The 57671-nt window shown below is 52.8% G+C and carries 50 protein-coding genes and 1 rRNA gene; 32 read left to right on the top strand and 19 right to left on the bottom strand.

The genetic code is table 11. From position 1 onward, the window contains the following. Window positions 1-72: 72 nt before the first annotated feature. Entirely contained in the window at window positions 73-1131 is a 1059-nt protein-coding gene (locus J2X61_RS16265) for a LacI family DNA-binding transcriptional regulator (protein WP_274472474.1), read from the top strand. A gap of 46 nt (window positions 1132-1177) precedes the next feature. Here J2X61_RS16265 and J2X61_RS16260 read toward each other — a convergent pair whose 3' ends face one another. After that, on the bottom strand, window positions 1178-2152 hold the full coding sequence (locus J2X61_RS16260; RefSeq protein ID WP_310189157.1) for a cation diffusion facilitator family transporter: 975 nt from the start codon (window positions 2150-2152) through the stop codon (window positions 1178-1180). 500 nt (window positions 2153-2652) lie between these two features. On the opposite strand from J2X61_RS16260, the gene J2X61_RS16255 reads away from it, so the two are divergent. After that, window positions 2653-3705: a glycoside hydrolase family 88/105 protein gene (locus J2X61_RS16255; RefSeq protein ID WP_310189154.1), complete on the top strand. Its 1053-nt coding sequence runs from the start codon at window positions 2653-2655 to the stop codon at window positions 3703-3705. Beyond that, entirely contained in the window at window positions 3698-5395 is a 1698-nt protein-coding gene (locus J2X61_RS16250; protein WP_310189152.1) for a hypothetical protein, read from the top strand. The genes J2X61_RS16255 and J2X61_RS16250 overlap by 8 nt, the downstream gene beginning before the upstream one ends. Window positions 5396-5449: 54 nt before the next feature. Here the strand turns inward: J2X61_RS16250 and J2X61_RS16245 are convergent, their stop codons facing one another. Then, the gene (locus tag J2X61_RS16245) at window positions 5450-6391 is read right to left on the bottom strand and encodes an AraC family transcriptional regulator (RefSeq protein ID WP_274472478.1); all 942 of its coding nucleotides are present in this window, start codon (window positions 6389-6391) and stop codon (window positions 5450-5452) included. A 55-nt stretch (window positions 6392-6446) separates the two neighbouring features. On the opposite strand from J2X61_RS16245, the gene J2X61_RS16240 reads away from it, so the two are divergent. Next, complete coding sequence (locus tag J2X61_RS16240; RefSeq protein WP_310189146.1) at window positions 6447-6824, top strand: cadherin-like beta sandwich domain-containing protein; 378 nt, start codon at window positions 6447-6449, stop codon at window positions 6822-6824. Here the strand turns inward: J2X61_RS16240 and J2X61_RS16235 are convergent. Further along, complete coding sequence (locus tag J2X61_RS16235; protein WP_274472480.1) at window positions 6821-7063, bottom strand: zinc ribbon domain-containing protein; 243 nt, start codon at window positions 7061-7063, stop codon at window positions 6821-6823. The genes J2X61_RS16240 and J2X61_RS16235 overlap by 4 nt on opposite strands. Before the next feature lie 360 nt (window positions 7064-7423). On the opposite strand from J2X61_RS16235, the gene J2X61_RS16230 reads away from it, so the two are divergent. After that, window positions 7424-7654: a hypothetical protein gene (locus J2X61_RS16230; protein WP_310189145.1), complete on the top strand. Its 231-nt coding sequence runs from the start codon at window positions 7424-7426 to the stop codon at window positions 7652-7654. A gap of 74 nt (window positions 7655-7728) precedes the next feature. On the opposite strand, the gene J2X61_RS16225 is transcribed toward J2X61_RS16230, so the two are convergent. Beyond that, on the bottom strand, window positions 7729-8778 hold the full coding sequence (locus tag J2X61_RS16225; RefSeq protein ID WP_310189143.1) for a LacI family DNA-binding transcriptional regulator: 1050 nt from the start codon (window positions 8776-8778) through the stop codon (window positions 7729-7731). 131 nt (window positions 8779-8909) lie between these two features. On the opposite strand from J2X61_RS16225, the gene J2X61_RS16220 reads away from it, so the two are divergent. From J2X61_RS16220 to J2X61_RS16185, 8 genes are all read left to right on the top strand, one after another. Next, on the top strand, window positions 8910-10325 hold the full coding sequence (locus J2X61_RS16220; protein WP_310189140.1) for an FAD-dependent oxidoreductase: 1416 nt from the start codon (window positions 8910-8912) through the stop codon (window positions 10323-10325). A gap of 105 nt (window positions 10326-10430) precedes the next feature. After that, window positions 10431-12047 carry a response regulator transcription factor gene (locus tag J2X61_RS16215; protein ID WP_274472483.1) on the top strand — a complete coding sequence of 539 codons (1617 nt, stop codon included), beginning with the start codon at window positions 10431-10433 and terminating at the stop codon, window positions 12045-12047. A gap of 51 nt (window positions 12048-12098) precedes the next feature. Further along, window positions 12099-13886: a sensor histidine kinase gene (locus J2X61_RS16210; RefSeq protein ID WP_310189137.1), complete on the top strand. Its 1788-nt coding sequence runs from the start codon at window positions 12099-12101 to the stop codon at window positions 13884-13886. Window positions 13887-14039: 153 nt separating this feature from the next. Continuing rightward, complete coding sequence (locus J2X61_RS16205) at window positions 14040-15005, top strand: ABC transporter permease (RefSeq protein WP_274472485.1); 966 nt, start codon at window positions 14040-14042, stop codon at window positions 15003-15005. Window positions 15006-15016: 11 nt separating this feature from the next. Further along, window positions 15017-15892, top strand: coding sequence for a carbohydrate ABC transporter permease (locus J2X61_RS16200; RefSeq protein WP_310189134.1), 876 nt, complete (start codon window positions 15017-15019; stop codon window positions 15890-15892). Window positions 15893-15972: 80 nt separating this feature from the next. Beyond that, on the top strand, window positions 15973-17523 hold the full coding sequence (locus J2X61_RS16195) for an extracellular solute-binding protein (RefSeq protein WP_274472487.1): 1551 nt from the start codon (window positions 15973-15975) through the stop codon (window positions 17521-17523). 83 nt (window positions 17524-17606) lie between these two features. Continuing rightward, complete coding sequence (locus J2X61_RS16190; protein WP_274472488.1) at window positions 17607-18602, top strand: glycoside hydrolase family 130 protein; 996 nt, start codon at window positions 17607-17609, stop codon at window positions 18600-18602. A gap of 43 nt (window positions 18603-18645) precedes the next feature. Then, window positions 18646-19269, top strand: a complete 624-nt coding sequence (locus J2X61_RS16185; protein WP_310189132.1) for an SGNH/GDSL hydrolase family protein — start codon at window positions 18646-18648, stop codon at window positions 19267-19269. Between the two features lie 818 nt (window positions 19270-20087). Here the strand turns inward: J2X61_RS16185 and corA are convergent. Continuing rightward, the gene (gene corA / locus J2X61_RS16180) at window positions 20088-21038 is read right to left on the bottom strand and encodes a magnesium/cobalt transporter CorA (RefSeq protein WP_274472491.1); all 951 of its coding nucleotides are present in this window, start codon (window positions 21036-21038) and stop codon (window positions 20088-20090) included. Window positions 21039-21241: 203 nt separating this feature from the next. On the opposite strand from corA, the gene J2X61_RS16175 reads away from it, so the two are divergent. After that, the gene (locus J2X61_RS16175) at window positions 21242-22525 is read left to right on the top strand and encodes a methyl-accepting chemotaxis protein (RefSeq protein WP_310189129.1); all 1284 of its coding nucleotides are present in this window, start codon (window positions 21242-21244) and stop codon (window positions 22523-22525) included. 21 nt (window positions 22526-22546) lie between these two features. On the opposite strand, the gene J2X61_RS16170 is transcribed toward J2X61_RS16175, so the two are convergent. Next, entirely contained in the window at window positions 22547-23824 is a 1278-nt protein-coding gene (locus J2X61_RS16170; RefSeq protein ID WP_396135460.1) for an erythromycin esterase family protein, read from the bottom strand. 314 nt (window positions 23825-24138) lie between these two features. Here J2X61_RS16170 and J2X61_RS16165 point away from each other — a divergent pair, with 314 nt between their 5' ends. Then, on the top strand, window positions 24139-24714 hold the full coding sequence (locus tag J2X61_RS16165; protein WP_310189124.1) for a P-loop nucleotide/nucleoside kinase family protein: 576 nt from the start codon (window positions 24139-24141) through the stop codon (window positions 24712-24714). 30 nt (window positions 24715-24744) lie between these two features. Continuing rightward, window positions 24745-25521: an APH(3') family aminoglycoside O-phosphotransferase gene (locus J2X61_RS16160; RefSeq protein WP_310189122.1), complete on the top strand. Its 777-nt coding sequence runs from the start codon at window positions 24745-24747 to the stop codon at window positions 25519-25521. Here J2X61_RS16160 and J2X61_RS16155 read toward each other — a convergent pair. Both J2X61_RS16155 and J2X61_RS16150 read right to left on the bottom strand, forming a co-directional pair. Beyond that, window positions 25518-25733, bottom strand: a complete 216-nt coding sequence (locus J2X61_RS16155) for a hypothetical protein (protein ID WP_274472496.1) — start codon at window positions 25731-25733, stop codon at window positions 25518-25520. The two genes, J2X61_RS16160 and J2X61_RS16155, sit on opposite strands and share 4 nt — an antisense overlap. A 1018-nt stretch (window positions 25734-26751) precedes the next feature. Then, window positions 26752-28458, bottom strand: a complete 1707-nt coding sequence (locus J2X61_RS16150; protein WP_274472497.1) for a glycoside hydrolase family 2 protein — start codon at window positions 28456-28458, stop codon at window positions 26752-26754. A gap of 77 nt (window positions 28459-28535) precedes the next feature. On the opposite strand from J2X61_RS16150, the gene J2X61_RS16145 reads away from it, so the two are divergent. The 4 genes from J2X61_RS16145 to J2X61_RS16130 all read left to right on the top strand — a co-directional run bounded on the left by J2X61_RS16145 (window position 28536) and on the right by J2X61_RS16130 (window position 33505). Next, window positions 28536-29393: a helix-turn-helix transcriptional regulator gene (locus tag J2X61_RS16145; RefSeq protein ID WP_274472498.1), complete on the top strand. Its 858-nt coding sequence runs from the start codon at window positions 28536-28538 to the stop codon at window positions 29391-29393. 21 nt (window positions 29394-29414) lie between these two features. Beyond that, window positions 29415-29909, top strand: coding sequence for a CYTH domain-containing protein (locus J2X61_RS16140; protein ID WP_274472499.1), 495 nt, complete (start codon window positions 29415-29417; stop codon window positions 29907-29909). Between the two features lie 101 nt (window positions 29910-30010). Beyond that, the gene (locus tag J2X61_RS16135; RefSeq protein ID WP_310189119.1) at window positions 30011-32890 is read left to right on the top strand and encodes a hybrid sensor histidine kinase/response regulator; all 2880 of its coding nucleotides are present in this window, start codon (window positions 30011-30013) and stop codon (window positions 32888-32890) included. Between the two features lie 108 nt (window positions 32891-32998). Further along, window positions 32999-33505 (top strand): GNAT family N-acetyltransferase, encoded by a 507-nt coding sequence (locus tag J2X61_RS16130; RefSeq protein WP_274472501.1) that lies wholly within the window; start codon window positions 32999-33001, stop codon window positions 33503-33505. Here J2X61_RS16130 and J2X61_RS16125 read toward each other — a convergent pair. Continuing rightward, entirely contained in the window at window positions 33494-34564 is a 1071-nt protein-coding gene (locus tag J2X61_RS16125; RefSeq protein WP_310189116.1) for a ParB/RepB/Spo0J family partition protein, read from the bottom strand. The genes J2X61_RS16130 and J2X61_RS16125 overlap by 12 nt on opposite strands. A 69-nt stretch (window positions 34565-34633) precedes the next feature. After that, entirely contained in the window at window positions 34634-35518 is an 885-nt protein-coding gene (locus tag J2X61_RS16120) for an AraC family transcriptional regulator (protein ID WP_310189114.1), read from the bottom strand. Between the two features lie 190 nt (window positions 35519-35708). On the opposite strand from J2X61_RS16120, the gene J2X61_RS16115 reads away from it, so the two are divergent. Next, the gene (locus J2X61_RS16115) at window positions 35709-38000 is read left to right on the top strand and encodes a bifunctional diguanylate cyclase/phosphodiesterase (RefSeq protein WP_274472504.1); all 2292 of its coding nucleotides are present in this window, start codon (window positions 35709-35711) and stop codon (window positions 37998-38000) included. A 42-nt stretch (window positions 38001-38042) separates the two neighbouring features. Here the strand turns inward: J2X61_RS16115 and J2X61_RS16110 are convergent, their stop codons facing one another. Next, entirely contained in the window at window positions 38043-38849 is an 807-nt protein-coding gene (locus J2X61_RS16110) for a histidinol-phosphatase (protein WP_274472505.1), read from the bottom strand. A 27-nt stretch (window positions 38850-38876) separates the two neighbouring features. Beyond that, window positions 38877-39779, bottom strand: a complete 903-nt coding sequence (locus J2X61_RS16105; protein WP_274472506.1) for a LysR family transcriptional regulator — start codon at window positions 39777-39779, stop codon at window positions 38877-38879. A gap of 250 nt (window positions 39780-40029) precedes the next feature. On the opposite strand from J2X61_RS16105, the gene J2X61_RS16100 reads away from it, so the two are divergent. Beyond that, window positions 40030-41556 (top strand): MDR family MFS transporter, encoded by a 1527-nt coding sequence (locus J2X61_RS16100; RefSeq protein WP_274472507.1) that lies wholly within the window; start codon window positions 40030-40032, stop codon window positions 41554-41556. Window positions 41557-41568: 12 nt separating this feature from the next. Continuing rightward, window positions 41569-42138 (top strand): PadR family transcriptional regulator, encoded by a 570-nt coding sequence (locus tag J2X61_RS16095; protein WP_274472508.1) that lies wholly within the window; start codon window positions 41569-41571, stop codon window positions 42136-42138. Between the two features lie 58 nt (window positions 42139-42196). Here the strand turns inward: J2X61_RS16095 and J2X61_RS16090 are convergent, their stop codons facing one another. Both J2X61_RS16090 and J2X61_RS16085 read right to left on the bottom strand, forming a co-directional pair. After that, on the bottom strand, window positions 42197-42991 hold the full coding sequence (locus tag J2X61_RS16090; RefSeq protein WP_310189111.1) for a TIGR01457 family HAD-type hydrolase: 795 nt from the start codon (window positions 42989-42991) through the stop codon (window positions 42197-42199). Continuing rightward, window positions 42991-44682 (bottom strand): PAS domain-containing sensor histidine kinase, encoded by a 1692-nt coding sequence (locus J2X61_RS16085; RefSeq protein ID WP_274472510.1) that lies wholly within the window; start codon window positions 44680-44682, stop codon window positions 42991-42993. The genes J2X61_RS16090 and J2X61_RS16085 overlap by 1 nt, the downstream gene beginning before the upstream one ends. Window positions 44683-44967: 285 nt before the next feature. Here J2X61_RS16085 and J2X61_RS16080 point away from each other — a divergent pair, with 285 nt between their 5' ends. Both J2X61_RS16080 and J2X61_RS16075 read left to right on the top strand, forming a co-directional pair. After that, window positions 44968-45426: a chemotaxis protein CheX gene (locus J2X61_RS16080; RefSeq protein ID WP_310189109.1), complete on the top strand. Its 459-nt coding sequence runs from the start codon at window positions 44968-44970 to the stop codon at window positions 45424-45426. 89 nt (window positions 45427-45515) lie between these two features. Continuing rightward, window positions 45516-46292, top strand: a complete 777-nt coding sequence (locus tag J2X61_RS16075; RefSeq protein WP_274472512.1) for an SDR family NAD(P)-dependent oxidoreductase — start codon at window positions 45516-45518, stop codon at window positions 46290-46292. 48 nt (window positions 46293-46340) lie between these two features. Here J2X61_RS16075 and J2X61_RS16070 read toward each other — a convergent pair whose 3' ends face one another. Beyond that, window positions 46341-46598 carry a DUF2573 family protein gene (locus J2X61_RS16070; protein WP_274472513.1) on the bottom strand — a complete coding sequence of 86 codons (258 nt, stop codon included), beginning with the start codon at window positions 46596-46598 and terminating at the stop codon, window positions 46341-46343. Window positions 46599-46681: 83 nt separating this feature from the next. On the opposite strand from J2X61_RS16070, the gene J2X61_RS16065 reads away from it, so the two are divergent. The 4 genes from J2X61_RS16065 to J2X61_RS16050 all read left to right on the top strand — a co-directional run bounded on the left by J2X61_RS16065 (window position 46682) and on the right by J2X61_RS16050 (window position 50341). Further along, the gene (locus J2X61_RS16065; RefSeq protein ID WP_310189105.1) at window positions 46682-47488 is read left to right on the top strand and encodes an alpha/beta hydrolase family protein; all 807 of its coding nucleotides are present in this window, start codon (window positions 46682-46684) and stop codon (window positions 47486-47488) included. Window positions 47489-47629: 141 nt separating this feature from the next. Then, window positions 47630-48187, top strand: coding sequence for an RNA polymerase sigma factor (locus J2X61_RS16060; protein ID WP_274472515.1), 558 nt, complete (start codon window positions 47630-47632; stop codon window positions 48185-48187). Between the two features lie 120 nt (window positions 48188-48307). Further along, on the top strand, window positions 48308-49741 hold the full coding sequence (locus J2X61_RS16055) for a DEAD/DEAH box helicase (RefSeq protein ID WP_310189102.1): 1434 nt from the start codon (window positions 48308-48310) through the stop codon (window positions 49739-49741). 54 nt (window positions 49742-49795) lie between these two features. Next, window positions 49796-50341 (top strand): hypothetical protein, encoded by a 546-nt coding sequence (locus tag J2X61_RS16050; protein ID WP_274472517.1) that lies wholly within the window; start codon window positions 49796-49798, stop codon window positions 50339-50341. Between the two features lie 329 nt (window positions 50342-50670). Here the strand turns inward: J2X61_RS16050 and J2X61_RS16045 are convergent, their stop codons facing one another. From J2X61_RS16045 to J2X61_RS16030, 4 genes are all read right to left on the bottom strand, one after another. Beyond that, window positions 50671-51876, bottom strand: coding sequence for an MFS transporter (locus J2X61_RS16045; protein ID WP_274472518.1), 1206 nt, complete (start codon window positions 51874-51876; stop codon window positions 50671-50673). Next, window positions 51876-52697, bottom strand: coding sequence for an HAD family hydrolase (locus tag J2X61_RS16040; RefSeq protein ID WP_274472519.1), 822 nt, complete (start codon window positions 52695-52697; stop codon window positions 51876-51878). Before J2X61_RS16040 ends, J2X61_RS16045 begins: the two co-directional genes overlap by 1 nt. Then, complete coding sequence (locus J2X61_RS16035) at window positions 52690-53466, bottom strand: DeoR/GlpR family DNA-binding transcription regulator (RefSeq protein ID WP_274472520.1); 777 nt, start codon at window positions 53464-53466, stop codon at window positions 52690-52692. Before J2X61_RS16035 ends, J2X61_RS16040 begins: the two co-directional genes overlap by 8 nt. A 155-nt stretch (window positions 53467-53621) precedes the next feature. Beyond that, window positions 53622-55280, bottom strand: a complete 1659-nt coding sequence (locus J2X61_RS16030) for an FAD-dependent oxidoreductase (RefSeq protein WP_310189097.1) — start codon at window positions 55278-55280, stop codon at window positions 53622-53624. 217 nt (window positions 55281-55497) lie between these two features. Here J2X61_RS16030 and J2X61_RS16025 point away from each other — a divergent pair, with 217 nt between their 5' ends. From J2X61_RS16025 to J2X61_RS16015, 3 genes are all read left to right on the top strand, one after another. Further along, window positions 55498-56712, top strand: coding sequence for an S-layer homology domain-containing protein (locus tag J2X61_RS16025; protein WP_274472522.1), 1215 nt, complete (start codon window positions 55498-55500; stop codon window positions 56710-56712). 173 nt (window positions 56713-56885) lie between these two features. Continuing rightward, entirely contained in the window at window positions 56886-57182 is a 297-nt protein-coding gene (locus tag J2X61_RS16020) for a hypothetical protein (RefSeq protein WP_310189092.1), read from the top strand. Window positions 57183-57588: 406 nt separating this feature from the next. After that, window positions 57589-57671, top strand: a 16S ribosomal RNA gene (locus J2X61_RS16015); the annotation flags it as partial.

Here is a 57671-nt window from a genome sequence, read left to right as displayed (position 1 = left end):
GAACCTTCATTGACGAGCGCTTGACTTCTCCGATAAAATGAGTGAAAGCGTCAGAAGGATGAGGGAAGTCTAGTGAACAAAAATAAACAGCCCACGATCATCGATGTGGCTTCGGAGGCCGGCGTCTCGATTGCCACGGTTTCGAATGTAATTAACCGCCGGAAAGTGCCGATGGCACCCGAGACGATCCGCAAAGTAGAAGAAGCGGTAGCTCGTCTGGGTTACCGGCGCAATGTGATGGCAACCAATTTGAGCCGCCGCAGATCCTATGAGCTGGGGTTGATCATTCCGCATTTCGGCGGCTATTATGGCCGGTTTGCGGAGCAGCTGGAGCAGAAGGTGCATCAGTACGGCTATCACTTATCGGTCTTCTCAGCCGCGGGCATGGACCCGGAGATCGAGCAGCGGCATCTGGAGCACTTGCTGCAGCGAAGAGTCGACGGCTTGGTCAGCCATGGTTTGGCGATGAGCATGCATTCGACGCAGCAGTTGGTCGGCGAGGGCACGCCGCTCGTCATCTTCAACGGCTGGGGGTGGCCGAGCGATATCGTCAAGCTGGCGGTCAATTTGGATTTTGCGAAAGCTTCCTCCGAAGCGGTGCGGCACTTCCTCGATAAAGGCTGCCGCTCTGTCATTTATGCCGGCAGACGCATGGGGATGGGCGCTAACGAGCAGCGTATCCAGGGATTCCTGGGCGGCCTCGGCGAGCGGGAGGATGAGGTGGTGCATGCCCTTTTGGATGCAGGTGAGCTTGGCGTTGCCGGTATTCTGGATGAAGCGCTGCGCTTGAGCGGTGATAGACGGCCTATCGGTATTTATACGTTTAATGATGCGATGGCGTTAGAAATATTGGCGGTGTGCCACGAACGGGGAATCCGCGTGCCGGAGGACGTACAGCTGATCGGCATGGACAATGAGCTGTATTCCAAGGCCAGCTTCCCGTCTATAACGAGCTTCGAGATGCCGGTTGATTTGCAAACGAGCTTGGTCGCAGCCTTTCTTATGCGAGATATTGGGGAAGAGTTGGACGAGACGAACTCACAGCTGCTGGATGCTTACTTGCCCCATGTTGCTGGACATGAGCTTCTTATAGATTTGGAAATGATCGTGCGGAAGTCGACCGGACAATGATATAGAAAGACCATGGACCGCTCGGCGGAGGGATCCATGGTCTTTTTTAGAGGCTGGGCAGCGTGCCGGAGCTTGCTGACCGGTGATGCTGCAGAAACTTTTTGCCGTATTCCCCGTGGGGGTTAATTTCGGCGTGTTCGATTTGAATCGTTGCGTGCTCGATGCCATATTTGCTTTTGAGCGTCTCGTTGATGGCGAGGATGACGCAGAAGGGCTGAATGTTCGGCGAGATGAACACGTGAGCGGTTAAGGAGTAGTGGTCCGTTGATACGGCCCACAGATGCATTTCGTGCACATCTTCTACGCCCTCGACTTGGGCGATTTGCTGGCGAATGTCATCGAGGTTGAAGCGTTCGGGCACCGATTCCATGAGAATCAGGTAGGATTCGCGAATGATTTTACTGCCGCCTGTAAAAATGATGCCGCCGATGACCATCGAGATCAGTGGGTCGAACCAGAGCAACCCGGAGTAATAAATAATGATGGAAGACACGATGACGCCGACCGAGCTGAGCAAATCGCCGAAGAAATGCCAGAGTGCGCTTTTGACATTGAGATTATCTTCTTCTTTGACGCTGTTGTGAAGCACGAGTGTGAGCACGAGATTCACAATAAGACCGATCGAGGCGATGCCTAGCATGAGTCCGAGTTGGATCGGCTGAGGATGAATGATGCGCTGAATGCCCTCGATGAAAATGCCGATTGCGATGACGCAGAGCGCCAAGCCGTTCAGGAATGAGGCGATAATCTCGAAACGCAGGAATCCGAACGTGAACCGCGCATTCGGCTCGCGGGTTGCCAGGTGCAGGGCGATCATGCTTAAGCCTAATGCGATGACGTCCGAGATCATATGGGCGGAATCCGATAGCAATGCCAGTGAGTTCGACAGCACCCCGCCGACGATTTCGACGATGGTGAAGAAGGTGGTCAGCAGAAGGGTCACCCATAATGTTTTTCTTGTTTTGGTTTGTTGTTTGACATGATGAAGATGATGATAGTCGTATTGGAAATCGGTGCTCATAAGGCGCCTCCTTGTCTTGATCTTAATTATAATAATTCTAATTTAGTTATTACTATTATATGCTAGCGGTAGGGGCTGGTGCAACCCCTGTTGCATTATTTTTCTGTGAAGACTACAAAAGTGGATGTCGATAAAGCGTTTTCTATTTTGTAACATAAATGAAATATTCCTGTTATGGTTCCATAATGTTTGGGAGGTAATATAATAACCAAGACCCCCTTTTTAATATAAACTTTTTGAACCCGGCCCCGTTGGCTGGGTTCCTTTTTTTTGTCTGTAAGAAAAGAGTGCGGCGCGAGAAACTGTGAGCAATGTAACTGCGTCCGGATCTGCTGAGGAAGGAATTGTGAAAACGGACGGATGACCATTCAGATTGCGGTATCCTCACTGCCGCTGGACGATTCCCCATGTTTTGAAGACGGTTCCCCAAGCTTATGTATTGTCGAAATGCTACTTTAATAGAAGAGCGACTGATACTACATGAAAGGCTGTGGGCTGGAATGCTGCAATCCTATGCAGACAAAGTATGGCAAGAGATGATCAAAGACCACACCGGCGAGTGGGGCATGGATATTCATCAGTGGGATTGGGTGCCTGGCGTCGGCGTTATCGCCATATTGGACTACTATCAGTCAACAGGCGATGCGAAGGCATTGGCTTATTTGCAGGAGTGGGTCAAACGAAATGAAGAGAAGGCCAAGGGGACCAAGGTGATCAACTCGATCGCGCCTTACGCGATATTCCCGGCTCTGCACAGAATCACGGGAGATGCGTGGTACAAGGATGAAGCGGTGCGCATCGCGGAATGGCTGATTCATGAAACGCCGCGTACCCGAGAGGGCGCCTTCGAGCATACGGTGACGGAAAACGTGGAGTTCTCCGAGCAAGTATGGGCGGACACGATCTATATGGCCGTGTTGTTCCTGGCCCGCACGGCCAAGCTGGCCGGCAATAAGACGTATGCGGAAGAAGCGCTGGACCAAGTGCTGATTCATCTGCGCCTCTTGCAGGACCCGCAGACGCAGGTGCTGTTCCATGGGTGGAACTGCGCTAGCGGGAATCATATGTCCGGCGCACGCTGGACACGGGCGAATGCTTGGGTGGCGGCCGGTGTGCCGATGATTGTGGAGGAGATAGCAGAGCTTGCAGCGATTCCGGAAGAGCTTAAGGAACGATACGGCCGCCTCATTGCAGGGCTGCTTGCCTATCAGCAAAGCGACGGGTTGTGGAGTACGGTGATGGATCAGCCGCATTTCTATCGCGAGGTTTCGGGGAGCGCGGGCATCGCATTCGGACTGTTAAAAGGCGCCGAGGCCGGGCTTATTACCCAATCCGATGAAACTGCGGCAGCCGTGCAGCGCGCTGTAGGCGCTATACTGCCTCAGATTACGGAGGATGGCGTTGTTCTGAGCGTATCCGGCGGAACGCCGGTGATGCCGACGGTGCAGGCTTATCAAGACAATATTCCAACATATCCGACACTTTACGGCCAAGGACTTGTGCTGATGCTGCTGGCCAAAGTCATGCAGAAGGAGCGGGTGAACCATGCCTAACGCAGAACTGCTTGCGGCCATTCAAGTGGCCGAGGAGAAGTATGACTCGCAGGTAAAGCTCGTTCGAACGCCGCTCACGGCTACCTACCATACGGCGCTGAAGCCGGATAAGCATCCATTCGTTTATGCGCTGTTTCCGTCTACCTGCTATGCCTATGATTTATTGCAGTATGGCGGAGAGGCAAATGTCGATAGGGCAATCGATATACTTGAAGTCGTGACGGCGCAGCAGGATCGGGATTCGGCGCGGGCCTCCTACGGCATTTGGCCGTATTTCTATGAAGAATCGCTGGATGAGATGGATCGTCCCGATTGGAATATGGCGGATTTTCACGGGAAGCGTCTGGTGCTGATTCTAAAAAATTACCAAGAGCTCCTTCCGCAGCGGCTTATTGATCGAATTCGTGAAGCCGTGTATCACGCTTGCCATGCGATCATGCTTCGGAATGTCGGGCCGCACTATACGAATATTGCGATTATGGGGGCTATGGTCACGCTGGTCGGCGGCGAAGTGCTGGGCGATGAGGAAATCCGGAGCTATGGCGAGCAGCGGCTAAAAAGGTTTCACACGTTCACAACGGGCATCGGCACATTTACGGAATATAACAGCCCCTGCTACACGCCGATTGCGATTGAAGAGCTGCACAGCATTTATCAAGAGTCCAAGACCGCAGAGGCTGTCTCGCTTGCCGAGCAATTGCTGGACATCGCATGGCACATGATCGCCCAACATTATCACCCGGCTACGGGGCAGTGGGGCGGACCTTATAGCAGAACGTATAGCACTTTGCTCACGGAACGGGAAACCCGTTTTATACGTAACGGACTTAGCCGAGAGGGCGAGCACATTCGTTGTCCTGAGAAGTACCATGCTTTGTTTCAGGCCAATGAGGAACGTTATTATATAGTGCCTACTTTGATGGCTGCGGAAACAGGCTATCAGAATTATGCCACAACGTATCAAAATGAAAGGTTAACCCTCGGCAGCTACAGCAAAGGGATCATGTGGAACCAGCGCCGGAATCTGTTAGGCTTCGTGGATGCCGGAGGCAAGAAAGTGTTCGTACAGCTGCAGTTTCTGAAGGACGGCCGAGATTTCTGCTCCGCCATCTACACGGGGGTTCAGTCCCGCCAGCATGTGCTGTTCAGCTTTAATTTGGCTACGGATAACGGTGCCTGGCACCAGGAGCTGGATATCATCAACGGCAGGTTCAAAGCGAAGGATTTGCGTATACGGGTGCTGCTTGGCGGCGATGTGGCGCAGTTAGCTCTGCCCGCCGTGCTCGAAGATGGCCGCTGTGAAGCACAGATCGGTGATGTGAAGCTTCATGTGGAAGCTGTGCTGGGCGGCACCGATTACGGAGAGCTCACCTTAGCAGCGGAGCGCACGGAGAAGGAGCTGCACTTGGATTATGTGATCGCGACGGGCGGGGAGGAGCGGGATTATGATTTCCACACGCTGCAGCAGGCGTTATGGATTTTTGCTTTGTCGCTCGGAAGCGATGAGCCGCTCGATGTGGAGCTGACCCGGGACGGCCAACAGGTGACGGCATCGGCCCGGACCGAGGAAGGCACGATGGCGATTCAAGTATCGCAATTGCCAGGCAAGACGAGCGACTTCTACCTCGGGAACAGCGTACACTTTGCTTCCGGGTTGCAAGGGGCGAATCGTGCAGCGGCAGTTGAGTAAAAGGCAGGGCAGAACAACCCTTTTTGCATGTGTCCGCATGTGAAGAGGGTTGTTTTAGTTGGACAGCCCTCTCCGCCGGTAAGCCTCAATCCGGTACTGCTTGGGGGTGATGCCGGTTGCTTTTTTGAAGAGATGAAAGAAATGCGAGATATCGCCAAAGCCTGTGGCCGATGCGATGTCCGTCACCGTACGGTCCGTTTCCATCAACAGCCGTTTGGCTTGGTTGAGACGATACTCCGTCAGGAACTGGCCGATCGTCGTTCCGGTCGTTTCCTTGAATGCCGTGAAGAGCTGCGAACGAGAGACGGGGAAGCGCAGCACGAGATCCTCGATCAGGATGCTCTCTTGATAATGTGCAATGAGATAGGCGAGCACGTCGCCGATCAGCTGCGGATCATCGCGCTTCGTATCCTGCGTGGCGGCTTCCGCCTGCAGACGGAACAGCTCTAGGAAAAATTCGCTGATGATTTTGAGCACTTCCAGCTCGTAAAGCGGGGTGCGCTCTTGCAAGTGAAGCTCCAGCTGCGCAAAAATGCCCTGCATCGTGACAAGCTGCTGCGGCGTCAGGAAGTAATGGCTTGCATCGGGATGCCCCGCAGCCAGCATGCGCGCAATGGACAGATCGGACGCTTGGCACATGCCGTGCAGCTTCTCCAGGTACGATTCGTCCAGCGACAGCACGTAACGGTGGAATTCGGGGCTGTGCCCATGATAAGGGCGATGCAGCACATTCGGATGAATGACGGTCAAACTACCTGCATGAAGCGGGAGTAACCGGTCGCCGACGACATAGGAGCCGGAGCCCTGCAGGACGAAATAAATTTCGTAGCCGTTATGAGCATGCAGCTGAGGCTGAATGAGCGGTGTAATCCGGTATTCGCAGTGCACAGGATATTCTTTTAAGAAATGATTCGTATAATCGTCAATAGCGTAGTAAACCGCAGACGTATCGGCAGTTTCCGCAGTATCCGCAGTATCCGGCTTGGCGCGCAGCACGCATGTCTCCTCCTTAGGCTGATGTACAGCCTTTGTCCTGAATTAACTATAAGGGATGGGAGGAGCGCTTCACAAGCGGTGCTGCGGGCAGGCAAGCGACCCTATCCAGCTGCAAGTCGGAGATAATACAGTTGCGGTTATCGTGACTGCAGTTAACGGAACTACGAAGACGTATACAATCCATGTGAACCGGGCCGCTCAAGCGGTTGAAGATGATCATCATGAGGATGGCGGCGGCGGATCGTCCGGCTCCGAGCCAAGCCAACCGAAAGATGGCGTTCTCACACTGCCGGCAGGTCAAGCGGGTGAAGTTAGCTTGGGAGATGCCGTTCAGATTTTCATTCCAGCGAATGCAACCGAACAGGAAATCAAGCTAACGATCCAACAGCTGCAAGACACGCAAAACCTGCTCCAAAACGGCGGGATCTTTTAACCGAACAGGATGTCCAGGATCGTCCCTAGCTGCCCGCGCGATTTGCCTTCGAGAATGCGGGGGTTGTACACTTCGACAAAACCGCAATTGTCACAGGAAACGAATAAGAAATGATTGTGCTGGATATCGAACATTTTGCTGAGACCGGTGCCTGTCATGGCGACTTCTTTGATCCGGCAGCCCGTTCCGGTGCATTTGGCGCATTTGAACTTTTCCTGGATGGCATCCTCAATACGCATTTGACATCCCTCCCATTAAATGTAAATGTTTCGTCATTTTTAATAGGTTATGTCGGGACTCTAGAATCTAATCCTTGATCCTCACATTGCGCTGGTGACCGTTAGCCGGCTGCGGGCCTGCATAAATAAGGCACAACTGTTGGGTCGCGTGGGGGGCCAGCCGGCGGGTGGAACGTTCGCCGGCTTCTAACGGACACCGCGGCCGCTATTGGAATGCAGCCCGGCGTGTTTCTGCGCTAACGGACACAGGAGCGCCTATATGCCGATTTCACGGTGAAATCGGCCCGAAAACACGCGAATAACGGCACTGGTGTCCGTTAGATCCTCAGAACGGCGAAAATTCGCCGAATAGGCGCATCTGTGTTCGTTAGCCGGCTGAGGGCCTGCACGAACAAAGGCACAACTGGTTGGGTCGCGCGGGTAGTTCAGCCGGGCGGATGGAAGGTTCGCCGGCTTCTAACGGACACCGCGGCCGTTATTGGTATGCAGCCCGGCGTGTTCCTGCTCCAACGGACACAGGAGCGCCTATTTGCCGATTTCACCGTGAAATCGGCTCGGAAACACGCGAATAACGGCACTGGTGTCCGTTAGTTCCCCAAAACGGCGAAAATTCGCCGAATAAGCGCATCTGTGTCCGTTAGCCGGCTGCGGGCCGCCAATTGCGGCTAAAGGCTCGGCGCATTCGGGGGCGCCGTCGTGCCGCCAATCCACAGCTCGCCCTGGATGCGAATGTGCTCGCACGGCAGCGTCGGATTGGCGATGCGCCAGAGCATCCGGTCGGCGGCGCGGTAGCCCGTCTCGCGAACGGCGAGCAGCGGCCGGGTGAACGCCGGCAGGGATGCCGGCTGGTCGTTGAGCATGCCGATGAGCGAGATGTCCTCCGGCACCCGCAGGCCGAGCTCGGCGCACAGCCGGTACACGGCCGGGACTTCGCCGTCGACGCCGCAGATAATGGCCGTGGGCGTATAAGCCAGCAGCTTGGCGCGCAGATCGTCCAGCCAGTGCGGATTCGCCGTGCGCTCATCGATCGAGTGCCTGGCGGGATCGATGGCTGCATCGAATTCGTTCATCGCATGCTGGAACGCCTGCCAGCGGAGAATAAACCCCCGTTGGTGATACGTATCCCCCACGTACATGATATGGACATGGCCGATCGATCGCAGGTAGGCGACCGCCTGGTACGTGGCTTCGTAGATGTCCCAGATGACGCTGTCGACCTTCGTGCCGAGCGGCGGGTAGCTCAGCAAAATTTTGGGAACCGGCAGCTTCAGAAGCTCGTCCTCCCAGGACTTGGGCGTAAGGCTCGGTGCGATGAAGATGCCATCCGTGTAAGCAAGGCCGTGCTCTTCCAGCCAGCCGGACATCGCCCCCTCCCGAATGGAAGTAGGCAGCAGGCACGTCTCGATATGGTGGCCGAAGGAAGCGAAGCGGTCGCGCAGCCCGAGGGTCAAGCGCTCGTTATAGCTGACGGAGGCTTCCGTTTGAACGAGCAGAAAGCGCATTTTCTCTATGGGATAAGGGGCGATGTGTTCGGCCCGTAAGCTGCGTATTTGATCCTTGGTAAAATAACCGCGGAGCTCCATCGTCTCCAAAATCAGCTGTCGTGTCGTTTCCGACATGCCGGGCTTGCCCTTGAGCGCTTTGGAAACGGTTTGTACGGTTAGGCCCAGCTCTTTGGCGATCGTTTTTTGCGTGACGTCTTTGCGTATAGGCATGCTGGCTCACCTCTATTTGATTATATTCCGTATCGTACCATGAACGGTTTATAGATTAAACTAAAGTTAAACTAGTTTCATGCGAGCGCCGGACTATAATGAAGGTATTCGATCATATGGAGGTTGTGCAAATGGTTAACCAAGCAGGCCAAGCAGGTAAGCAAACGATCACAATTACATCCGAGCTTCCGATTTCATATACCCCAGACGTCGTCGTTGTCGGCGGGGGCGCATCCGGCGTTGCCGCAGCGATGGCGGCAGCCCGCAACGGGGCGGACACACTGCTCATCGAGCAGCGGGGATATTTGGGCGGCATGGGGACAGCCGCATTGGTGCCGGCATTTTGCCCATACTCGGACGGTGAGAAGCCGATCATTCGCGGAATCGGCCTCGATCTGCTGAATGAGATGAAACGGGAAGCCGGGGAGGCATTCCATCGGCGCTTCCAAGAGCAGCTGGACTGGGTGCCCATCGATGTAGAGACGCTCAAGCGGGTTTACGATCAGCAGGTGCTGGACAGCGGGGCCAAAATTTTGTTCCACACGGTTGCCGATCAAGTGCTGCTTGACGGGGATCGCATCAGCGGACTTGTCATCAGTAACAAATCCGGGCGCTCGGTCGTGCAAGCGAAGCTGTATATCGACGCCTCGGGAGATGCGGACTTGGCGGCGCTGGCCGGCGTACCGTTCCAAACGGGCGGGGACAACGGCGAGCTGCAGCCAGGGACGATGTGCTATCTCGTGACGGGTGCCGACAAGGCGCGCTTCGATCAATTTTGCCAAGATACCGGGCAGTCCAAACAGCTGGACAAAACGATTGTGGAAGCACAGCAGAACGGGGACCTGCCCGAAGGGCGCAAACGGGTATCCGGGATCGCGTGGATAACCGATTCGATCGCCGGGTTCAACTTCGGTCACATATTCGGCATTGACGGCACGAAAGCGGAGGATCTGACATATGCCGCTATCGAGGGGCGCAAGCTGATCGACACCCAGATCCGGTTCCTGCGCAAGTATGTGCCGGGTTTCGAGAACATTCACCTCGTGCACTCCGGGGACCAGATCGGTATCAGAGAAACGCGCCGCATTGCCGGAGATTACACGCTGGTCGTGGACGATTTCATCTCCATGCGAACGTTCGAGGACGATATCGCGCGCAATGCTTATTTCATCGACATTCATCTGGCGAATGCGAGCAGCACGATGGTCATCAAGCATTTGCCCAAAGGCAAATCGCACGGCGTTCCATACCGCTGCATGCTGCCGCAGGGCAAGTCCAATCTCATCGTCGCCGGACGCTCGGTCTCATCGGACCGTCCGGTCCAAGGCTCGCTGCGCGTTATGCCGAACTGCTTCGCCATGGGCCAGGCGGCCGGTACGGCTGCGGCGATGGCAAGCGTCACAGGCGGAGGCTTCCGCGAAGTGAACATTCCCGAGCTGCAGCGCAAGCTGGTTGAGCAGGGAGCATGGCTTGGCGAGCATCCGGGGAAAGCGGAGGCTGTCGCCATCGCTTCCGGTCAAATCCAATACGACGAGGAAAGCAAATAATCGACTCAAGAAGATCGTCCTGGCCTGCTGCTTGCGGGGAGACGGTCTTCTTTTTTCACAATCGGGTGTTATACTAGACGTATAAGCATAAGGGGGCTTCGCAGCATGTTTCGACTCGTAATTGTAGACGATGAACCGACTGTCCGTCATGGGTTGATGACTTATTTTGATTGGGATAAATATGGCATTGAAGTTGTGGGAGAAGCGGATGACGGCGACGTAGGGCTGGAATTGATCGAACGTCTCAAGCCGGATATCGTGCTGACGGACGTGCGGATGCCGCAAGTGGACGGTATTCGGCTGTCTCACGAAGTGAAGGCGCGCTTTCCGGCGATGAAGATCGTGTTTGTGAGCGGTCATGATGATGCGGATTATTTGAAATCGGCGCTGAAGGTCAATGCCGTGGATTATATTTTCAAACCCGTCGACCGTCTGGAACTGGCTGCCGTTGTGGAACGTGTCGTGAACGAGCTGAAGGAAGCGGAGCAGGAGCGAACGTATATCGTCGATATGCAGGTGAAACTGACCCAGAGCATGCCGCTTCTGCGGGAGAAATTTCTGATGTCTTTAATTCGCGACGGCATTATGCATCCGGGCAGAATTCAGGACCGGCTCGACTTCCTTGGACTCGATCTGCCGCTCGAAGCGGTGTATTGGACGATTGTCGTGAAAATCGACGACAGCGCGCAAGTCGTGGCGACCCGGAGCGAACGAGACCAGCAGCTGCTGTCGTACTCTATTTTGAACATTGTTCAGGAAATCATCGGCAAGCATATGCAGGGATATGTCTTTGAGAACCGGGGCGGCGAGTATGTCGGCATTCTGCGGATGGATGAGGAAGATACCCAAGAAGAGATGCTGCTGGCGGTTGCCGAGGACATCCGGGACAGTCTGCTGAAATGGCTGAAAATCAGTGTAACGATCGGTGTCGGCGAGCGTATAGCCGAATTGGCCTCTCTGCCGCAATCGTACAATCAAGCTCAAGAGGCTGCCGATCAGCGGTGGTATTTGGGCAAGAATCATGTCATCTCCATTGACCATTTGCAGCACGATAACGATAATGTCTATCGGTTCGAAACCGCTCAGGCCGAGCGTATTTATTCCCTGATCAAGTCGGCGGATAAAGAGGCGCTGCATGCCGAACTGGACGGCGTGTTCATCCCGCTTTCCCAGAATCGCAAGATGGGGTTCGCGTATGGGCGCAACGTAAGCCTGCTGCTCATCGTGCAGACGAACAGGCTGATGCAGGAGCTGAACATGCTGGGACCGGAAATGGATCATAAGGAAAGGGACTTATGGGAGCGCATTTTCAACCAGGAGCGGATTGCGGACTTGAGAGCGATTGTCGAAGAGCATCTAATGCAGGTGTGCGAAAGCATTGAAGAGAAACGGAGAGGGAAGCCTAAGAACGTTATCGAACGGATCCGCACCCTCATCGAGCAGCGCTATGCGGAGAATTTGCAAATCAACGACATTGCCAAAGAGGTCTTTCTATCCTCGACCTACATGTGCCTCCTGTTCAAGCAGGAAACCGGTGAAACGATCAATGAATTTATGACGAAGGTAAGAATCGAGAAAGCGAAGGCCTTGCTCAGCGATCCCCGCAACAAGTTCTATGAAGTGTGCTTCCAGGTCGGATACTCCGACCCGAGCTATTTCAGCAAGCTGTTCAAGAAATATGTCGGACTTACGCCAAGCGCATACCGCGATCAGATGATATAGAAGAAGGGGCCACCATCGATGAAACGGCTGCTTACTAATTGTTGGAATTACGTGTTGTTACTTGCGAACGGGATGATGGCTGCCAAGTATTGGCTGCTGGGATACGTGTTGTTCATTCTTATTCCTGCAGCTGTACTGCTGATTGCGCACACACAGAGATCTTCGCACATTCTGGAAGAGGAAGTAACGAATACGATGCTGCAAACGCTTAAGCAGGCGAGCATCAATTTGGATTTTCAATTCGATTCGGTTCGCGACACGTCCAATACGCTGTTCATGAATCCGAAGCTGGGAGAATATTTGAACCGTCAGGCGACGCTCGAGCAGCAGCTGGAATCTCTGAAGGAGCTGCGGTATCTAGTGGATAGTTCGGAAGCGAATACGAACGTATTCCGGGTTCGCTTGTTCGTGAATGGAGATCGCATGTTTACGGGCGAGAAGGTTAACTTCTTCACGCAGGAAAGCTTGGAGAGTTGGCGGTGGTATGAGAAAGTGATGAACTCGGGAGGCGCCATCGTATGGTCGGGCGCTTATTTGGAATCGTATATCGACCGGGGGCCGGTTTATATTTTCTCGGCAGCGAGAATGCTAAGGGATCTGCACGATTACGATCAAATCTCGGGCGTGCTGCTCATCGATGTGGCCGAGAAGACGATTACCGATATTTTGAATAAAATTAAGTTAACCAAAGAAGGCACGATTTATTTGCTTGGGAGCGATGGTTCGATCATTTCGCACGGGGACAAGTCGCTGCTCGGCAAAAAAATCATGACCGAAGAGCAGCTGGAGACGATCGCTTACAGCGATGAAGGCGTCATGAGGCTGGAGGGCGAGAAGGATCAGCGCTTTGCGATTTATACGAAGGTGGCTTCGACAGGCTGGAAGCTTGTGGCCGAAGTGCCGCAATTGGAGATCAGCTCCCGGGCCGTAGCGCTAAACCAGTTCTCCGGCATTGCGACGATCTCGACCGTGACGATTCTGTTCCTGCTGCTCGTGTTTATTCTGCTCGCGATGATCGTGCGCAATATGAACCGGCGCATTCAGACCGTCATCCGCACGATTAAGCGGGGAGGCGTTGAAAGTCTGGACGATCGTACGTTTAACGCCGGCGGCGACTTCAAGCTGCTGGAGAATAGCGTCGACCATCTGATTCACCGGGTTCACGATTTGATGGAAGAAACCTATCAATCCAAAGTACAGGAACGCGAGGCGCAGCTTCGGGCTTTGCAAGCGCAAATCAATCCGCATTTCTTGTACAATACGCTGGATACGATCAATTGGATAGCTATCGGACATAATGCGCCCGAAATTTCCAATATGATTAACGGCTTGGCCAAATATTTCAGGCTTAGTCTGAACAAAGGCAGAGATTTGGTCAGCGTAACCGACGAGTTGAATCTGGCCAAAGTATACTTGGAAATTCAGCTGAACCGGTTTCCCAAAACATTTGAAGTCGTCTTCGACATCGAGGAAGGGCTGGAAGAAGTGGAAATGCCGAAGCTGACGCTTCAGCCGATCGTCGAGAATGCGCTGCTGCACGGCATCCGCAAGTCCAAAGGCAAGACCGGTACGATCTTCATCCGAGCCCGCAAAGAAGAGAACGTACTGATCCTCTCCGTGACGGACGACGGAATCGGCATGGACGAGGAGCTTGTCCAGAGCCTCCTGACAGAGCCACGCCCAACAATGAAATCCGATGGCTCGGGAAGCTCCTACGGCCTGTACAATGTCAATGAACGCATCAAGCTGTTCGCCGGAGATCTCTACGGCTTGCAGATTCAATCCACGCTGGGCGAAGGAACGACGGTCACGGTCCGGATCGGATACCACGCCTCTTAAATGCAACACCGCCTTTTGCAGAAAATCTGCAGACGAGGCGGTGTTTTTTTATGAACACCATAAGATTGCACCAGAAACAGAAATATTACCATCTACATTTCATTTTGGCCCCTCGATATAATTGTCCTATAAGAACACGGAGGTGAGCCATTCATGAGTACAACACGAGCAGAGCTAGAGCTGCAAACAGCTCACGCCAAACCGGTGGCTAAAGGCGGGGGCCGATGGAAGCTGATCCTTAGCAATTATGATTTGTACTTGCTGCTAGTGCCCGGATTAATCTTTCTGCTGTTATTCAAATATGCGCCGATGTACGGCATTATCATCGCTTTCCAGGATTTCAACATCTTCGACGGGTTCATGGGAAGCAAATGGGTCGGTCTCGATCAATTCGAGAAGCTCATCCATTCGGAAGAATTTTATCAAGTATTCATCAATACGCTGCTAATCAGTTTGTACAAGATCGTGCTGCTGTTTCCGATTCCGATCATCATCGCGTTATTCTTGAACGAAGTGCGCAAGATGTTCTTCAAGAAAACGATTCAGACGATCATTTTCCTCCCGCATTTCTTGTCCTGGGTCATTATCTCGGGGCTGTTCATCAACATCCTGTCTCCTGCGGGCGGGCTGGTCAACAATGTGATTCAATGGTTTGGCGGGGAGCCGATTTCCTTCTTCCTGGACAACCAATTTTTCCGCAGTGTCGTCGTGTTTACGGCAGGATGGAAGGAATCAGGCTGGAATGCGATTATCTTCATCGCCGCCATTGCGGGGATCGAGCAGGAGCAATATGAAGCCGCTTCGATCGACGGTGCGGGGCGCATCCGGCAAATGCTGTACATTACGCTGCCGGGGATCGTCCCGACGATCATTCTGATCTTGATTCTTCGCTTAGGGTATTTGCTGGAAGCGGGTACGGAGCAGATTTTGACGATGTATAACTCGGTTGTTTATGAAACGGGGGACGTCATCGGCACCTTCGTCTACCGCCAAGGTCTCGGCCAGCAAGACTACAGCTTCAGTACGGCTGTCGGACTATTCAACTCCGTTGTCGGGTTTATCCTGATCGTAGCCGGCAATGAATTGAGTAAAAAGCTGATCAAGCGCAGCATCTGGTAGGAGGCGAAACTATGCACAAGAAAACAATTGGCGATTGGTCCTTAGATTTCATGATTTATCTTTTTCTCATCGTTTGCGGCTTGGCTACTTTGCTGCCGCTCGCCAATATTTTATCCAAAGCGATATCCGATGAATCAGCCGTCATCTCGGGGAAAGTAGGCATCATTCCCGTAGGCTTTCAATTGGACACGATGAAATATGTCGTTTCCTCCAGCCAGTTTCTTCACTCCATCGGCATTTCACTGCTGATTACCGTTGTCGGAACGTTTCTGGCGATTCTTATTACGGCGCTTACGGCGTATCCGTTATCCAAAAGGCATCTGCCCGGCATTTCGTTCATCATGCTGCTGTTCATTTTCACGATGATGTTCAATGGCGGTATTATTCCGAACTACCTGCTCATGAAACAGCTGCATCTCATTAATAACCTATGGTCCCTCATGCTGCCGGCGTTAATTAGCGTTTTTAATATGCTCGTTATCAAAAGCTATTATGAATCTCTGCCGGAGGCGCTGGAGGAATCCGCCAAAATGGATGGCGCCCGCAACTTTGCGATTCTGTTCAAAATCATTATTCCGCTAAGCGTGCCGGTTATCGCAACAATCGCTTTGTTCTATGCGGTGTACTTCTGGAACGACTATTTCCATCCGATGCTGTACATCAATGATGCCGGACTTAAGCCGTTGCAGCTGTACCTGCGTGATATTGTGATGGATGCGGACAGCTCCAATGCCGTGAACAAAAGCGTGGACGACATGATGAATGTATCGCCGGAAGGTATTCGCGCAGCGACCGTCATTGCTTCGATCATTCCGATGCTGCTGGTGTATCCATATTTGCAGAAGCATTTTGTCAAAGGCGTATTGATCGGTTCCGTCAAAGGGTGATTGTGCATTAACGCCCTTGGATAGATAGCTATCCAAGGGTTTAATGATATATTATATACAATTAATAGGGAGGTTTGCACATGTTAAAAAGACACAATAAAGTAATGCTTTTAACGCTCGCAGCAAGCTTATCGGTAACATCTCTCGTCGCTTGTTCTGCCAAAAGCGAAACGCCGGCAGGCAGCGCAGCTCCGTCCAGTGCAGCACCGGCAGCAACGGCGAACGGACCGAAGCCCGAACTGAAATCCTTGCAAATTTGGCAGAAGGACGACTATAACACATATCCGGTTGCGAAATATCTGGAGCAAAAGACAGGCTATAAAGTGCAGTACGACATGCTGCCTCAAGATAAAGCGGCTGACAAGCTGAACATTCTCATCGCTTCCGGCGAGCCGTACGATGCGGTGACGACGGGGGGAGGAACCGATTTCAAAGCGCTGTATGCGGATTATGCCAAAAAAGGCGCCTTGACGGACTTAGGACCACTGATCGATAAATACGGCCCGAACATTAAAGCAGCCGTAGATCCTGCTGTTCTGGAAGCAGCCAAAGTGGACGGCAAACTGTATGCGATCCCGACCAAAACGATTTCTTTCGCCAGCGAAAGCTTGTATGTCCGACAAGATTGGCTCGATAAAGTGGGCATGAAAGCTCCTACAACGTTGGATGAGCTGGTCGCTGTATTGAAAGCGTTTAAAGAGAAAGATCCGGGCGGCAACGGTGACAAAAACATTCCGCTTACCATCAAGGGCGATGCCATGTTCATCAACAACATCGTCGGCGCGTTCGGCATGCCAACCTTCTGGAACGATGTGAACGGCAAGCTCACGCCACGCGTGCTGGATCCTGCTTACAAAGATTATGTCACCTTCGCCAATGATCTCTTCAAGCAAGGCTTGCTGGATAAAGAGTTTGCAGCTAACAAAGATGCTACGGCGAAAGAGAAGTTCTCCAGCGGCAAAGCCGGTATGATGATGCTGCACTGGGCCGACGTCCCTGCTGTGAACGATGCGCTGGTGAAAAACAATCCGAATGCCAAAGCCGCCTTCATCCCGGCCCTGAAAGGAAAAGACGGTAAAGTAGGCCTGAACGCCGCAACAGGTTTCGACCGGATTACGTTCATTCCCAAAGCTTCCAAGCATCCGGAAGATGCGATCAAATGGATGAACGCCAAGCTGGAAAGCGAAACATTCAGAACGATGGCAATCGGTGAAGAAAATAAACATTACACATTGAAAGACGGCGCTTACTTGCCGATTCAACCGATCTTCACGGACGAGCGCAACCAAGCCAACAACTTCTTGATGGGTACCGATGATAAAAATTACCCGACGTACTGGCAGGCTCGCGTTCGTAAAGATCCGCGTTTGTTCGATGCCTGGAACTTCATGAACACGATTGAACCGGCTAACACAAGAATCAAAGATCCATTAGGCTTTGCACCATATTTGCCGGAGTTCTCCAAGAACTTCCAACAATTGAACACCATGGTGGGCGACTATACCACGAAGCTGATTTTCGGCGCAGAACCGATTAGCGGAATTGAAGCTTTCCAAGCGAAATTCAAGGCGGCCGGCGGAGACGCCAGCTATAAAGAAGTTAATGATTGGTACGCAACAGCGAAAAAATAAGCGTGGCTCGAAGAGAACGTGCCTGTGAGCAGCGCATGTTCTCTTCTTTTTTTAACTCATACGACTAACGGAGGGAATCTAACATGAGTATTAGCCAAGTTCTCAAATCAAGTTCTGTCATTACGCGTCATCCGAACAACCCGATTCTAACAGCCTCGGATGTCCCTTATGAGCCGGCTCTCGTCTTCAATGCCGGTATTACCAAGTTCCAAGGCAAATATGTGATGATGTTCCGCAACGACTATGGGGACGTTCAAAAGGAAACTTTGCTGCCGTCCAATACGACGAATTTGGGCTTGGCCTACAGCGATGACGGCATCCATTGGAACGTTCAGGACCGGCCATGCTTCGGTATCGAGAACGAGGAAATCATACGTACGTACGATCCGCGCCTGACGGTGATCGACGGGCGTTGTTATTTATGCTTCGCTGTAGATACGAAGCATGGCGTTCGTGGCGGCGTAGCGGTGACGGATGACTTCGTCAACTTCGAAGTGTTGAGCATGTCGGCGCCGGACAACCGCAACATGGTATTGTTCCCGGAACGCATCGGAGGCAAATATATCAGGCTGGAGCGTCCGTTCCCTGTCTATGGCAAGGGAGGGAGGGACAGCTTCGATATTTGGATTTCCGATTCCCCGGATTTGAAATATTGGGGCAATACCGAGCTGCTCATGGGCCTTGAACATGTGCCGTTCGCCAATGATAAAATTGGTCCCGGCGCGCCTCCGGTCAAAACGTCCAAAGGCTGGCTTACCACATTCCATGCGGTGGACATCGATCCGTCCCGTGGGAAGAACGGCTGGGAGCCGTATTGGAGGAAGCGGTATTCTGCGGGCATCATGCTGCTGGACTTGGATAACCCGTACCGCATTATCGGGATGAGCCAAGAGCCCCTGATCGCCCCGGAGGCCAGCTATGAAACGGATGGCGGCTTCCGTAACGATGTCATTTTCCCGGGCGGCATGGTCCTGGAGGATGATGGGGAAGTGAAGATTTATTATGGTGCGGCCGATACCGTAGAATGTTTGGCGACTGCGCATGTGGATGATTTAATTCGTTTGTGTTTACCGAAATAATTTCATCTTAATGGAAAAATTGTATTTATAAGGATGGTGAATCATGGAGATGACGGGTCAGCGCAAATGGCAGGGGAAAAGCTGGTGCACGCTCGGTGACAGCATATCTGCGGCAGGCGGTTATCAGCCGATGGTAAGCGCGGCGCTTGGCTTCGCCACCGTGCTGAACGAAGGCCGGAGCGGGTGTCCGCTTACGGCCGGCGGGGACCGCGACTACGGAGCGACCGTGCACATCGGGCGGCAGATGGAGCCTGTGTATGATTGTGTCACCGTCTTCGCGGGGACGAACGATTTCCGGTTGGATAAGCCGATCGGCCGGAAAGGAGTGCGGGATATCCATACGTTCTACGGGGCGTATGCGTCGCTGGTGGAGGACATACTCACCAAAAATCCGGCCTGCCGCCTCAACCTGTGGACACCTCTTCAGCGGGATAAAGACGGCTTCGACATCGATTCCGTGAATGCGGAAGGCCACCGGCTGGCGGATTATGTGGAAGCGATTGCCGCCATCGGCGCCGAGTACGCGCTCCCGGTGCTGAATCTGTATGCGGAAAGCGGATTTAACCGCTTCACGCTCGGCTTTCTGAGCAGCGACCGGCTGCATCCGAACGAGGAAGGCTTTAAACGGATTGCGGCTATGGCGATTCCTTTCCTGGATCGTATCTAGTCGTGACGGGAGGGACCGGTGGCCGGATAGGGAAGAGATAGACGGGCTGTGTAGACGGACTGTGTAGGCGGAACGATAGATGGGCTGGATAGGCGGAACGGACAGACGGAACGGATAGACGGGCTGGATAGACGGGTTGGATAGGCGGGCTGGAAAGACGGGCTGGGTCAACAGACTGGATATACGGAATGGATAAGCGAGCTGGGTAGACGGGACTGGATAGACGATTGGACCGGCATGAGCGAGGGCTTGTGGCGGTTTTTTCGTAGGAGTGACGCTGTAAGTCGGCAAGGTAGAGTGGCGAGCTGCTAGCTTCGGCCCATTAATCGGCCGGGCAAGTGCGAAAGGCGTTGCCGGGCACGGGCTTTCGCCTCGCTAACGGACACAGGAGCCCTTATTCGGGGAAATAGGCTCCTGTAAAATTGTAACGGACACCAGAGCCCTTATTTGCACATTTGGGGGCTGATTTGGCCGCAAAAAGTGCAAATAGGGTCCGCTGTGTCCGTTAGAATTGAAACAGGGCTCTTTTGGGGAAAATAACGGCCCCTGTGTCCGTTAGAATTGCCGAGCAAGCCCTGGCAGTCTGGATTGAGGTCGGACTGGGGACTTAGCACGCAGCTTGGAACCCGCTGCTGAACAAGAATGTCGCCGTGCCCGCGGCAGCCACCGCCACCACAGCAACCGTAACCGTAACCGTAACTCTAACCCGAATACTGCTGCCACACGCGCATCCGAACAAGCTAAAATATCACCTGTAAAATGTACAGGTGATCAGATGAAAGGTGTTATTTATCTCAGCCTAACAGCGCATAGATCAGCTACTTAAACCAGCCTTTCTTCCAGAACCAGGCGAACATACCAAGCCCGATGCCGAACATGATGATGAGGATGGCAAAATAGCCCCAATGCCACTCCAACTCAGGCATATAGGCAAAATTCATGCCGTACAGACCGGCAATGAAGGTGAGCGGCATGAAAATGGTGGTGATGACCGTCAACGTTTTCATGATCGTATTCATCCGGTTAGCATTCAAAGAAATGTAGCTGTCCCGCATATCCGCCGTCATATCGCGGTTGGATTCGATCATCTCGGAGAGCTTAAGCAGATGGTCGTGGATGTCCGTAAAAAACACAAGATGCTCGCGAATATGCTCAATCCGGTCGGTATTAATGACCCGGTACAGCAGATCGCGCATCGGCACGATGGTTCGGCGTATTTTCAACAACTTGGAGCGTATTTCGAAAATATCGTTCATAAGCACTTCTATCGATTCGGAATGCACGTTATTCTCAATTTCATCGAGCTGATCCTCCAGCTGATAGACGCTTGGGAAATATTGATCGACCAGATTGTCCAGCACCAAATAGGCGGCATAAATATGGCCTTTGCCACGCAATTGGACCTGCTCGGTCAACCGGGCCCAGGCATCTTCTATTTCGCGTGAGTCATGTAAATGAAAAGTGACGATGAAATTGCTGCCGAGAAACATATCGACTTCTTCCGCATCCAGCGTTTTGGCATTCATGGCATGCATGACGAAGAAATGGATATTCTCGTAGTGGTCCATCTTCGGTCGTTGAAGCAAATAGAAGCAATCCTCGATAGCCAGCGGATGGAAGCAGAAATGGTCTTTTAATTGTAAGGCTTCTTCCTCGCTAGGGTTATGGAAATCGACCCAATACCACCGAATGGAGGGATCGTCCAGCTGTTCAAGCGGGATATTGTCTAGCAACGAGAAGTCATTGGTGATGGCAAGGGTACGAATCATAGTGCTTACTCCCGGATAAATGCAATTTAGATTTCCATTCTAGCATACATTGGAAAAAATACAGAATTTCTAAAGACTCTAGGAATTATGACCTAGAATCCCAAAGACGAGAAGGTCTTTTTTTATGGGTCTAAAAAGGATTTAAGGGGGTTTTTGTCGAATCTTAAAAAGGGAATATATGACTAATGGAGGAGCTGCAGCGTATGCAAGACAACCATGTAAAAGTTATTTCCGCAACGAGTTATTTGCTAAGAACGATCATTCCGGCTGCGATTGGGTCGGCTGTTCTGACGGTATTGACTTTGAAGATGAACGGAGTCGATACAGGCAGCCAGGCTTTTATCAATAGCGTCTTGCTGATCGCGGCGGCCGGCGCGCTTCTGGGCGCGGTGATCGGGTTTCTCAACTATCGGCGGTTCGTCGCTCCGATGAAGCTGATCATTTCGCAGATGAGCTCCGTGGCTCAAGGCAATTTGGCAGTGGAGCTGGCTTCGCAGAAAGTAGGGCTGCTGGGACCTGTTACGCAATCGATCGGACAATTGATTAAATCTTGGCGCGGAATTGTAAAAGATGTCAATGACAGTACGACGGAAGTGCTCGAAGCTTCTACCCAGCTGTCTGCCAACACGCAGAAATCCGTTGGGTCGGCGGACCAAATCTCGGTATCCGTGCAGCAGGTGGCCAAGGATATGGAGCAGCAGTCGCAAACGGCTACGGATGTCATCGCCGCGCTGCAAGAGGTGAAGGTGCTTCTGAGAGAAGTGTGTGTCTCCTCGACGGAGGTTGCCCGGAAAGCGGACCAAACCGCGGACGAGTTGAATCGGGGGAAGGAAGCGATCGCGCAAACCGCCTCACAGATGCAATCAATCCGAGATAACGCCCACACGACAGAAAAATCGGTGAAAGGTTTATACGAAAGCCTTCAACATATTGAGGAAATGTCGCGGGTCATTTCGGGTATTGCTTACCAGACGAATCTGCTGGCGCTTAACGCTTCGATCGAAGCGTCCAGAGCCGGAGAGCAGGGACGCGGGTTCTCCGTCGTGGCCGCGGAAATTCGCAAGCTGGCCGAGCAGTCGGAAGATTCTGCCAAGCGGATTCGCGAGAAGCTGGAGGAAGTCCAGGATGAGGGGAAACAAGCGGTTGACCTGATTTCCCAAGAGGCTCTAGAGATTGAGCAAGGTCTGGCGACCATGCAGCAATCCGTCGATATTTTAGCCGCGGCCTCTCAGGACTCTCAGTTAGTTGCCGCGCAAATCCATGCTGTCAATCAAGCGAGCCTAAGCATCAGCGAGGCTTCGGCGGACATGCTTGGCCGGTTGGAGAGCATGGGCGAGCTGGCCCATCACTCCTCTGCCGCCAGTCAGCATGCCGCTGCTTCCGTGGAGCATCTGGCGTCTTCTTTGGACCGGATCCACGCCTACGCCGGCTCGCTGCATACAATGGCAGAGAAGCTGAAACAGGGAACCCAAACGTTTAAATTATAAGAAAAAGTGCTTGTGTGAAGTTCACACAAGCACTTTTTCTATGGTTAGGGGATGAAGCGCGTGGCTTTCATCCACGTGCACGAAAGCGTCGTACCGCTGCGCCATCACCGAGGGAACGTAGTTCCCGCGTTCGTAGGCCGGGCGGTACACGACCCCGATGGCACGGTGCCCCAGCACCTCGTGCCCGAGAACGGGATCCTCCCTGCGCAGCAGGAGGATCTGGTCATACGCGCCGGCACGATGCATGAGCTCCTCCCAGCTGCCCGGCTGGGCAGCGGGCACCTGCATCGTCGCCACCGGCGCGCCCCAGGCTTTCGCGGCAAGGACGGTGCCGCGGTAAGTGCCGAAGCCGATGGCGAACACATCGGCTTCCCCGTGCGCTTCGCGCACGAGCTGGCCGACGTTGACCATGCCGTCGGCCAGCATGTCCGTCGCACGGGCGTCGCCGATGTGCGTGTTATGCTCCCAGACGATGACTTTGGCGTCTGGGCCGTGGTGCTCGGCGAGGCGCCGGAGCGCCTCGGTCATGTGGCGGTCGCGGACGTTCCACGATTCCGCGTCGTGGCGAACCATGGTGCGGTAATAGTCCTCAGCGTTCACGGCCACCAGCGCGTTCAGTTCCGCGCTGAGGGCCGCTTCGCTGTCTTCGTCGTACCGCACCCTTTTGGCGTGAAGCTCTTGAAGCAGCTTCACGACCTCGTCTTGGCAGCTTTCGCCGTAGAAAGCTGCGGAAACGCCGTAGTTTTGCCCCTCTTCGTCATAAGCGTCAAAACAAGCGAAAGCTCTCCGCGCTAAGTCAAGCTGCTCGGGCGTGCCGCTCTCCTGCAGGTAGCGCTCGATTTCGGCCAGGGACTCCCACAAGCTGTAGACGTCCAGTCCATAGAAGCCGACCCGTTCATTGACCGGTTTATCTGCGTTATGCTGCTTAAGCCAATCGGCTAGCTCAATGACTTCTTCGTTGGCCCACATCCATGTCGGCCAGCGATTGAAGCTCTCGAGCGTCTCTCGGGCACTGGGCTTGGCGTTCTTATAGTGCTTCACATAGCGGTTGACCTCATAGCAGGAAGGCCAGTCGCCTTCAACGGCTATGAAGGTGAAGCCTTTGTCTTGGATGAGCTTGCGCGAAAGCTCCGTCCGCAGCTTGTAAAACTCCGAGGTCCCATGCGACGCCTCACCGAGCAAAACGTATTTCTTATCACCGATCGCTTCAATTAACGTATCGAGGTCGTCGGCTGATTCGAGCCGAACAGATTGCTGTTTGATTTGCTCCACGATGACTTCATGGATATCCGTGTTCATGTTCGTTTTTTCGTACACATTGGCAGCTCCTATTCCTCACATTTTTCTTCTGTAGTATGTACAAATGGGCAGAAAAAAAGCGATTCTCCCGAGGTGGGCCTCTGTCATCGTTCGTTTGCTTTTTGTAACACAATTGGAATATTTCTGTTACAGTCCGCTAATATACGTAGGGTATTATAATAAACAAGACCCCCTTTTTTAATATAAACTTTGGACCTGGCCCCGTTGGCTAGGTCCCCTTTTTTTGTGCGGGGATGATATACTGAAAGTAATTAAACTAAACGGTTGAACCGCGATTATGGAGGTAGCAGCTTATGTCGAAGCCCCTATTCGTTATCATCAATGGCCTTCCGGGCACAGGCAAAACAACCTTAGCCAAGCGGCTTGCACAAGATGTAAGGTTGCCGTTGTTTTCACGGGACGGATTGTACGAAACGCTGTACGACGCAATGGAGTGTCAGCATCATGGCTGTCCTGAGAACATGGCGCCTGCTGCGTTTGCACTCCTGTATGAGGTGGCAGGGACGCTTTTGTCAGCGGGTCAATCGTTGGTTACCGAGGGATTTTTCGGGAGGCCCGAGCTGCGGAGCGCCGAGTTTCTGAAGCTGCGGAAGGCTTCCGATTTCCAGCCCTTGCAAATTATGTGCCAGGCGGATGGCGAGGTGATCTTAAGTCGCTATCTCCAGCGGATGGGCAGGAGTGACCGGCATGAAGGACACCGGGACCTGGAATGGTTGGAGCAACCCGGGAACAGAGAGCGGCTGCTTGCCGGCCGGCTGGCACCTATGCAGCTTGGCGGTACGCTGATTGAGATCGATACGACGACTCAGCAAAGTTTCGACTACGAAAAGCTGCTTGAACGGGTACGCGCTGCGAGTGTGAAAAGCTGAAGTATAATCATGGAGAAGCGAGGGATCCTCATGCAACATAAGCTTCCGGACGAGCTGGCTGCAAAAATTGGCGGATATTCATGGCAAAGAATCACACTCGGTCAATCCCAGTCCCGAACGTACCGGTTAACGGGTGAAGGGCCGGATATGTATTTGAAAATCCAATCGCTCACAGCTGTCGAAAGCCTTGTTGGCGAGAAGGAACGATTGGTATGGCTGCAGGGGACATTACCTGTCCCCGAGGTGTTGTTTTACGGGAGAGACGATGCTGACGAGTACATGCTGATCACCGAGATCGCCGGAATCAATGCATCCGACAAGTGCTATGAATCCGCCCTTCCCCAGCTCATGCAGCAGCTCGCTTACGGGTTAAAGGCGGTTCATCGGGTTGAAATTGCAGGCTGCCCCTTCGATCAACGGCTTGACGTGAAAATAAAGGAAGCTGCAGGGCGGGTAGAACGCCAGCAAGTGGATGAGGACGATTTCGACGAGGCGCGGAAGGGGTTCTCGGCCCGGGAGTTGTTGAAGGAACTTCAGGCGACCAGGCCGGCCGCAGAGGATATTGTTTTCACGCATGGCGATTATTGCTTGCCCAATATCATTCTCCACGGCGGGAAGGTGAGCGGGTTCATCGATTGGGGCAGGGCCGGTCTGGCCGATCGTTATCAGGACCTGGCGCTCGCTGTTCGCAGCATCAGGTATAATTTTGGGCAGGAGCATGTGCAAGCGTTCCTTGATGCTTACGGTCTCGCGGAGCTGGATGAAGATAAGATTCGCTACTATCAGCTTCTGGATGAATTTTTTTAGCGGTCGGTGCGCCGCGGTGTCGCTAGTGTCAGCGAGCTATGGCCGTCCTTGTGCCTCGGGATGCTTAAGGCGACTTCGTTAGCATCTGCTGTAGCGGAAATACGGTGCGCTATTTCGCGGGTAACCGCCATTTTGACGGCGAGAGGGGAAATAGGATACTCTATTTCGCCGTAAATACGGTGATCCGAGCCATCTGCGTGCCAATAAGGCATCGTATTTCCGCCTAATGCCCCAAAACCCGGCGTTTTCGCTAAATAGCGGCCTGTATTTCCGCTAGCCCGCGCTCGATGCCGCTTAAGCTGCCCCACGCCCCGATACACTCACTCATACACGCTCACTCATCGCCACGCCTCGACACACACGCTCATACACGCTCGCTGATCCGCCCATGCCCCGGCACATCGCTCATACAAGCTCGCTCATCCGCCCAGCCCCGGCACTCCACTCATAAACGCTCACTCATCGCCACGCCCCGGCACACCGCTCATACAAGCTCGCTCATCCGCCCAGCCCCGACACTCCGCTCACATACGATCGCTCATCGCCACGCCTCGGCACATCCGCTCATACACACTCGCACATCGCCACGCCCCGGCACACCGCTCACACACGCTCACTCATCGCCCGCGCCCCGGCACACCCGCTCATACACACTCGCACATCCGCCACGCCCCGGCACACTCGCTCATACACGCTCACTCATTGCCACGCCTCGACACTCCGCTCATACTCGCTCACTCATCGCCACGCCCCGGCACACCCGCTCATACACGCATCCGCCCAGCCCCGACACTCCGCTCACTCATCGCCACGCCTCGACACACTCGCTCATACACGTTCGCTGATCCGCCCATGCCCCGGCACATCGCTCATACAAGCTCGCTCATCCGCCCAGCCCCGGCACTCCACTCATAAACGCTCACTCATCGCCACACCCCGGCACGCCGCTCATACACGCTCACTCATTGCCACACCCCGGCACACCGCTCATACAAGCTCGCTCATCCGCCCAGCCCCGAAACTCCACTCATACACGCTCACTCATCGCCACGCCTCGACACACTCGCTCATACACGCTCACTCATCGCCATGCCCCGGCACACCGCACATACACGCTCACTCATCGCCACGCCCCTGCACATCCGCCCAGCCCCCAGCACTAGCCCATACGCCACACCCGAGCTCCCTGCAAACACACAAAAGGACCCGCCAGAAAACGGGTCCTTTCTCCTATCGCTCAGAGCGATAAATCTCCTTCACCAAACGGTAAGCCAGCTTAGGCTTGCGGTACTCGTTCAGCAGTCCTTTGTTGTTGAAGCTGCGGGCGCGGTCGCGGAAGTACGGGCGGTCGCTGCGCACATCGACGCGAATGTCCGCGAAGTGCCAGATCAGCGTACCGACGATGCGCGGATCCTCGCGGAAGATCGCCAGCGCTTGCTGCAGGACGTCAGCCTGGTAGTCTTCACTGAACAGGCGCGGCTCCCAGCCGGCATCGCCGAAAATGCCGGCCGCACCGAATTCGCTCATGATGAGCGGCTTGCCTGCGGCGCCTTGCGCTTCGGCGTTGGCGTAATAATTTTGCAGCATATCCCGGAAGCCGCTGACATGGCCCTGATACCAGCCATAATATTTGTTGATGCCGATGACATCGAAGTAAGACAGGACGATGTCTTCTTCCGGATGCATGGTGGCGTAAGTGACGAGGCGGCTGGCATCCATGCTGCGGATTTTGCCGACGAATTTCTTCGTCAGCTCAAGCGCTTCCGTGGACCGGGTATCGATCTCATTGTGAGCGCCCCAGAAAATGATCGAGGGATGATGATAATCGCGCGTAATCATCTCGTCCAGCATCTGAATGCCGCGTTCCGCAAACAGAGGGCTTGCGAGTGTTTCCAAGCTCATGAAGCAGCCCCACATCGGGATCTCGCTCCATAACAGCATGCCGTGCTCGTCCAGCAGATCGACCCAGAATTGGCTTTGCGGATAGTGCGAGCCGCGAACGATGTTGCAGCCGAGGTCCTGCAGAATCGATAGATCCTTCAACATGAGCTTAGGCGGAAAGGCGAAACCCCACTCCGGATGCTCCTCATGACGGTTAACGCCTTGCAAATAAAGCTCCTTGCCGTTAAGCAGAATTTGTCCGCCGCGCACTTCCACGGTACGGAAGCCTGTCCGGTCGATCAGATCGTCCTCACCGGCCTGTACGCTAAATGTATACAACTCAGGACGACCGACATCCCATTTGCGGACGTTGGCGAGGCTGCCGCGAAGCGTGAGCTTCACGGATTGTCCCGCAGGAACATGGGCGGTAGAAGCAGGGAAATCGAGACCTTCCGTGGAAGCGGTAATGGTGAGCTCGCGATCTTCGCCGCTCAAGGAGTTCAACTGCAGCTGCAAGGAAATATCGGCATCGCTGCCCTGAAGCTGGTAGTCGATTTTCAGGGAGTCGATGTATACGTCAGGCAGCTCCTGCAGTTCAACGGATCGCATGATTCCTCCATACGAGTACCAATCCGCCACATCGGTAGGCAGTGTCTGCCAGTCCAATGTGCTGTCTACCCGGACGATCAACTCATGCCGTCCTGGCGCCAGATGCGGGATCAGAGCGGAGAATTGCGTATAGCCGCCGAAGTGGTAGGCAAGATGTTTGCCATCCACATACACGTCGGCATGATGCAGAATGCCTTCGAAGATCAGACGGATATTGCTTTCTTCGGTGATATCGAAGAAGGTGCGGTACCAGGCTGCGCCGATATATTCAAATAAGCCCAGTTCGTTATTCCAGCAGGATGGAACGACGAGCTTGCGGGAATCGCTTGGGAAGTTGATGAACCATTCCTCGCTGATGCCTGCGTTGCCGGGATCGGTGACGAAATCCCATACTCCGTCGAGCGAACGGGTCTGGCGGGCGATGTGCTGCACAAAAGTACGTCTCAAAGAAAAAATCCCCTTTCATGTCTGTTTCGTAAAGCGTATCATGGAAGAATGGGTAGTCGCTATGGACAAAGGAGTTTATGATTTGTCAAAATCGCTTTGACGGTGGTGAAACATGGATGGAAGAGAGCGCGCACAGAATGTATCGTCTCCGTCTGACGTACGAGAAGCTTCCGGTACCCGGCTGGCGGGATATCCGGAATACGATGGATGTACATTCGCTTTATTGGATTATGAGCGGGGAGGGCGAATTCTCGCATGCTCCTGATGAGGAGCCGATTCGGGTGAAGCCGGGAACGCTGTTGTATTTGAAGCCGGGCTTTTCCTTGACGATGTCGTCCTCCGTGGATCAGCCGCTTTATATACGCATGCTGCTGTTCGATGCCTTCGATGTGCCCTATGAGCACCAAACGTGGCAAAAGCCCGTCTATGTGGACACGCTTCACCTGCCGTTCATCAAGCTATATTCCCCGGAACAGGCTGTTTGGATACAGGAGCAGATCAAAATGATGTGGTCGATCCAGAGCACGGACCCGCACGAAAGGCAAGCGGAATTTCAATATGTGCTTTCGCGGCTGCTGCATTATATGAGGGATACGAACGATTCGGCGGACCCGTATATGAAAGCCTACCAGCAGGCCAAGTTCTGGATAGAAACATGCTACAATCGTCCGCTGAAGATGGAGGAGCTGGCGCGCAGCTTCCATATCTCGGTCTCTCAACTGCGCAAGCTGTTTATGCAGCAGATGGGCATCCCGCCGAAGGAATACTTGAACCGGATTCGCAACGAGAAAGCGAAGACGCTGCTGCTCCTGACGGAGGAACCGATGAAAGCGATCGCGGCCGCTTGCGGCTTTGCGGATGAATTTCATTTTGGTAAAATGTTCCGTGCATGGAATGAGGTATCGCCGGCCCGCTTTCGGGCCTTGTATAAATAGGTAGAGGAGAATGAGCGAACTATGGGAAAAGAGATCGAAAAGAAATTTCTATTGCCTGCGTTTCCGGCAGGCGAGCTGGATGAGGGAACGATTAAGCTGGTGTCCAAGCAGTATATTTACCAAACGTATCTGGCTTTCTCGGAGGACCAGGAAATTCGGGTGCGCAAGCTGGTGGACAGCTCCGGCCAAACGACCTATACGCATACGTTCAAATCAGGACACGGTATGGTCCGGGAAGAGATCGAGTACGGCATCTCGGAGCCGGTGTACAAGCAGCTTCTGGAGCGCACGGGGCTGATCCCGCTGGAGAAGATTCGCACGACGGTGGAGTGCGGTGGATTGTTTTTCGAGATCGATGAGTATAAGCAGGTGGATTTGGCGGTCGTTGAGGTTGAGTTTCCGGATGTCGCAGCAGCCGAGCGCTTTGAAGTACCTGCTTGGTTCGGCCGGGAGCTGGGGGCTGAGGAGGAATTCCGGAACAAGTCCATGTGGATTGCGCTGCAGGACAAATCTTAAAAAGTGCAGGAGGCTAAGCCGTCTCCGCATGGCGGAAGGGGCTTAGCCCTCATCTTCATCTTCACCTTCATCTTCATACCGGTTGCGATTGGGGGAATATAGTGATCAAGGATTTGCTCAACAATTTTGCGCTGCTTGCTGTCTTTACTTTCATTTCGATCCAAACTTTTTATAACCCTGCATGCAGAGCAATTGGGAAATGGAAGTTTCGCTTCTACGTAGGACTGGCTCACGGGATGTATGGCGTCCTGCTTGCTCTGATTGGGGTTCAAGCGGGGGCCAGACATATTCTGGATTTGAAAGCGATTGCGATTCTCATGGCGACGTTCATTGGCGGAAGTTTTTCCGGCTTGATCGCTACGCTGGTGATGATTCTGGGAAGAACGATGATCGATCCGTTTGTCCTGTTCCGCGTAAGTGTACTTGGGCTGCTGATTTTTGCGGGCAGCGCTCTCGTCCATCATTACGTTCACCGGTATTGGAGCAAGTGGGGGCTGCTCATTGCTTGCCCGGTCGTCTTCCTGTTCATTGATATGGTGATTGTGTATCGGCTGCCTTTTGTGGAAATGGTCTTGCCGGCCTTGCTGCTGCATCTGGGCGGCGGGGCGCTTGTCGGAGCGCTGTTCCAGTATTTTATGAAGTCGGAGGAGTTAAGAGGACAACTGCATCATATCAAACAAGAGCTTGCGAGCATATTGAGGCGGCAGCCAGGCATTACGTTCAAGGTGATCAGGATTCAGAATGAACCCGTGTTCACGATGATAGACGGCCAACTGCTGCACGATCTCGGGCTGGAACCGCGCCGGCTCGTCTATCGGGATGTGCTGCCATTAAAGCATTTTACGGCGGAATTCTCGGAGCATTTGAAGCTGAAGTTCGAAGAAGCCTGGCAGGGCCATCAAGTCTCCTATGAGGCTCATCTGCAGGGCAGGACCTTGTTCACGACGCTGCAGCCCGTATTCGATGGGGAACAAGTGGCAGAGATTATCGGCTCGACGACCGATATTACGGAGCGCATAGAAGCGGAGAAACGCGTGCAACAATCGGACCAAGCGAGCCAGGCCAAGAGCCAGTTCATCGCCAAGATGAGCCATGAAATCAGAACTCCGCTCAACGGGATTATCGGACTGACGCGGATTCTCGCGAAAACGCCGCTGTCCGACCATCAGAAAGATTATTTGAGCAAGATCAAATCCTCCTCACACACGCTGCTCGGCATTATTAACGATGTGCTCGATCTGTCCAAGGTGGAAGCGGGCAAGCTGGAAGTGGAGCTTACGGGCTTTCATATCGACGAGCTTCTGAAGGATTTGGCCAGCATTCTCAGCGTCCTGCCGGATAATAAGCCGATCGAGCTGATTTTCAATACGGCTGCCGAGCTCCCTACCCACATACTCGGCGATCCGCTTCGGCTCAAGCAGGTGCTGCTCAATCTGTGCAGCAATGCAATCAAATTCACGACGACAGGCTATGTGATGCTGAAAATCGAGGTGGAGCCTTCATCGTCATCGAGTGAGCACATTATGCTCCATTTCACGATTGAGGATAGCGGAATCGGGATATCGGACGACCGGCTTGCCGCCATATTCGAGCCCTTCTCACAGGCTGACGGATCGACCAGCCGGGAATACGGCGGCACCGGACTGGGCCTTACGATCAGCCAGCATCTGATCAGTCTGATGGGCGGCGTGTTGGAAGCGGCGAGTACGGTCGGCAAGGGGAGCACATTCCGCTTTTCCCTGCCCTTCCAGGTCATTGAAGCGGCGGACCCCGACGCCTGGGACGTTTCCAAGCAGCATGCCCCGTACCGGGTACTTCTGGTACAGGACCATCCGCTAATGAGCGGCGCCTTGCGAGAATCATTGGAGTCGTTCGCGCTGATTGTTACGGACGTATCTTCATGGAAAGCGATGTTCGACCGCCTGAAGGGAGAGGAGAAGTACGATGCAATTCTGCTCGATATGGAAGCCGAAGACATGTACGGTATCGAGACGTGGAATTCGCTAATGGACACGATCTCCAGGGAGCATACGGTTGTCGTAGGCTGCACCTCTCCCTTGGGCAAAGAGGAAATGCTCAAGCTGCCGGCCGATCAGAGACCCGATGCCGTGCTGGTGAAACCGATCTGCCGGTTGGAGCTCTTTCAGACGCTGGATGCCTTGTTCCATCCCCACCCTGCGGCCAAACACGCTGGAAACGGCGACGCTGCGAAGGGACTTGAGACGAAGAAGACAGGCCGCATTTTGCTGGTGGAGGATAATGAAATCAACCGTCAGGTCGCCGGAGAGCTCCTGGAGGAGCAGGGCTACAGCGTCTCGATGGCAGAGAACGGCCAGGAAGCGATCGACGAGCTTCAAGCGAATGCCTATGACTTGGTGCTCATGGATATCCATATGCCGGTTATGGATGGTATGGAGGCGATGCAGCGTATCCGGCAATTTCCGCTTTTTCAGCAGCTGCCGATTGTAGCATTGACAGCCAACGTCGTGAAAGAGGACCATGAGCAATATCTGCGACAAGGAATGAACGATGTCATCAGCAAACCGCTGGATGTGAAACGCCTGTACCAAGTGGTAAGCAAATGGATTGAGCCTCGTCGCGAACAGGCTCATGCGGATGCTTCACCGCCAAGTTCAGCGAATTTCTATATGGACATAGAAGCGATCGATTGGCGGGCGGCACTGGCTCGCGTAGAAGGCAAAGCATCCATTCTGACAGTCATGCTGCATCTGTTTAAGAAAAACTACAGCGGTTTCGCCGAGCAGTTGATCGCGCATCTGCGCGAAGGCGATACAGTATCCGCCAAGAGGGCCGTTCATACACTGCTCGGTGTAGCAGGCAGCCTGTCGGCCGACGGGCTGCGGGAAGCGACGGCTAGGCTGGAACTGGCGATTGCGGAGAGCACAGATCTTCATGTGCCGCTCGCTGCCGTAGCTGCAGAAATCGAACGAATCATCGCCGGCATTCCGGATGAGAAGTGAATGAATAAGGGCGGCCAGGATAAGAAATCCTGGCCGCCCTATGACTTTTTGGACAGAAGTAAGCTTCCTGTGCCATACTTTGGGATAGAAGAAGGAGGTGCAGCTATCATGCAAATCATTCGGCTTGGACAGCAAGACGTCCCGCAGGTGCAAGCCTTAATGCTTGAAGTATGTTCGCGGTTGCCATCGGATGCGCTCTATTCCATGGACCGTCTGGAAGCCTTATACGAATATGTCGAAGAGAAAGGCGAAATGTACGGCGTCTTCCAAGGGGAAGCGCTAGTCGCCTATACGGTGCTCGCCTTCCCGGGGCACGGCGCCGGCAATTTGGGCAGGGAGTTCGGCGTACCGGAGGCCGAGCTTCCGAAAGTCGCTTCGCTGGAGGGGACGATCGTGCACGAATCGGTGCGCGGATCAGGCCTGCAGCGGCGCTTCCACGCCTACCGGGAGCAGCGCGCCCGGGAGAGAGGGATGCTATACTTGTATGCGACCGTGCATCCGGACAATGCCGTCAGCCGGGCCAATCTGGAATCGGCAGGCTTCACGCTGCAGTTCTCGCGTCCGATGTACGGCGGGCTCCCGAGGCAGTGCTATGCGAAGAAATTACTTCGTTAGGGCGAGCTCCTGCACTTTCTTCCATTCGCCAAGCTGCTTTTCCAGTTGAGCCACCAGGGTGTCGACATCTTGCAGGAATTGGTCCCGCTCGGCGGCGTCGACCTGCAGAGCAGCGCTCCGCAGGTCGCTTGCGTCCGAAGCCCCAACCGCTGCAAGCAGCTGGAGCAATTTGCGTTGAATCGGTGCAGTAGGAGCCGCAGCCGCAGCAGTAGTCGCAGCCGTTTCAGCTGTAGCAGCTTGGGAGCCGCTATCCGCTGCAGGAGCTTCGCCAAGCTTATCCGCCTTCGGCGCAGCTTTGGCAGAAGCTTTGGCAGAAGCTTTGGCAGCCGCAGCGGGCTTGGCGCGTTCGGCACGGTTATTTTGAAAGACCGACCATGTCTCTACCAGCTCGGGCCCTGATTTGTACAAGAGCTTGCCTTTGGTGCTCTCGGAGATCTCTTTATCCTTGAACATCTTGGCGATCTTCTTCACGTCGCTGACAGGCATTTCATCCCGCGCCATAATCAGGGCAAGCGGATCGCGGTGCTCGATCGCGAGATCCTTCAGCGGCAGCAGCTGATCCTCGGTCAGCTTGTCCTTGCGAATTTCGGTGCCGCTCACAATCAGCTTTTTGACCGCGTTGCCGAATTTCAGCAGTTCGCATTTATTCTTGATATAAGCTTCGGGCTTGCCCAGCTTGCTGGAGAGATATTTCAGCGAGGAGCTGAACTTCGCATCATGCATCAGCTTGTGGAATGCCTCTCCTTCCTCAATGGGGGAGAAGCCCTCCCGCGTCAAATTCTCCGCAATTTGCTCCAAATAAATTTCCATCTCATCCGTAACCGTCGAGACGATGCAGGCCATGGTAGGTTTCCCCAGCATTTGACTAGCTTTGTAGCGGCGGTTTCCGTAAATGATTTTGTATCTCCCGTCTCCCGTCGATCTGACTTTAATCGGAGAAAGCAAACCGATCTCCCCGATACTTTTCATCAGCTCCTGCAAAGCTTCTTCATCGAACTGGTATCTGGGCTGGTCCTTGTCCTCGTCAATGAGCTCGATTGGAATTTCTAATATATTCATAGCAAGTCTCCATTCGTTCAATTGTTCCTGATTTATTATATAACAAGGGGCAATTCGTGGAAATCTTTTCTACAGTCCGACATTGCGTTGTTTGAATTCCGTTGGGGTTAAGCCTGTAACCGCTTTAAAATTTCTGCAAAAATAATGAATGCTCGAATAGCCCAATTGCATGGCGACTGCTTCGATCGACTGCTCGTGGAGCAGCAGAAGCTGCGCCTGCTTGACCCGTTCGAGGATCAAGTAATGCTTCGGGGCATAGCCAGTTGCCTCGCGAAACAATTCTGCGAAGTACGTCGGGTGGTAGCCGCAGATGGCGGCCAGCTCCGGCGTTGTCCAGTTGCGGGATGTTTCCTTATGAATCGCTTCGATGGCAGCGGCGATTTTGCTATGCTCGCCTGCGGCCCGGAACCGTTTATCGATCTGGTAGCGCAGCAGCGTGGTCAGAATTTGAATGAGATATCCGCGGGCGATCGCGCCATAGCCGGGCTCCTGATGAAGGTATTCCTTGGCAATCCGCGCGAACAAGCCTTCAAGCTGCGTCACTTCGTAGAAATTCCACAGATCTACGTCGCCATGGCCTTCTACATGCACCGAGTAGGTTCTGGCCGGCTGAGCCAAGCTCCCTCTGCCGTGCATGACGATTCGCGGCTCGGGATGGACCGCTTCGCTCGATGCGGAGTCCCAGCTGAAATGAATGCTGCCCAGCGTAGAAGGACCCTCTGAGGAAATGGCCAGACGATGCGGCGTATCGGCTCCGTAGAACAGACAGCTCCCCGGGAGCAGATGCAGGCATTTTCCGGCGAACTCAAAGGTCGCAGCGCCGGACACCACCAAGATGAGCTGACAGTCGGGGATGGTGCGCGGGCCCCAGCAGGTGCCGGCAGGGGACTGGAAGTAATTGGCGAAGTTAACCGTCGGCCGCAGGTTTCCGAGTGATCCCAGATGAGTTTTCATGTAAACATCACCCTCGCAAGGCAAAGATTTAACTCTATTGTTTCACCAAATGGGGAGTTGTGCAAGAACGGAATGAGCGTGTCCGGGCGTTCGATCCCCTATAAAAAGATTGATCTCGTTTTTAGTAGGTGATATAACAGTCGGTGTCGAATTATGGCACTGAAGCTTACAAATGACGGGGGTAGAGTACATGAAAACGATGCAGTATACGATATTAGCTCTAGTTTTCGTCATACTAGTTTCATCCTCCGAGTTTATGTTGGGGAAGTATAAGAACTCATTGATGAATGAACTTTATATGAGCGAGCAATCTCAATTATCCGCCAGGGCGCTGGCATTGGAATCGGTCATTGACCGTAACTTCAATCTGATGGTCAGTCTGGAGGCTTTCGTGAGCTCCAGCTATCTGGTTAATAAAACGGATCAAGAAGTTGTGGATTACATAGCCTCCCTTTATCTAGGCGCGCAAGCCTCTACGCTCAACATCATCATTGCACCCGGCGGCGTCATGAAGTTCATTTTTCCGCTCAAAGGCAACGAGTCTATCGTCAATTGGGATTTGTTGAAGGACCCGCGCGAGAATGTGCAGCAGCAAGTATTACGTTCCTTGCAAACGAAAAAAATGACGATGGACGGTCCGTTTAAGCTGCTGCAAGGGATGAACGGTTTAGTCGCCCGCAAGCCGATTTATCATGACGGCGTGTTCTGGGGCTTTGTTTCCGTCGGGGTCGATCTCGACCACCTGCTGTCCGAAGCGGAGCTGAAAGAAGAAGAGGCGCGGCATGAGCAGCTGGCGATCCGCAGCGCGGGCCTGCCTGCTTTTTTCGGAGACGATGCCGTCTTTCAATCGAATCCGTTGACGGCTGCCGTCGAGTTCGGGGATAACAAATGGGAATTGGCCGCCTTGCCCCAGATTAGCGCCGTTCAGAGCATCGAGAAGCAAATTCTCATGACACGCAGCTCCTTTATTACGATACTGATGCTCGGCTTGATCTTCTTCCTGTACATGATCAGGCAGAGGGATATGCTCAGCCGGGCCGTGAACGAGCGAACGCAGGAGCTCCAGCTTGCCAATGAAGATCTGACGGCGATGAATGAGGAGCTGCTGGCCGGTCAGCAGGAGCTCCAGCAGTCGACCAAGCGGCTGCAGGAATCCGAGCATATGCTCTCTTACATGGCGTACCATGATGTGTTGACCGGCATTCATAACCGGGCGCATTTTCAAATGGTTTTGAAAGAACAGATTGTATATAAGGAAATAAGCCAATCCTCTTTAGCCGTACTGTTCTTTGATTTGGACAATTTCAAAATGGTGAATGATTCGCACGGCCATCATATGGGCGATCTCATGCTGCGCGAGGTGGTGAACCGGATCTTGCAGTCCGAGCTCACTTATCATACATTCGCCAGGTTCGGCGGCGATGAGTTCGCCATCCTTCTGGAGGACTATGCGAATGTAGAGGAGATTGAGCGCTTCTGCGAGAAGCTGATCGATATTTTGAAACCGCCGTGCCATCTGTCGGGCCGTTCCTTCTTCATCAGCGCCAGCATCGGCATCGTGCAGTATCCGCATGGTGGACGGACGTGGGATTCGCTGCTCAAAAACGCCGATATCGCCATGTATATGGCGAAGAAAGAGAGCGGCAGCTCCTACAGCTTCTTCAACCAGCAGATGGCGATGAAATCCGTATCGAAGCTCGAGATGGGGAATCACCTCAGGCAGTCGATCGAGCGAGGCGAGCTGGAGATTGTGTACCAGCCTCAAGTAGATTGCCGGTTAGGCAAAATCGTTGGAGTTGAGGCGCTGCTGCGTTGGAATCACACGACCAAGGGATATATATCCCCGTCGGAATTCATCCCGATTGCGGAAGAGATGGGCTTCATCGTAACCATTGGCGAATGGGTGCTGCGAGGGGCTTGCCGGCAGATGAAAGCGTGGCACAGTCTGATGGACGAGAAGCTGACGCTTTCCGTCAATCTATCGGTGAAACAGCTGAACGATGAGCGATATATTCAGAAGGTAAGCCAGATCCTTGAGGAAACAGGCATTGAGCCCCAGTATTTGGAAATGGAAATTACGGAAAATGTGGCGATGCTGGATGAGCAGCTGGATGCGCTTGGCCGGTTGAGGCAGATGGGAATTTCGTTATCCGTCGATGACTTCGGAACCCATTATTCATCGCTCAGTTATTTAAAAAGATTCCCCGTTACCAAAATCAAGCTCGACCAGTCTTTTGTCCGCGGCATCCAAACCGATGATAAAGACCGGGCCATGATTAAGGCGATCATCTCGGTGGCCAAATCGTTCCAGCTTCAAATCATCGCCGAAGGCGTCGAAACGGAGGAGCAGGCCGGCTTCCTGGTCGCCAACGGCTGCCGCCACATTCAAGGCTATTACTTCTTCAAGCCGATGAATCCGGAGCAGACCTGGAGCGCTTTGCAAATGAATTTGCAGCCGAAGCTGGCGTTTCTCGTCTCTTAACAGCAAAAATCTCCCCCGCCATACGGCAGGGGAGATTTTTCTTTATAGAGGTACGATTTGTTTTTGTTTGTTTTTGAAGTAAACCCAATGTTGGAAGCCGATCTCTTTCAGCGTCTTGCTGACCTCGTGCCAATCGTCGCCAACCCGGCTAGGGATATGGGCATCCGAGCCGAACGTCACTTCAACCCCATAATGCAGAGCCTGCTCCAGAATGGCATGGGATGGGTACCAGCCGCCGACATCTTTGGTCTTGCCGGATGTATTAATTTCAATGGCAACACCGGACTCACCGATGACTTTAAGCGTTTCATTAACCGCCGGGGTCGGAATATCCGAGAATGCGGGATAGAACCCTTTCATCGCATCGATATGTCCGAGAATCTGAAACATGCCGGAACGCGCAGATTCCGCGATAAGGCGGTAATATTCTTCTTTGTGCTCGATGTGCTGCTGTGCGTTCAGCTTCTTCCATCTGTTGCGGTTAAAAATGCTGACTCCGCCGGATAGATGCACGGAACCGATTATGTAGTCGAACGGATATTTGGCATATTCCTGACGGTAAATGTCTACGTGCTCCGGGAAATAATCGGATTCTACGCCTAAGAGCACATCGATTTTGCCCTCATATTCTTTCTTGAGCTGTAATACTTCCGCCACATAGCGGGGAAATTCGCTCTTCGCCATGGCGATCAGGGGTTGGGCGTGATCTTCCGGACTTCCGAAATAAGGGGAGTGGTCTGAAATTCCGATCACTTGCAAACCGGCTGCAATCGCGGCTTCGATATAATCGCGTATTGAATCCTGGGCGTGTCCGCATCGGTCATGATGGGTATGTAGGTCAAATTTCATACGAGAATACCTCCTAAGCAATGTATGTTATTCAGAACCGAGAAATTGTGTTTCCGGCATTCCTTTCAAGTCTAGCAGGAATTGCTGCATGGCAGAATTTAAGTAGCGTCCTGACTTATATACTACACCGACGGGATGGGTTATATCCAATTCGTTGACCTTCACCATTTTCAAAGTGCCATGACGCAGTTCGTCAGCGACAGACATCTTGGAAATGATGGCAACGCCAAGGTTTAACTCGACCATTCGTTTCACTTCTTCACTGCTGGAGAGTTCCATGACAATATGCGGAGAGACATCGTAGGTTTTGAAAATTTGATCGACGAACCGCCGTCCGGCTGTTTCCGGCGAAAGCATAATGAAAGGAATATTGCGCAGCTTCTCAATCGATAGATGAGCGAACCTGGCAAGCGGATGATGGGTCGATACGATGAGCTCGAATGTGTCGTAGTAGAGGACGGATGTTTCAAGCGCCTGATTTTTCTCGAATAAATACGTAATCCCGATATCGATCTGGCTGTTCTCTACCGAGTTCATGATCTGGGATGATGTCATGGAGTGAATCGTTGTTTTGATCAAGGGAAATTGGTCTTGGAAATAAGAGAGTACCCGAGGCAAAATCTGCATCGCAATCGACGTTGTCGTCCCAATGTGAATGTGGCCCTGCGGGGTTTGGTGCAAGTCGGACAATCGCTGCTTGAGGTCGCTGGCGATCCGCAGCATTTTCTCGGCGTGCTCTAGAAACAGCTTTCCGCTATCCGTTAAAGTGACGGGTTGGTTGCGATCGATGAGGATTGTGCCGAATTCGTCTTCTAGGCTCTTGATTTGCGCGGAAACGGCAGGTTGGGTCAAGTTGAGAATTTCGCCAGCTTTACGAAAGCTCATCGTCTTGGAGATCGTGAGCAATGTTTCCAACTGGTTCATATTCATGGGCATACCTCCTGCTTGACAATTTATTTACAAATAAAATTTATCGAAATTGTAAAGAACAATAAAAAGCTTTTGTAACCCTATTATATGATACGAAACGTAGGTCGGCAATCCTTGCAGCCGGAAGTGGGGCTCGACAGGAGCTTTGGGGGGGCTGGACAAGGAAAGGCTGATTTTCATTGCCATATACTCAAATTTGATTATAATATTTTATATATATTAAATTGAATGTTAAAGGAGATTCACTTTCATGTCGTTAACGCGCAAATCCAACCCAACCTGGACGGTTGTCGGATTGATGCTGGGACTGCTGCTGGCTTCGCTGGATCAGACGATCGTCTCGACGGCGATGCCGACCATCGTGTCCAAATTAGGCGGCTTCAGCCAATTCGTTTGGGTCTTCTCGGCGTATTTGATTGCCAACGTGGCCGCTATGCCGATTTTCGGGAAGCTGTCGGATATGTACGGCCGCAAGCTTTTCTTCATTATCGGTATTATCGTATTCATGATTGGCTCCGCTCTATGCGGAACGGCCGCATCGATGACGCAGCTCATCGTCTACCGGGCGATCCAGGGGATCGGCGGCGGCGCTCTGATGCCGATTACGTTCGCCATTATTTTTGACATTTTCCCGCCGGAGAAACGGGGGAAAATGCAGGGGTTGTTCGGAGCCGTATTCGGACTATCGTCCGTCCTCGGCCCGATTATCGGAGCTTATTTCACGGATCACGTTACGTGGGAATGGATTTTCTTCATCAACCTTCCGCTTGGCGTCGTATCGCTATTGCTTATTATTTTCGCTTACCATGAGTCGGTTGAGCACAGCAAAGCCAAGATTGACTGGAGCGGAACCATTCTGCTGACGGCCGCGATCGTATCGCTTATGTTTGCGCTTGAGCTCGGCGGCAAAGAGTATGCTTGGGGTTCCTGGCAAATCATCGGCTTGTTCGCCGGATTCGCCGTTCTGCTGGGCGTCTTCCTGATGGTTGAGAAATACGCGGCTGAGCCGATCGTGCCGCTGGATCTGTTCACTAACCGCCTGTTCACGGCGAGCATGGGCGTCAGCTTCGCTTACGGGGCTGTGCTTATCTCGGCCGGTACGTATATTCCGTTGTTTATTCAAGGGGTCTTCGAAGGCTCGGCCACGAATGCGGGCTCAACGTTAACACCGATGATGCTCGGCGTCGTCGTCAGCTCCGCACTCGGCGGACGTTTCATCGGGAGGTTCTCCTACCGCAATGTGATGCTCGTCTCCGTTGCGCTGCTGCTGATTGCGACATCGCTGCTCGGCGGCATCTCCTTCGAATCGAAACGCGGGACCATCATAACATTTATGATTCTGATGGGGCTAGGGATCGGTGCTAATTTCCCGATCATGTCCATGTCCGCGCTGCACAAAATTGATTTCCGCCGCAGAGGCACCGTCACCTCGCTGGTCGGCTTCTTCCGTTCCGTAGGCTCTGCGATTGGCGTTGCCGTATTCGGCAGCATTCAGGTCAACTCGCTAAGAGATAATATTACGGCTTCCCTGCAAGATCCGGCGATGGCGGAGAAATTCCACGATGCCCGCATCCTGCTGCAGCCGGAGGTTAGAGCGGGCATTCCTCCGGAAGTACTGCACAAGCTCCTGACGGCGCTCGCCGATTCGATTGCGGTTGTCTTCCAAACGACGATCGTACTGGCTGCGATCGGCCTCGCTTTCATTCTGCTGATGGGGAACGCAAAGCTGGAAGTAGGGAGTGCGCCCGTTAAGGGGAATGCGCCTGCGGGACATTAGGAGGTAACTGCGATGTCGATGAAGCTTGTCATACTCGGACTGCTGATGGAAGCTAACCGGCATACCTATGACATTCGGCAAACGATGAAAGAAAGAGGCATGAACAATTACATGAAGCTGCAGGACGGGTCTTTGTATTATGCAATGGACCAACTGCGGAAGGACGGCCACGTTGAAGCGCTGGAAGTTGTGCGGGATACGAACCGGCCGGAGAAAACCGTATTCCGGATAACGGAAGCCGGTAAAGTCAAATTTCAAGAGCTGCTGATCGAGCAGCTGCATGAGGATTTCAAGCACTATCATCCGCTTTATGTCGCCCTGCCGTTCACCGTGCACGGGGATCAAGCGAAGATCGCCGATATTCTCGAGAATAAAATTATGGCCCAGAGAATGCTCATGAACAAAATGAGAAGCTTGTATGAAGAGCACCGGAGCATCGTACCGCGCGTCATTCTGCAAATGATGATCGGCACGTATAAGCGGGCGTTCAGCGAGATGAAATGGCTGGAGCAGCTGCAGAAGGACGCCCGCGAGGGACGGCTGCAGGAAAGAAACGCTCCGCCCGAAGTGGACTGGGATTGAAGAAGAGGATGTACCCGCCATTAGCTTGGCGGGTACATCCTCTTCTATTATACGGCGATCATTTCCCGGGAAGAGCCGTAAGCTGCGCGAGGAAATGCTGCAAATCGTCGCACACGAGATCCGGTGTCGCGCCCGCCGACGCGAGCTGCTCGTGCACGTTGTCCGGCGTGGCGACGCCCGTCAGCACGAGCGCCGTGCGGCAGCCCGACACCGCTCCTCCGCGGATGTCGGTGTGCACGTTGTCGCCGATGACCCAGACATCGGCGGCCGGAAGGCCGAGCCGCTCGATGGCGTAAGCCATGATGATCGGCGAGGGCTTCCCGATCACCACCGGCTCCACGCCGGAGGCGGCGGTGATCGAAGCGGCCAGGGAGCCGGCCCCTGGCATGAGGCCCCCGTCCGACGGCAGCAGCCGGTCGGGGTTCGTTAACACATAGGTCGCGCCATTCTTCAGGTGGCGGACCGCTTCCGTCAGCTTCTCGTAGGAGAAGCTGCGGTCAATTCCTTGGACGACGTAATCCGGCGTCGTCGTCCCGTTCAAGGCGAAGCCGGACGCCTCCAGGGCGATCCGCAGCCCGGCTTCGCCGATCATATGCACGCGGCTGCCTCCGCGCTGCTCGGACAAGTACTTGGCGGCGGCCTGCGATGAGGTGTAGATCGCCGCCGCCGGCACTTCGATGCCGAACGGAAGCAGATGTTCGGCCACTTGTTCCGGTGTCCGGGACGAGTTGTTCGTCACCAGCAAGTACGGCAGGCGCTGCTCCTGCAGCCATTGAATGAAAGCCGCTGCATGAGGAATCGGTTCATGCCCCCGGTATAGCGTGCCATCGAGATCAATAATAAAACCGTACATTATGCGGACACTCCCTTGTTGTCTTTGATTTGTGTGGAAGGAAGCGTGATTTCGACCGTCGTTCCTTCATCAAGCTTGCTCCGAATCTCCATTAATCCGCCATGGGCTTCGATAATGCGGAAACAGACCATGAGGCCAAGTCCCGTTCCTTTCTCCTTCGTACTATAGAAAGGTTCCCCCAGCTTCGGCAGTCGTTCGGGCGCGATGCCGCATCCTTGATCGATGAACCGAATCAGGATGCTGCGGCCCGTCGGGGCGGGTTCGGCTTGGATGCGCATAACGCCTCCTTGCTCCATGGATTCGAGCGCATTTTTCATGATATTAATGAAAACCTGTTTAATCTGGTGCTCATCGCAGGAAACGAGCGGAAGGCCGGGCGCAATCTCCGCTTCGATCTCGATGTTTCCCAGCAGCGCTTGGGGCTGAAGGAGTTCAATCGTGCTCATGACGATCGAGTCCACCGTTCTTGTGGCGAAATTAGTTGCCTGCGGCTTGGATACGAACAGGAACTCGTTGACGATAAACTCGATGCGCTGCAGTTCGCTTTGCATGATTTCGATGTAATATTGCTCTTTGGTGTTGTTCTTCTTCAATAACTGCAAGAATCCTTTCAGAGCGGTTAACGGGTTGCGGATTTCGTGGGCTACGCCGGCAGCCAGCTGGCCAACCGCAGAAAGCTTGTCTGACTTGATTAGCAGCTCTTGGGTCTTTTTCAGCTCCGTAATATCTTTGAACGTAATAACCGTGCCGATAATGTGGCCCTTTCCTTCCAGAATCGGGCTGGACATGTACTCGACAGGGAAGGGGGTGCCGTCCTTTCTCCAGAACAGATCCTCCCGCAGGACCGGAGCGTCCCTGTTCAGAATCGTGTTCAGAGCGGGGCTGTCTTCAGGAGCATACAGCGAGCCGTCGCTCTTCTGCGGCCGGATCAAATTATGAATTTGCCGGCCGAGCATTTCGTCGACCTTCCAACCGGTAATGGCCTCGGCAGCCTGGTTCCAGAAAATGGTGCGTCCGCTCATATCGATCCCATAAATGCCTTCCGATACGGAATTGAGAATGAGCTGATTCTGCTTATACAGCTTGTCGATCACCTTTTTCTGCTCCTTGACTTCAGTGAGGTCTTTGAGAATGGCGTAAACCCCTACGACTTGGCCTTCGACCATCGTGGGAACGAAGGTGACGTTGGACGGAATGGGAAACCCGTTCTGATGAAGGAAAGCAGCCTCGAAATTTTGCGGCATCCCGGCCGAAGCCACCTGGAAGTGATGCAGCGCTTTGAGCAGATCCGGCGGAGAAATCATCGGAATGAAGGACGTCAGCATCGAATTCTCTTGTCCCAGTCCGAGCATGCTCTCGAGCCCGTGGTTGGTCGACAGCACTTCGCCGTCCAAGCTGAAAGCGATAATCGAATCGGGATGATTGTCGTATAGGGACTGGTACCGCTCCGCAGTTTCCTGAATTGCCGCTTCCTTGCGCCTGATCGTTCGGATGCCATACCAGCCTAGTCCGAGTATGGAGATAAATATGACAATATCAACGGTTATTCCGATCGAACGATAGTTTGTCATAAAGGAAAGTTGATGTACAATGAAGAGATCCACACCGATAAGCAGTAGAGCGACGATATGATATACAAGTATATGCCGGGATAGCGCCCAATGCCCGGTTGTCGTTTTCTGTTTCATCATGGCAGTCCTCAGCGCTCCTTTGAAGGGAATATTCTCCATTAGTGTATCAGGATTCGACACGTTTTTATATATTCTTCCAGATTCATATTGTCATTTCCTGCCTTTAAAACGATAAGATCAAAGCTCGACAATTCCAGTATGAACGCAGGATCCTTGCATGTATGTGAGTAGAAGGAACTATTTTATGAATAAAAACAGTATACTTGTCCTAGTATTTTAGGTATAATGTTGAAAAAGGTCGTTTTTCTGTGGAACTTATTCACAAATTGAGATCGGAGCGGAGCTATGAAGGCTGAGTACATTAATCCTTTTTTGGAGTCGGCTAGAATTGTCATCGAGCTGGTTGCTAACATACGCCCAACTACGGGGCAGCTCGGCGTCAAAGACGTCAAATTTGTGGAAAAGTATATTTGGATCCAAATCGGGATGACCGGTCAAATGGAAGGCGATATCGTATTCGGTTTGGCGGAGGATGTCGCATTGAAGATGGTTTCCGCGATGATGGGCGGGTTCGTTATAACGGAGATGGACGAAATGGGCAAAAGCGCTATATCGGAGCTTGGCAACATGATTAGCGGCAATGCCAGTACGATGTTGTTCAATCAAGGCGTGAGAGTCGATATCACTCCTCCTAAGCTCGTTCAATCCGCTACGGCAGCGGGATTTGTGCCGAAGAAAGCTTTGACCATTCCATTGATTATGGATAGTATTGGCGAACTGGACATTCAAGTGTTAATTACGTAATATGTAATTGAATATAAGTAATCGGAATGGAGTCCAGCATGAGCGGTCTCCATTTTTTTGTAATCCCAAGGAAACGAGGAGACATGACGTTGAATTTAGCGAACCAAATTGTCTTGATTACTGGAGCTTCCAGCGGTATAGGCGCAGTCATGGCGCAGCAATTCGCCGCTTTGGGGGCCATTCCCGTTCTGACGGCGCGCAGCACGGATAAACTCGAAGCCATTGCAGCCGGTATCGGGGGGCAGCATGCGGTGTATGCGCTGGACGTGACGAATACGCAGCAAGTGCACGATGTGGTGGATCAAGTGATGGCCAAGTTTGGCCGCATCGATATTCTGATCAACAATGCAGGGTACGGCATTTTCGAAGCTTTTGCCGGTGCGCCATTAGAGCATTTCGAAGATATGATGAACGTCAATTACATGGGAACGGTGCGCTGCACGCAAGCGGTGCTGCCTCATATGCTGAAAGCGGGGAGCGGGCATATTGTGAACATAGCTTCGATGGCGGGCAAGATCGGCTCGGCCAAATCGACGGGCTACTCGGCGACCAAGCATGCCGTGTTGGGGTTCACGAACAGCTTGCGCCAGGAGCTGATGAAAACGGGGATCTCGGTCACCGCCATTAACCCGGGGCCAATCTCAACCCCTTTCTTCGATAAAGCGGACCCGAGCGGGAATTATGTGAAGAACGTATCCTGGTTCATGCTGAAACCGGAGAAAGTGGTGAAGGAGCTGATCCACGCGGTGCAGAAGAAAATTCCGGAGAAGAACCTTCCTTTCGTGGCGGGCGTGGGCATTAAGCTGTTCCATTTGTTTCCGCGGATGTTCGACCGTCTGGCTGCAGGGATATTGAACAAAAAATAAAGCGGACCCCAGTCCTCCGATGGGGATTCCGCTTTTTTCTATAACGACCTACTTAGGCTCGGGCTTCTTCGCTTGCAGCGCTTGGTTCAGATCGCGTATTTCTTCAAATATGCGGCGCACCTCGACTTTGCTTTCCGGATGCGTCTGGTTCCAGTGGGAGGTCAGAGCGGGCAGCGATTTGTGGACATGATTGAAAAATGCCCATATTTTGATCTTCTCCAACATTTCAGGCGAAGTGTCGCCGGTAATCAGCTCGGCTGTTTTCAACACCAGGGCGTTGAACTCTTTATCAAATTCTGAATTCATAGTTTCATCCCTTCGGATGGAAAATAGTAAGAACACTTTTAGTTTATATGATCATCTGACAGCTGTCAAAATGGGGGGAAACTATGTCTATTGCCCAATTGCAGGATGGCCAACTCCTAAGCCGGGAGCCGGCTCGCTGCTTCGCGAAGCAAGTATCGTTATACATACTTACCTATGTCAGCCAAGGCCTCAAGGTGAAAGGTTTATTGGCCGTTCCGGAAGGCGGCGGGCCATGGCCGGCCGTTATTTACTGCCGCGGCGGCATTAAGCGTGTCGGCATGGTACGCAAGCGCCGGATCATTTCAATGGCCAAGCGCGGATTTGTCGTGTTCGCCCCTTATTACCGGGGAAATGAAGGCGGCGAAGGTCATGAGGATTTTGCCGGTGAAGACAGATTCGATCTCTTTCATGCGATCCCGCTCGTGCAGTCATTGGAGGAAGTTGTGCCCGGGCCGGTCTCTTTGATCGGATTTTCCCGCGGGGCGGTTATGGCGATGCGTGCGGCAAGGGAATGCAGCGGAGTCGGCGCGGTAGTCGTCTGGAGCGGCGTGAGCGATATGCTGGACACATACGAGCAGCGAGTGGATTTGCGGCGAATGCTGAAGCGGGTGGTCGGACACCCGAAGAAGCAGGAACAGGCCTACATCGACCGCTCGCCGGCGCATTGGGCGCATGAGATCGATCTGCCCATCTATATCGTTCACGGCACGAACGACACGCAGGTGAATATCAGTCACGCCAGGAAATTGGCCGGAGCCTTGGACCAGGCCGGCAAGCCGTATACGATGGCGCTATTTAACGGACTTGACCACCGGTTCCCCCGGAGAGAGGATGAAAAGGCGCTGGATGACGTATTTGCATGGCTTCGCGCAACAACCCAACGAACCTGAGCTGGGGATGGATTTGTTTACCATATTTTCTCGTTTTTTTTGTTGTTTACTCCTTGGCTATGCCCTAAAATAGGGGTAGGATTACAGTCCAGATTTTACCTGGTCGGCAAGGGGGCGGTTGTTTCGAAGTCTCTCAGATTATTGTTCAGCAGTGATTTTTATATATTAGAGAAGAGTGAACAGGAGCAGATTTACCAGGAATTTTATCTCCTTGTTTATCCTATGGTGCATTTTATTCTTAGGGATCACGCTGCCGTCGAAGACATTATTCAAGAGTCTTTTTTGCGTGCTGTGCGCAAGGCGCCGCTGCTCCAGGAGATTGATAAATACGAAAGCTGGATCAAAAGGCTGACCCGGAATGTAACCCTGAATCATCTCCGTAAGCATAAGCGAAACCGCGATGAATTGGAGACGGATTTCATGTTGAGCATCAAAGAGACGGCGCCGACCTCCGATTATTTGAATTCGCTGGATCAGGAGGTTGAGCTGAAGCTGATGAGGGAAGCGATCATTTCATATATCAATCAACTGAGTCCCTCTTACCGGCAAATTATTGCGATGAAATGGATACATAACTTGTCCTACAAAGATATGGCGGTAGAGCTTGGAGTTACCGAGGGAGTCGTTCGGCAGCGGTTATTCCGGGCTCGGGATGTTATCAAGCAAAGGCTGCTGGAAGAGTGGGGCACGGGGAAATAAGAGTCCGCAGAGGGGCTCTTATTTTTTGCTTATGCGTAAGGGAGAGAGGATCTCATTTGTAACGGCATCCGGCGTGGCATATAATAGGTTCATCAGCAAGAAGAAAAGGGGTTTCGTCCATTGGGTACAAGCTTTGAACAGCTGCAAATCGCAGAGCCATATGTAAATAAACTGAAAGAAATGGGAGTAACCGAACCGACGCCGATTCAAGCGGAAGCGATTCCCGTTATGAAACGAGGCAGCGATGTCATCATTCAATCCCAAACGGGTACAGGCAAAACCTTGGCCTATTTGCTGCCTGCTCTGGAAGTCATCGATCCCGATCAGAAGCAGCTGCAAGTGGTTGTCATAGTCCCGACAAGGGAGCTCGGCATGCAAATTATGCAAGAGATCGAGAAGCTGACCGCCGGCGGCCCGATCCGTTCGCAATCCTTGATCGGCGGGGCGGCCGTAGCCCGGCAAGTCGAGAAGCTGCGTCTTCACCCTCACATCGTCGTTGGAACGCCGGGACGGTTACTTGAGCTGATGAAGATCAAAAAGCTGACCCTGCACCATGTGAAGCTGGGCATCGTCGATGAAGTCGATCAGGTGTTCGAGCTGAGCTCCATGCAGGATGCCGAAGCGGTGTTGAAAGGCATGCTGAGGACGTGCCAGAAGGTGTTCGTCTCCGCGACGATTCCGCAGAGCACGGAAGATGCGGCCAGCCGGTGGCTGAAGGAGCCGGTGATCATCAAAATCAATCCGAGCCAGCGCACGTCGGAAACGCTCGAGCACCTGTATGTCGTGTGCCAGGAACGCGAGAAAATTGATACACTCCGCAGGCTCGTACGTCTCATTAAGCCGAAATCGGCGATCGTCTTCATCAATGTGACGGACGATATTGCCGAAGTGGTGGCGAAGCTGCAATATGTCGGATTATCCGTTGAAGCACTGTACGGAGAAGCGAGCAAACAAGACCGGGCCAAGGTGATGGGGAATTTCCGGGACGGGAAATTTCAGCTGCTCCTGGCCACGGATGTTGCGGCGCGAGGGCTTGATATTGAAGGCGTGACGCATGTGTTCCATTTGGATCCGGCGACGAACGCGGAGTATTACCTGCACCGCGTCGGCCGGACAGGCCGGATGGGCCGCCAAGGCACGGCCATTTCTATCGTGACCCCGAAAGAGCAGTTCATTCTCGAGAAATTCGAGAAGCAGCTCGGGATCACGATCGCGCCGAAGGCGATGTACGAGGGCCGGCTCGTCGACCCGGCCCTCGACCGCAGCGCGGCTGCCATGCGCAGCCGCCGCGAAGCGGCGCGCCCGCGGGGCGCAGCTCCTGCGAGCGGCGGCTTCGCCGGCTCGCGGGAGGCTGCCGCGCCAGCGGGCGCGGTGCGCACGAGCGCTGCGGCTGCGGACGCGCGCGAGGGATCGGGCGCTGCGCCGGCTAGGCCGGCAGCGCCGGGACGCACGGCCGCCGCGGGCAAGGCCGTGAGCAAGGCTCAGCGCGAGCGGGATCGCAAGAGCAAGGGCGCTCCCCGCTGGCTGAAGGAGAAACAGCAGAACAAAGAGTAGGAGTCCAGCCGCTGGGGGGAATCCGCTCAACACTCTTTCTGCGAGGTGTGAAACGTGCTGAAAAAATTATTCATTTTCATCGTTGCGGTCCTGATCGTCGGATCGGTCGCAGGGGTATTTATTATCCGGCACATCAAACCTGCTGAAGATCTGGATCTGAACTATCAAAACATCTCGATCGGCAGCAAAGTCGCAGACATCGTGAAGAACCGGAAGCTGGAAGTACAAGTCACCGAGGAGGATTTGAACAATCTCGTGAAGCAGCAGCTGGCCGCGCATTCGGAATTGCCTAACGGCATCCGGGTCGAAGGGGCCAAAGTCACGCTGCAGGGCGCGAACTTGGTGGCGGATCTTAATGTCAATTGGCAAGACAAGGTGCCGGTCGGCGCTCAGCTATTGTTTACACTCGCATGGAATCCGCCTAATCTGATCATCGAGCATCAGTCGACACAGGTCAAAGGGGTGCGAATTCCGCGGGAATGGGTTCAGCTTGCTCCGATCGAGATTCCGATTGAGGAGCACTTGCCTTTGCTGATCGGTGTGAAGGATGTGCAGTTCCAGGAGAAGTCGATCGTCGTACAGTTGAAGGCACTAAGATAGACAAAGAAGAGGAAGGACAGCCCGGGAGGGTGTCCTTCCTCTTCTTTGTATAGGGTGACCGCGAGGTATTGGCTCCGGCTGATATGATCAGCGGCTGAAGCCTGGCGCCTCGTTCTAGGCGGCGTTGCGGCGTTGCGTCTAATCGGGCAAATAGCAGAATGTATTGTAAATTTCATATAGGATGATCGAATTTACCTTAGTTAATGGGGAATGCATATGATTTTTCATATAGAATAAACGAATTTACCCAGTTAGCGGTAAATGTATGTGATTTTTCATACAGATTCCCCTTAGGACCGCCAGGAGAATGAACGGACGGTCCCTATTCCTTATACAGCCTGCCTAGCTTCCGTAGTATCGTGCCGCTTCGCACCTTGAACCTTCCACTTGCGGGAATAGACGACAATGCCGAATACGATGCACATGCCGGCCAAAACAAACCAAATCGATAAGCCGACGGCGAATTTATCCATTCCCCAGCCTACGCCCAACGGCAGAATCGAACCGCCCAAGCCGCCCGCTGCGATGAGCGTGCTGGTCGTTTGTTCGGTGCGCCCGGGCAGCAGTTGATTGGCATAGATCAAGGCTACGGCGAACATCCCGGACATGAAGATGCCAAGCAAGAGGACGACGGCGAAGGAGCTCCACAGCTGCGAGCTGAACAACCACAGGATGACCGTGACCAAGCTGCCGCCGAAGGAGACCGCCAGATAGCGGAAATAGGTCATCTTCTCGGCAAGTACACCGGCGAACAGACGGCCTGCCACCATGGCGATCCAGTAGGCTGTCACCGCAAGGGAGGATACGGAGCTGGAAGTGTTCAACTGATCGATAAAGATGGAAGGCAGGAAATTCACGATCGTATTTTCCATGCCTACATAGATGAAGAAAACGAGCATGAACAGAATAAGGAAGGTGAGCGAGCTCTTGGTTAGCGCCGGCGGCTTCTCTTCCTGCTTCGTGCGGTCCGCTTTATGCGCGAGCAGGGCATCGTGCTCGCCCAGGGACAGCTTTGACCAAATCACGCCGGTAAGCAGAGCGCTTACGCCGAGAAGCATGAAGCCGTATTTCCATAAGCCGTTTGCAATCAGAAGACTGGAGACAACCGGCATAATTAACGCGCCAAGCCCGAAGAATACTTCCAGCTTGCTGAAGGCCGAAGCCTGCTTATCCTTGGCCGCCATCAAGACGAAGGTGGAGATGCTCGATTCCACAAGTCCGAAAGCTATGCCTGCTAGGAAGGATAAGGAGACCGCCACCGGCCAAGGCGGCAGCATGACGATGGCGATCATCGCCAGAAAGAGCAGCCCGAAAGCCGTCATGATGGTGCTGCGCCGGCTAATACGGCGGCTAAGGGCGGGCGAGGTGAGCACGCCTAATAGAAATCCGCCGAATTCGAGGAAGACGAGCAGGCCGCCGTCACTGTAGCTCCGTCCATAATGGTTCAGCAGCTCAGGCAGAACAGCGCCGAATATAACGTGCGTGCAGCCCGTCAATAAATAAGACAAGCAGCCCATAAATAATAATCTTCTCATTATTGTGTACTTCCTTTGTGTTGTGCAGTCAATGTATCGTTATACGCAAATATATGATGGATCGCTTCGGCTACAGACTCGACGTGGTAGTTAGCCTTCAGCTTCACATCGGGATGCGCGCCTTTCATGGCGAAGCTGTGGGGCGTGATGCCGAACATCGAGACATCGTTGAAAGAGTCGCCGATACAGGCGATCTCCTCAGCTTGCAGGCCTAATTGGGCCATGAGCACAAGCAGCGAGCTGCCTTTGGATACTTGCAGCGGCATGATGTCCAAACAATCTTTGTCGGAAATGAACAGCTCGACTTGATCTCCCAGCTTTTCCTCCATTAACGCCTTCACCTGCAGCAGAACGCCAATCTCTCCGAATAAGGAGAACTTACAAACGGGGAAATCATCCTTCAAGGCATGCTCGATATCATCTTTAATAATAAAAGGCCGGAATGTTCGCGATTGCACATCATCCGAAGCAGGTGTCAAATGCGTGATATAATTCGCTTCACCCGAACAGACGAGCTTGACGAGGTCGAACTCTTTCAGCAATTGATAGATTTCATGAGCTAATTCGGGTTGAAACAGCTGGGATTGAAGGAAGGTTCCGTCCTCCAGATGGATGAAAGCCCCGTTCTGCGACACCGAGAATGCGCGATGTCCGATTTCCTCCAATACTTGCTGCATTTCGACGTTCATCCGTCCCGATGCAAGGCAAAGGGTCATCCCGGCTTCCTTGGCTTTCTTCAGTGCGGCCTGCTCGCGTGAGGTGACCTTTTTGCTGTGATCGAGTAAGGTGCCGTCCAAATCGCTAACAATTAGTTTAATCATGTGAATTCTCTCCTTCTGCCAATACGATTTCTACTTCACAAGCAAGCAGTTTTTCTCTGATCTCCGGGCTCAAAGCTTGATCGGTTACGAGAATGTCGATATTCTCAAAGCCGACGACGCGGTGGAACAACCGTTTGCCGAACTTGGAGTGATCCGCCAAAACTATCACTTGGTCGGCATGCTGCATCATGGCGCGCACCAAGTAGCTATCTTCTTCGTTGGGGGCGGACAGTCCGTCTTCGGTAATACCGCAAGTTCCGATCAACAGCTTGTCGACATGGTAATCGTTCAGCATTTCGATCGCCTTAGCTCCATAAACGCTATGGTGCTTATTGTCTAGAACACCACCAAGAATGTGAATCGTCGTTTCTTCCTTGCGGGTCAGGATAGCGGCGATTTCGATGGAGCTTGTGACCACGACATTATGCTTGGATGTAAGGGCACCCGCTGCATGAAGAACGGTTGTAGAAGCATCCATCATGATGTAATCGCCGTCCTGAATGAGCTGTGCGGCTGTTTTGCCGATGGTCAGCTTGGAGGTGGATTCGGCTTGCAGCCGCTGCTCATAATTTCCCACTTCTTTGGAGAGGGTTGGGAGAATGGCGCCTCCGCGGGTGCGAACGATCCGGCCCTGCTCCTCCAGCTTCACCATGTCGCGTCTCGCCGTATCCCGTGAAACGTCGTACAGTTCACAGATTAAATCCACGGTAATACGCTTATTCGTTTTTAAGTAATCCAGAATGGATATGAGTCTTTCTTCTTGGAACAAGCCATTTACACTTCCTTTACTTAAGTAAACTTAAGTGATATTAAGTATATTGCTTATTATATGCGTGCATAACTTCTTTTTCAACACTAATTTCGTAAAGATTCAATGAAGACAAAAAAGCCGCACACGCCCCTCAGGGAATGTGCGGTTATCGATTATTTTGCAGTGGTTTTTTTGCGGGTTTTTACATAACTCGGATACGTAATTTCTCCGGTATCGAGCTTTCGGATTTCTTCCTCGTTCCATCCGCTGATTTTATTTCTGCCGGTTACGCCTGTGAGCTTAATATGATAGCGGTCTGCCAAATATGTATGCAGCACGTTCATTTCTTCCGGATTAATTTCACGCAGCTTTTTCTTGCCGTGAATTTGTCCCAGGATGACGCCGATCGATTCAGCAGCCAGACTCGTATTCGGTTGAATTCTTGTGCTGCCGTAAGCTATGGCGGAGGAGCCTACATTTTTGCCGGCAGCGATGACGTTCTCATAGTTTTTGAGCAGAAAGCTGCGCAGCGGCATGCCGTATTTATCAGGACGGCCCATCTCGATGCCCCATTTATTCGCGCTCGTGCCCTGCAAATCAAGCGGATAGCCGCCGATGCTGACATTGTCCCAGAACATCGCTCCCGACAGAAGATCGGACGGCTTCAATACATAATCCATCTCGTAATGATTATATTCCCTCACGTACGGATAAGTCGGCAGTTCGCCGAGCTCCGCGTGCTCCCAGCCAGGGAGCGTTTTGCGGAAGTGGCCAAGGATGAGGCCCGTTTCCTTATTGCCCAGCTTGACCGCCTCTTGAATGGATTCGGGCTTGGATGGATCGACCGTATAGACGAGCAGCGCGTTGATCAGAACCTCACCGTCCCGCTGGTTCACGGCATTCAAGCCTCGCAGGAATACACGGTCATTCGACGGGTGATAGGCTTTGGTCATTCCGCTCAGCCCGATGGCGAAGCTGTCGTTGACGCTGCCGCCGCCGAATTGTTTGGATTTCTCTTCGGGTTTCAGGGCATTGAAGGTCGTATTGAATTTATTCCAATCGACATGCTTGAACTTCATCATCATGCCTGCGCTCATGTACTCGATATCCTTTTGTCCGTAAAACTTCTCGAGGCCAGGCAATCTCTTCGCATCCAAACGGGAGATGAGCGCGGCGAAATCACTGTTGTCGACCCAGTAGGCGGCTTGGATTTTCTTCTTCTTATTCTCATTGTTCGTATATACCATAGAAGCGACTTTGTGCATAGGATCCGGGGTGTCGATTTGCTCGATCTCATTAATGACGATGCCGGACTCGACCGGAATGTCCTTGCTGAGTTTATTCATATAAGCAGTGAACTCCGGCAGTTTGCGGATCTTGGCGTTGCGGAAGCCATCGAACAGCTCCTTGGCCCGGCCTTGGACCAAGAGATGACCCTGTTCGTCGCGCGTTTCATCCAGGAACAGCATCTGGCTCTGCAGGATTTGGCCGCCGAAAGCTTGGTGGGGATCCAGCACTTTGACCTTCAAGCCCTCATCCGCCGCCGCCCGGGCCAAGTAAAGCCCTTCCAGTTCACTGCCGATAACAACGACGTCCAATTGCTCGGTCGGATATGTCATTGCATTCTCATTCTTCATTTCTGTCACAGGAGCGGGAGGGGAATCGCCGGGCGGCAGAGTAGCCTGATGCATGACGGCAGGCGATGTGACTGCGGTGGGTTCCACATGGGCTGCTTGCTTCATACCGATCTTGCTGTACGAGAACACCAATAGAGCAATTAATACAACGGCTAAAGCAATGACAAGCTGGACTCTGGGATTACGTAAACGCATATGTGAACTCCTTTGGCGGTAGTCTTGTATACCGTTTAGTTTAGCAGTTTCATAGGGTATTTAATAGACTTTCCATTTGCATCATCTTAAAAGTTTTCCAGCACGACCCCCCTAAACAAATCTCCGGGGGCGAATTGTTGTAGCATAACCAGGAACCCTTCGCGAAGGCTCCACATTATTTATACCAACCATATGAATAAGGGAGAGGGAACTTGATATGAAAAAGAATCTATTGAAAAAAACAGTAGCAACAGGACTTGTATTGACGATGGTAATGGGGGGCGCTTCCGCAGCATTTGCTAAAGGAAACGACCATGAGAACCACGGCAAAGGCAATAACAGCTATAACAGCTCTTATAATAATGGTAAAAACAATAACGGTAACGTAAGCGGCAACATTCAAATCCGCATTAACTTTGACGACCTCAAAGGTGCTCAATGGGCAATGCGTTACATAGCTAGCTTGGCATCCAAGCGCGTATTCGAAGGGTATGAGGACGGTACGTTCAAGCCGGACAAATCCGTATCCCGTATTGAAGCGATTACAGCTGCTGTCAGATTGATGGGTCTGCGTGAACAAGCGGAATCCGCAACGGAAATGGCTACCAAATTAAACTTCAAAGATGCGGACAAAATCCCTGCTTGGGCAGTAGGATACGTCGCCGTAGCGCTTGAAAACGACCTCTTCACGGAGAGTGACGATTCCGTTCAACCGAACAAAGAAGCTGACCGCCTATGGGCAACAACGCTTTTGGTGAAAGCACTGAAGCTTGAGTCCGAAGCAAAAGCGAAAATGAACACGCAATTGACATTCAAAGATGCGAAGCAAATTCCTGCAGGCTCTGTAGGTTATGTAGCTGTTGCGATTGAGAAAGGTCTTGTTGACGGGTTCGAAGACAACACGTTCCGTCCGAACCAAAATGTAACTCGCGCTCAATTGGCAGCTCTCTTGGATCGTACCGGCGAGCAAATGCCTGACGACCAAAGCTCTATCACAGGCACTGTGAACACAGCAGTTTACAACAACGTGCTTTCTGTAACGAAAGCAGGCGTTACAACAAACTATGTGCTTCACCAAGATGCGTTCATCCTGCGTGACGGTGTGAAAGTTGCCGCTTCCGCTATCCAACCGGGCGATGAAGTGAAAGTTCGCCAATACAACAACCTTGTAGTATTCGTTGAAGTAACGAAATCCGCGGCAGCGAATACGTCCTTCGATGTTGTTGGAACTTTGAACAGCACGACAGTTGATTCCGCAGGCAAAATTACGTCGATCTCCATCACGCAAAATATCAATGGCGTCAGCCAAACAACCGTTTATAACGTTGCAGCTAACGTGACTTTGACAGGTAACCTTGGCGGGTTTACACAAGGCCATGTGGTTGAGCTTAAAGGCGAAAACCAAGTTGTAACTTCCATTGATGTAAAATAATATAGAGATTTTTATAGAGGTAGAAAAAGGTGAATACACACGGCAGGCTCCTTGCTATTGCAGCAGGGGGCCTGTTGTGCTTGCACAGGCTTATTCCTAAAGGATGTAACAGTTGTATATTCTGCGGTTCGTTGAGGGAAACTGTTTTTTATCTTGAAAGGAGTGGGATTGTCATGACTACGGACGCAACATTAATGGAGACATTTAAACGGTATTATGCCGACTACCGGGGCTCCGCGGATATGGATCAGAGCTTCACGGATGCTTATCAAGCTATTGCCTATCACGTGATTGAGCAAACGTCACACTATGCCGAGGACGGCGATATGGACAAGATCCAGAGCTTGATCCGCCAGTTTAAGGAGATCAGTTTATCGATCGCTCCAAGCAATGATTCCTTGAAGGAGCGTTTCGAGCAGGAACTCGTGGAAGAAGTGCTTAATCGTAACGGGGCGAATTCCGTTCATTAAAGAACGCTGCAAGAACATTCGAAACAGTTGTAATTGCGGAACATTTCCCAAGGGGTTGTAATTGGCTTCTGAGCGTGGTACATTATACCTCGTTGCTTTGAACGGCAATCACTTGGAAAAATGAAGTGACTTGCATTCGATAAGTAACGTGTGGTAATATGAACTTCCGCCGGAAATTGCTTAGTAAAAAGCACTTGCAATGGATGGATGAGATGTGGTATATTACTTCTTACCGCCTCGCTGTTACATCAACGCGGTGGTGAACGAAAGACATTGATCTTTGAAAACTGAACAACGAGTGAGTAAACATGAACGAGCAATCGTTCAAACAATGAGATTAACAATCTCGCTAGCAAGTCAATTGAGCTATTCAGCTTTCAATAAATGAGCGAGTAATCGTTCAACTATTATGGAGAGTTTGATCCTGGCTCAGGACGAACGCTGGCGGCGTGCCTAATACATGCAAGTCGAGCGGAGCACTTCGGTGCT

Source organism: Bacillus sp. 3255 (assembly GCF_031456485.1).
Classification (GTDB): domain Bacteria; phylum Bacillota; class Bacilli; order Paenibacillales; family NBRC-103111; genus Paenibacillus_E.
This window is presented reverse-complemented; position numbering and strand designations above follow the sequence as displayed.

Excerpts from the sequence above, each read along its gene's own strand:
- J2X61_RS16260 (WP_310189157.1), bottom strand. The coding sequence starts at position 2,152 with ATGAGCACCGATTTCCAATACGACTATCATCATCTTCATCATGTCAAA.
- J2X61_RS16255 (WP_310189154.1), top strand. The coding sequence starts at position 2,653 with ATGCTGCAATCCTATGCAGACAAAGTATGGCAAGAGATGATCAAAGAC.
- J2X61_RS16250 (WP_310189152.1), top strand. The coding sequence starts at position 3,698 with ATGCCTAACGCAGAACTGCTTGCGGCCATTCAAGTGGCCGAGGAGAAG.
- J2X61_RS16240 (WP_310189146.1), top strand. The coding sequence starts at position 6,447 with ATGGGAGGAGCGCTTCACAAGCGGTGCTGCGGGCAGGCAAGCGACCCT.
- J2X61_RS16235 (WP_274472480.1), bottom strand. The coding sequence starts at position 7,063 with ATGCGTATTGAGGATGCCATCCAGGAAAAGTTCAAATGCGCCAAATGC.
- J2X61_RS16225 (WP_310189143.1), bottom strand. The coding sequence starts at position 8,778 with ATGCCTATACGCAAAGACGTCACGCAAAAAACGATCGCCAAAGAGCTG.
- J2X61_RS16220 (WP_310189140.1), top strand. The coding sequence starts at position 8,910 with ATGGTTAACCAAGCAGGCCAAGCAGGTAAGCAAACGATCACAATTACA.
- J2X61_RS16215 (WP_274472483.1), top strand. The coding sequence starts at position 10,431 with ATGTTTCGACTCGTAATTGTAGACGATGAACCGACTGTCCGTCATGGG.
- J2X61_RS16205 (WP_274472485.1), top strand. The coding sequence starts at position 14,040 with ATGAGTACAACACGAGCAGAGCTAGAGCTGCAAACAGCTCACGCCAAA.
- J2X61_RS16200 (WP_310189134.1), top strand. The coding sequence starts at position 15,017 with ATGCACAAGAAAACAATTGGCGATTGGTCCTTAGATTTCATGATTTAT.
- J2X61_RS16195 (WP_274472487.1), top strand. The coding sequence starts at position 15,973 with ATGTTAAAAAGACACAATAAAGTAATGCTTTTAACGCTCGCAGCAAGC.
- J2X61_RS16190 (WP_274472488.1), top strand. The coding sequence starts at position 17,607 with ATGAGTATTAGCCAAGTTCTCAAATCAAGTTCTGTCATTACGCGTCAT.
- J2X61_RS16185 (WP_310189132.1), top strand. The coding sequence starts at position 18,646 with ATGGAGATGACGGGTCAGCGCAAATGGCAGGGGAAAAGCTGGTGCACG.
- corA (WP_274472491.1), bottom strand. The coding sequence starts at position 21,038 with ATGATTCGTACCCTTGCCATCACCAATGACTTCTCGTTGCTAGACAAT.
- J2X61_RS16175 (WP_310189129.1), top strand. The coding sequence starts at position 21,242 with ATGCAAGACAACCATGTAAAAGTTATTTCCGCAACGAGTTATTTGCTA.
- J2X61_RS16170 (WP_396135460.1), bottom strand. The coding sequence starts at position 23,824 with ATGAACACGGATATCCATGAAGTCATCGTGGAGCAAATCAAACAGCAA.
- J2X61_RS16165 (WP_310189124.1), top strand. The coding sequence starts at position 24,139 with ATGTCGAAGCCCCTATTCGTTATCATCAATGGCCTTCCGGGCACAGGC.
- J2X61_RS16160 (WP_310189122.1), top strand. The coding sequence starts at position 24,745 with ATGCAACATAAGCTTCCGGACGAGCTGGCTGCAAAAATTGGCGGATAT.
- J2X61_RS16155 (WP_274472496.1), bottom strand. The coding sequence starts at position 25,733 with ATGCCTTATTGGCACGCAGATGGCTCGGATCACCGTATTTACGGCGAA.
- J2X61_RS16145 (WP_274472498.1), top strand. The coding sequence starts at position 28,536 with ATGATTTGTCAAAATCGCTTTGACGGTGGTGAAACATGGATGGAAGAG.
- J2X61_RS16140 (WP_274472499.1), top strand. The coding sequence starts at position 29,415 with ATGGGAAAAGAGATCGAAAAGAAATTTCTATTGCCTGCGTTTCCGGCA.
- J2X61_RS16130 (WP_274472501.1), top strand. The coding sequence starts at position 32,999 with ATGCAAATCATTCGGCTTGGACAGCAAGACGTCCCGCAGGTGCAAGCC.
- J2X61_RS16125 (WP_310189116.1), bottom strand. The coding sequence starts at position 34,564 with ATGAATATATTAGAAATTCCAATCGAGCTCATTGACGAGGACAAGGAC.
- J2X61_RS16120 (WP_310189114.1), bottom strand. The coding sequence starts at position 35,518 with ATGAAAACTCATCTGGGATCACTCGGAAACCTGCGGCCGACGGTTAAC.
- J2X61_RS16115 (WP_274472504.1), top strand. The coding sequence starts at position 35,709 with ATGAAAACGATGCAGTATACGATATTAGCTCTAGTTTTCGTCATACTA.
- J2X61_RS16110 (WP_274472505.1), bottom strand. The coding sequence starts at position 38,849 with ATGAAATTTGACCTACATACCCATCATGACCGATGCGGACACGCCCAG.
- J2X61_RS16105 (WP_274472506.1), bottom strand. The coding sequence starts at position 39,779 with ATGAATATGAACCAGTTGGAAACATTGCTCACGATCTCCAAGACGATG.
- J2X61_RS16100 (WP_274472507.1), top strand. The coding sequence starts at position 40,030 with ATGTCGTTAACGCGCAAATCCAACCCAACCTGGACGGTTGTCGGATTG.
- J2X61_RS16095 (WP_274472508.1), top strand. The coding sequence starts at position 41,569 with ATGTCGATGAAGCTTGTCATACTCGGACTGCTGATGGAAGCTAACCGG.
- J2X61_RS16090 (WP_310189111.1), bottom strand. The coding sequence starts at position 42,991 with ATGTACGGTTTTATTATTGATCTCGATGGCACGCTATACCGGGGGCAT.
- J2X61_RS16085 (WP_274472510.1), bottom strand. The coding sequence starts at position 44,682 with ATGATGAAACAGAAAACGACAACCGGGCATTGGGCGCTATCCCGGCAT.
- J2X61_RS16080 (WP_310189109.1), top strand. The coding sequence starts at position 44,968 with ATGAAGGCTGAGTACATTAATCCTTTTTTGGAGTCGGCTAGAATTGTC.
- J2X61_RS16070 (WP_274472513.1), bottom strand. The coding sequence starts at position 46,598 with ATGAATTCAGAATTTGATAAAGAGTTCAACGCCCTGGTGTTGAAAACA.
- J2X61_RS16065 (WP_310189105.1), top strand. The coding sequence starts at position 46,682 with ATGTCTATTGCCCAATTGCAGGATGGCCAACTCCTAAGCCGGGAGCCG.
- J2X61_RS16045 (WP_274472518.1), bottom strand. The coding sequence starts at position 51,876 with ATGAGAAGATTATTATTTATGGGCTGCTTGTCTTATTTATTGACGGGC.
- J2X61_RS16040 (WP_274472519.1), bottom strand. The coding sequence starts at position 52,697 with ATGATTAAACTAATTGTTAGCGATTTGGACGGCACCTTACTCGATCAC.
- J2X61_RS16030 (WP_310189097.1), bottom strand. The coding sequence starts at position 55,280 with ATGCGTTTACGTAATCCCAGAGTCCAGCTTGTCATTGCTTTAGCCGTT.
- J2X61_RS16025 (WP_274472522.1), top strand. The coding sequence starts at position 55,498 with ATGAAAAAGAATCTATTGAAAAAAACAGTAGCAACAGGACTTGTATTG.
- J2X61_RS16020 (WP_310189092.1), top strand. The coding sequence starts at position 56,886 with ATGACTACGGACGCAACATTAATGGAGACATTTAAACGGTATTATGCC.